This is a genomic window from Arthrobacter sp. (assembly GCF_031179985.1).
Lineage (GTDB): Bacteria > Actinomycetota > Actinomycetes > Actinomycetales > Micrococcaceae > Arthrobacter.
This window is the reverse complement of the sequence record NZ_JAPSHJ010000003.1, coordinates 58214-113189: the sequence shown is the minus strand read 5'-3', so window position 1 is coordinate 113189 and position 54976 is coordinate 58214. Positions and strand designations below refer to the sequence as shown.

Annotated in this window: 59 protein-coding genes and 1 pseudogene (1 of these 60 only partly in view); 34 read left to right on the top strand and 26 right to left on the bottom strand. The window is 61.4% G+C overall.

Features of this window, described 5'->3' with window-relative positions:
- The 3 genes from RIN13_RS02635 to RIN13_RS02625 all read left to right on the top strand — a co-directional run.
- Nucleotides 1-365, top strand: the 3' portion of a protein-coding gene (locus RIN13_RS02635) for a DUF1304 domain-containing protein (protein ID WP_309105776.1). Its footprint begins 28 nt before the window's first position; 365 of the gene's 393 nt are visible here — the last part of the coding sequence; its start codon lies beyond the left edge, outside the window; the stop codon is at nt 363-365.
- Between the two features lie 116 nt (nt 366-481).
- Nucleotides 482-1825, top strand: coding sequence for an acyltransferase (locus RIN13_RS02630; protein WP_309105775.1), 1344 nt, complete (start codon nt 482-484; stop codon nt 1823-1825).
- Entirely contained in the window at nt 1822-2166 is a 345-nt protein-coding gene (locus tag RIN13_RS02625) for a GNAT family N-acetyltransferase (RefSeq protein WP_309105774.1), read from the top strand. The genes RIN13_RS02630 and RIN13_RS02625 overlap by 4 nt, the downstream gene beginning before the upstream one ends.
- A 28-nt stretch (nt 2167-2194) precedes the next feature.
- On the opposite strand, the gene RIN13_RS02620 is transcribed toward RIN13_RS02625, so the two are convergent.
- On the bottom strand, nt 2195-2932 hold the full coding sequence (locus RIN13_RS02620) for a GAF and ANTAR domain-containing protein (protein ID WP_309105773.1): 738 nt from the start codon (nt 2930-2932) through the stop codon (nt 2195-2197).
- Between the two features lie 143 nt (nt 2933-3075).
- Here RIN13_RS02620 and RIN13_RS02615 point away from each other — a divergent pair, with 143 nt between their 5' ends.
- On the top strand, nt 3076-3786 hold the full coding sequence (locus tag RIN13_RS02615; protein ID WP_309105772.1) for a hypothetical protein: 711 nt from the start codon (nt 3076-3078) through the stop codon (nt 3784-3786).
- 141 nt (nt 3787-3927) lie between these two features.
- On the opposite strand, the gene RIN13_RS02610 is transcribed toward RIN13_RS02615, so the two are convergent.
- The gene (locus RIN13_RS02610) at nt 3928-4515 is read right to left on the bottom strand and encodes an AAA family ATPase (RefSeq protein ID WP_309105771.1); all 588 of its coding nucleotides are present in this window, start codon (nt 4513-4515) and stop codon (nt 3928-3930) included.
- A 301-nt stretch (nt 4516-4816) separates the two neighbouring features.
- On the opposite strand from RIN13_RS02610, the gene RIN13_RS02605 reads away from it, so the two are divergent.
- The 5 genes from RIN13_RS02605 (at nt 4817) to RIN13_RS02585 (ending at nt 11113) form a co-directional block, all read left to right on the top strand.
- Nucleotides 4817-6415 carry an aspartate aminotransferase family protein gene (locus RIN13_RS02605; RefSeq protein WP_309105844.1) on the top strand — a complete coding sequence of 533 codons (1599 nt, stop codon included), beginning with the start codon at nt 4817-4819 and terminating at the stop codon, nt 6413-6415.
- Nucleotides 6412-7821, top strand: coding sequence for a lysine N(6)-hydroxylase/L-ornithine N(5)-oxygenase family protein (locus RIN13_RS02600; RefSeq protein WP_309105770.1), 1410 nt, complete (start codon nt 6412-6414; stop codon nt 7819-7821). Before RIN13_RS02605 ends, RIN13_RS02600 begins: the two co-directional genes overlap by 4 nt.
- Nucleotides 7818-8378 carry a GNAT family N-acetyltransferase gene (locus RIN13_RS02595; RefSeq protein WP_309105769.1) on the top strand — a complete coding sequence of 187 codons (561 nt, stop codon included), beginning with the start codon at nt 7818-7820 and terminating at the stop codon, nt 8376-8378. Before RIN13_RS02600 ends, RIN13_RS02595 begins: the two co-directional genes overlap by 4 nt.
- Nucleotides 8375-10240, top strand: coding sequence for an IucA/IucC family siderophore biosynthesis protein (locus tag RIN13_RS02590; protein WP_309105768.1), 1866 nt, complete (start codon nt 8375-8377; stop codon nt 10238-10240). The genes RIN13_RS02595 and RIN13_RS02590 overlap by 4 nt, the downstream gene beginning before the upstream one ends.
- 102 nt (nt 10241-10342) lie before the next feature.
- A complete protein-coding gene (locus tag RIN13_RS02585; RefSeq protein WP_309105767.1) occupies nt 10343-11113 on the top strand; it encodes an SDR family oxidoreductase in 771 nt (256 codons plus the stop codon).
- Between the two features lie 95 nt (nt 11114-11208).
- On the opposite strand, the gene RIN13_RS02580 is transcribed toward RIN13_RS02585, so the two are convergent.
- Nucleotides 11209-12789 (bottom strand): MFS transporter, encoded by a 1581-nt coding sequence (locus RIN13_RS02580; RefSeq protein WP_309105843.1) that lies wholly within the window; start codon nt 12787-12789, stop codon nt 11209-11211.
- 598 nt (nt 12790-13387) lie between these two features.
- Here RIN13_RS02580 and RIN13_RS02575 point away from each other — a divergent pair.
- Nucleotides 13388-13582 carry a hypothetical protein gene (locus RIN13_RS02575; RefSeq protein WP_309105766.1) on the top strand — a complete coding sequence of 65 codons (195 nt, stop codon included), beginning with the start codon at nt 13388-13390 and terminating at the stop codon, nt 13580-13582.
- A gap of 96 nt (nt 13583-13678) precedes the next feature.
- Nucleotides 13679-13939 carry a hypothetical protein gene (locus tag RIN13_RS02570; protein WP_309105765.1) on the top strand — a complete coding sequence of 87 codons (261 nt, stop codon included), beginning with the start codon at nt 13679-13681 and terminating at the stop codon, nt 13937-13939.
- A gap of 134 nt (nt 13940-14073) precedes the next feature.
- Here the strand turns inward: RIN13_RS02570 and RIN13_RS02565 are convergent, their stop codons facing one another.
- Nucleotides 14074-16662 carry an ATP-dependent DNA ligase gene (locus RIN13_RS02565; RefSeq protein ID WP_309105764.1) on the bottom strand — a complete coding sequence of 863 codons (2589 nt, stop codon included), beginning with the start codon at nt 16660-16662 and terminating at the stop codon, nt 14074-14076.
- Between the two features lie 40 nt (nt 16663-16702).
- Here RIN13_RS02565 and RIN13_RS02560 point away from each other — a divergent pair, with 40 nt between their 5' ends.
- Nucleotides 16703-17731: a Ku protein gene (locus tag RIN13_RS02560; protein ID WP_309105763.1), complete on the top strand. Its 1029-nt coding sequence runs from the start codon at nt 16703-16705 to the stop codon at nt 17729-17731.
- A gap of 50 nt (nt 17732-17781) precedes the next feature.
- On the opposite strand, the gene RIN13_RS02555 is transcribed toward RIN13_RS02560, so the two are convergent.
- From RIN13_RS02555 to RIN13_RS02525, 7 genes are all read right to left on the bottom strand, one after another.
- The gene (locus RIN13_RS02555; RefSeq protein WP_309105762.1) at nt 17782-18048 is read right to left on the bottom strand and encodes a Rho termination factor N-terminal domain-containing protein; all 267 of its coding nucleotides are present in this window, start codon (nt 18046-18048) and stop codon (nt 17782-17784) included.
- Between the two features lie 2 nt (nt 18049-18050).
- The gene (locus RIN13_RS02550) at nt 18051-18650 is read right to left on the bottom strand and encodes an SRPBCC family protein (RefSeq protein ID WP_309105761.1); all 600 of its coding nucleotides are present in this window, start codon (nt 18648-18650) and stop codon (nt 18051-18053) included.
- A gap of 204 nt (nt 18651-18854) precedes the next feature.
- Nucleotides 18855-19133 carry an HPr family phosphocarrier protein gene (locus tag RIN13_RS02545; protein WP_309105760.1) on the bottom strand — a complete coding sequence of 93 codons (279 nt, stop codon included), beginning with the start codon at nt 19131-19133 and terminating at the stop codon, nt 18855-18857.
- A gap of 55 nt (nt 19134-19188) precedes the next feature.
- Nucleotides 19189-21249: a fructose-specific PTS transporter subunit EIIC gene (locus RIN13_RS02540; protein WP_309105759.1), complete on the bottom strand. Its 2061-nt coding sequence runs from the start codon at nt 21247-21249 to the stop codon at nt 19189-19191.
- Between the two features lies 1 nt (nt 21250).
- Nucleotides 21251-22249, bottom strand: coding sequence for a hexose kinase (locus RIN13_RS02535; protein WP_309105758.1), 999 nt, complete (start codon nt 22247-22249; stop codon nt 21251-21253).
- Nucleotides 22246-23055: a DeoR/GlpR family DNA-binding transcription regulator gene (locus tag RIN13_RS02530; RefSeq protein WP_309105757.1), complete on the bottom strand. Its 810-nt coding sequence runs from the start codon at nt 23053-23055 to the stop codon at nt 22246-22248. Before RIN13_RS02530 ends, RIN13_RS02535 begins: the two co-directional genes overlap by 4 nt.
- A gap of 250 nt (nt 23056-23305) precedes the next feature.
- Nucleotides 23306-24013: a DUF4386 domain-containing protein gene (locus RIN13_RS02525; RefSeq protein ID WP_309105756.1), complete on the bottom strand. Its 708-nt coding sequence runs from the start codon at nt 24011-24013 to the stop codon at nt 23306-23308.
- A 116-nt stretch (nt 24014-24129) separates the two neighbouring features.
- On the opposite strand from RIN13_RS02525, the gene RIN13_RS02520 reads away from it, so the two are divergent.
- Complete coding sequence (locus RIN13_RS02520; protein WP_309105755.1) at nt 24130-24846, top strand: TetR/AcrR family transcriptional regulator C-terminal domain-containing protein; 717 nt, start codon at nt 24130-24132, stop codon at nt 24844-24846.
- A 15-nt stretch (nt 24847-24861) separates the two neighbouring features.
- Here RIN13_RS02520 and RIN13_RS02515 read toward each other — a convergent pair whose 3' ends face one another.
- Nucleotides 24862-25887: a LacI family DNA-binding transcriptional regulator gene (locus RIN13_RS02515; RefSeq protein WP_309105754.1), complete on the bottom strand. Its 1026-nt coding sequence runs from the start codon at nt 25885-25887 to the stop codon at nt 24862-24864.
- Between the two features lie 186 nt (nt 25888-26073).
- On the opposite strand from RIN13_RS02515, the gene RIN13_RS02510 reads away from it, so the two are divergent.
- The 4 genes from RIN13_RS02510 to RIN13_RS02495 all read left to right on the top strand — a co-directional run bounded on the left by RIN13_RS02510 (nt 26074) and on the right by RIN13_RS02495 (nt 30457).
- A complete protein-coding gene (locus RIN13_RS02510) occupies nt 26074-27009 on the top strand; it encodes a dihydrodipicolinate synthase family protein (RefSeq protein WP_309105753.1) in 936 nt (311 codons plus the stop codon).
- A gap of 154 nt (nt 27010-27163) precedes the next feature.
- Nucleotides 27164-28459, top strand: coding sequence for an Nramp family divalent metal transporter (locus tag RIN13_RS02505; RefSeq protein WP_309105752.1), 1296 nt, complete (start codon nt 27164-27166; stop codon nt 28457-28459).
- Nucleotides 28460-28623: 164 nt separating this feature from the next.
- Nucleotides 28624-29130, top strand: a complete 507-nt coding sequence (locus tag RIN13_RS02500) for a hypothetical protein (protein WP_309105751.1) — start codon at nt 28624-28626, stop codon at nt 29128-29130.
- A 94-nt stretch (nt 29131-29224) separates the two neighbouring features.
- Entirely contained in the window at nt 29225-30457 is a 1233-nt protein-coding gene (locus tag RIN13_RS02495) for a pyridoxal phosphate-dependent aminotransferase (RefSeq protein ID WP_309105750.1), read from the top strand.
- Between the two features lie 124 nt (nt 30458-30581).
- On the opposite strand, the gene RIN13_RS02490 is transcribed toward RIN13_RS02495, so the two are convergent.
- A complete protein-coding gene (locus tag RIN13_RS02490) occupies nt 30582-30839 on the bottom strand; it encodes a DUF6458 family protein (protein ID WP_309105749.1) in 258 nt (85 codons plus the stop codon).
- A gap of 173 nt (nt 30840-31012) precedes the next feature.
- Between RIN13_RS02490 and RIN13_RS02485 the strand changes: the two genes are divergently transcribed.
- On the top strand, nt 31013-31630 hold the full coding sequence (locus RIN13_RS02485) for a phospholipase (protein WP_309105748.1): 618 nt from the start codon (nt 31013-31015) through the stop codon (nt 31628-31630).
- Between the two features lie 20 nt (nt 31631-31650).
- On the opposite strand, the gene RIN13_RS02480 is transcribed toward RIN13_RS02485, so the two are convergent.
- Nucleotides 31651-32028, bottom strand: a complete 378-nt coding sequence (locus tag RIN13_RS02480) for an STAS/SEC14 domain-containing protein (protein ID WP_309105747.1) — start codon at nt 32026-32028, stop codon at nt 31651-31653.
- Nucleotides 32029-32300: 272 nt separating this feature from the next.
- Here RIN13_RS02480 and RIN13_RS02475 point away from each other — a divergent pair, with 272 nt between their 5' ends.
- Both RIN13_RS02475 and RIN13_RS02470 read left to right on the top strand, forming a co-directional pair.
- Nucleotides 32301-33047 carry an HAD-IA family hydrolase gene (locus RIN13_RS02475; protein WP_309105746.1) on the top strand — a complete coding sequence of 249 codons (747 nt, stop codon included), beginning with the start codon at nt 32301-32303 and terminating at the stop codon, nt 33045-33047.
- A 56-nt stretch (nt 33048-33103) separates the two neighbouring features.
- Nucleotides 33104-35461 carry a glycosyl hydrolase family 65 protein gene (locus RIN13_RS02470; RefSeq protein WP_309105745.1) on the top strand — a complete coding sequence of 786 codons (2358 nt, stop codon included), beginning with the start codon at nt 33104-33106 and terminating at the stop codon, nt 35459-35461.
- Nucleotides 35462-35502: 41 nt separating this feature from the next.
- Here RIN13_RS02470 and RIN13_RS02465 read toward each other — a convergent pair whose 3' ends face one another.
- Both RIN13_RS02465 and RIN13_RS20465 read right to left on the bottom strand, forming a co-directional pair.
- Entirely contained in the window at nt 35503-36819 is a 1317-nt protein-coding gene (locus tag RIN13_RS02465) for an MFS transporter (protein ID WP_309105744.1), read from the bottom strand.
- Complete coding sequence (locus RIN13_RS20465; RefSeq protein WP_375164653.1) at nt 36765-37226, bottom strand: RNA 2'-phosphotransferase; 462 nt, start codon at nt 37224-37226, stop codon at nt 36765-36767. Before RIN13_RS20465 ends, RIN13_RS02465 begins: the two co-directional genes overlap by 55 nt.
- A gap of 163 nt (nt 37227-37389) precedes the next feature.
- Here RIN13_RS20465 and RIN13_RS02460 point away from each other — a divergent pair, with 163 nt between their 5' ends.
- The 3 genes from RIN13_RS02460 to RIN13_RS02450 all read left to right on the top strand — a co-directional run bounded on the left by RIN13_RS02460 (nt 37390) and on the right by RIN13_RS02450 (nt 39669).
- Nucleotides 37390-37944 (top strand): hypothetical protein, encoded by a 555-nt coding sequence (locus tag RIN13_RS02460; protein WP_309105743.1) that lies wholly within the window; start codon nt 37390-37392, stop codon nt 37942-37944.
- A gap of 128 nt (nt 37945-38072) precedes the next feature.
- Nucleotides 38073-38930 (top strand): hypothetical protein, encoded by an 858-nt coding sequence (locus RIN13_RS02455; RefSeq protein ID WP_309105842.1) that lies wholly within the window; start codon nt 38073-38075, stop codon nt 38928-38930.
- Nucleotides 38920-39669 carry a 5-oxoprolinase subunit PxpA gene (locus RIN13_RS02450; RefSeq protein ID WP_309105742.1) on the top strand — a complete coding sequence of 250 codons (750 nt, stop codon included), beginning with the start codon at nt 38920-38922 and terminating at the stop codon, nt 39667-39669. Before RIN13_RS02455 ends, RIN13_RS02450 begins: the two co-directional genes overlap by 11 nt.
- Here RIN13_RS02450 and RIN13_RS02445 read toward each other — a convergent pair.
- Together RIN13_RS02445 and RIN13_RS02440 are read right to left on the bottom strand one after the other, a co-directional pair.
- Complete coding sequence (locus RIN13_RS02445; protein ID WP_309105741.1) at nt 39636-40661, bottom strand: SDR family oxidoreductase; 1026 nt, start codon at nt 40659-40661, stop codon at nt 39636-39638. The genes RIN13_RS02450 and RIN13_RS02445 overlap by 34 nt on opposite strands.
- Before the next feature lie 277 nt (nt 40662-40938).
- Nucleotides 40939-42255 (bottom strand): DUF445 domain-containing protein, encoded by a 1317-nt coding sequence (locus RIN13_RS02440; RefSeq protein ID WP_309105740.1) that lies wholly within the window; start codon nt 42253-42255, stop codon nt 40939-40941.
- 50 nt (nt 42256-42305) lie between these two features.
- Here RIN13_RS02440 and RIN13_RS02435 point away from each other — a divergent pair, with 50 nt between their 5' ends.
- From RIN13_RS02435 to RIN13_RS02420, 4 genes are all read left to right on the top strand, one after another.
- Nucleotides 42306-43181: a glycerophosphodiester phosphodiesterase family protein gene (locus tag RIN13_RS02435; RefSeq protein WP_309105739.1), complete on the top strand. Its 876-nt coding sequence runs from the start codon at nt 42306-42308 to the stop codon at nt 43179-43181.
- An 18-nt stretch (nt 43182-43199) separates the two neighbouring features.
- A complete protein-coding gene (locus RIN13_RS02430; RefSeq protein WP_309105738.1) occupies nt 43200-43991 on the top strand; it encodes an AzlC family ABC transporter permease in 792 nt (263 codons plus the stop codon).
- The gene (locus tag RIN13_RS02425; RefSeq protein ID WP_309105737.1) at nt 43988-44299 is read left to right on the top strand and encodes an AzlD domain-containing protein; all 312 of its coding nucleotides are present in this window, start codon (nt 43988-43990) and stop codon (nt 44297-44299) included. Before RIN13_RS02430 ends, RIN13_RS02425 begins: the two co-directional genes overlap by 4 nt.
- 129 nt (nt 44300-44428) lie before the next feature.
- Nucleotides 44429-44635: a hypothetical protein gene (locus tag RIN13_RS02420; protein ID WP_309105736.1), complete on the top strand. Its 207-nt coding sequence runs from the start codon at nt 44429-44431 to the stop codon at nt 44633-44635.
- 71 nt (nt 44636-44706) lie between these two features.
- Here RIN13_RS02420 and RIN13_RS02415 read toward each other — a convergent pair whose 3' ends face one another.
- The gene (locus RIN13_RS02415) at nt 44707-44931 is read right to left on the bottom strand and encodes a hypothetical protein (protein ID WP_309105735.1); all 225 of its coding nucleotides are present in this window, start codon (nt 44929-44931) and stop codon (nt 44707-44709) included.
- A gap of 243 nt (nt 44932-45174) precedes the next feature.
- Between RIN13_RS02415 and RIN13_RS02410 the strand changes: the two genes are divergently transcribed.
- The 3 genes from RIN13_RS02410 to RIN13_RS02400 all read left to right on the top strand — a co-directional run bounded on the left by RIN13_RS02410 (nt 45175) and on the right by RIN13_RS02400 (nt 46620).
- A complete protein-coding gene (locus tag RIN13_RS02410; RefSeq protein ID WP_309105734.1) occupies nt 45175-45906 on the top strand; it encodes a GAF and ANTAR domain-containing protein in 732 nt (243 codons plus the stop codon).
- 97 nt (nt 45907-46003) lie between these two features.
- Nucleotides 46004-46282, top strand: coding sequence for an ANTAR domain-containing protein (locus tag RIN13_RS02405; protein WP_309105841.1), 279 nt, complete (start codon nt 46004-46006; stop codon nt 46280-46282).
- Nucleotides 46283-46296: 14 nt separating this feature from the next.
- The gene (locus tag RIN13_RS02400; protein WP_309105733.1) at nt 46297-46620 is read left to right on the top strand and encodes a hypothetical protein; all 324 of its coding nucleotides are present in this window, start codon (nt 46297-46299) and stop codon (nt 46618-46620) included.
- 19 nt (nt 46621-46639) lie between these two features.
- Here RIN13_RS02400 and RIN13_RS02395 read toward each other — a convergent pair whose 3' ends face one another.
- Nucleotides 46640-47260, bottom strand: a complete 621-nt coding sequence (locus RIN13_RS02395) for a helix-turn-helix domain-containing protein (RefSeq protein WP_309105732.1) — start codon at nt 47258-47260, stop codon at nt 46640-46642.
- A gap of 69 nt (nt 47261-47329) precedes the next feature.
- On the opposite strand from RIN13_RS02395, the gene RIN13_RS02390 reads away from it, so the two are divergent.
- Nucleotides 47330-47668, top strand: a complete 339-nt coding sequence (locus tag RIN13_RS02390; RefSeq protein ID WP_309105731.1) for a thiamine-binding protein — start codon at nt 47330-47332, stop codon at nt 47666-47668.
- Nucleotides 47669-47727: 59 nt separating this feature from the next.
- A complete protein-coding gene (locus tag RIN13_RS02385) occupies nt 47728-48405 on the top strand; it encodes an O-methyltransferase (RefSeq protein WP_309105730.1) in 678 nt (225 codons plus the stop codon).
- A gap of 40 nt (nt 48406-48445) precedes the next feature.
- Here the strand turns inward: RIN13_RS02385 and RIN13_RS02380 are convergent, their stop codons facing one another.
- The 5 genes from RIN13_RS02380 to RIN13_RS02360 form a co-directional block, all read right to left on the bottom strand.
- The gene (locus RIN13_RS02380) at nt 48446-49297 is read right to left on the bottom strand and encodes a universal stress protein (RefSeq protein ID WP_309105729.1); all 852 of its coding nucleotides are present in this window, start codon (nt 49295-49297) and stop codon (nt 48446-48448) included.
- 119 nt (nt 49298-49416) lie between these two features.
- Nucleotides 49417-50568, bottom strand: coding sequence for a YihY/virulence factor BrkB family protein (locus tag RIN13_RS02375; RefSeq protein ID WP_309105728.1), 1152 nt, complete (start codon nt 50566-50568; stop codon nt 49417-49419).
- Nucleotides 50569-50693: 125 nt separating this feature from the next.
- Nucleotides 50694-51290: a DUF3618 domain-containing protein gene (locus RIN13_RS02370; RefSeq protein ID WP_309105727.1), complete on the bottom strand. Its 597-nt coding sequence runs from the start codon at nt 51288-51290 to the stop codon at nt 50694-50696.
- A gap of 18 nt (nt 51291-51308) precedes the next feature.
- Entirely contained in the window at nt 51309-51731 is a 423-nt protein-coding gene (locus RIN13_RS02365) for a phage holin family protein (protein WP_309105726.1), read from the bottom strand.
- On the bottom strand, nt 51728-52633 hold the full coding sequence (locus tag RIN13_RS02360) for a hypothetical protein (protein ID WP_309105725.1): 906 nt from the start codon (nt 52631-52633) through the stop codon (nt 51728-51730). The genes RIN13_RS02365 and RIN13_RS02360 overlap by 4 nt, the downstream gene beginning before the upstream one ends.
- Nucleotides 52634-52830: 197 nt before the next feature.
- Here RIN13_RS02360 and RIN13_RS02355 point away from each other — a divergent pair, with 197 nt between their 5' ends.
- Nucleotides 52831-53319: a hypothetical protein gene (locus RIN13_RS02355; protein WP_309105724.1), complete on the top strand. Its 489-nt coding sequence runs from the start codon at nt 52831-52833 to the stop codon at nt 53317-53319.
- A 70-nt stretch (nt 53320-53389) separates the two neighbouring features.
- On the opposite strand, the gene RIN13_RS02350 is transcribed toward RIN13_RS02355, so the two are convergent.
- Complete coding sequence (locus tag RIN13_RS02350; RefSeq protein ID WP_309105723.1) at nt 53390-54541, bottom strand: NAD-dependent epimerase/dehydratase family protein; 1152 nt, start codon at nt 54539-54541, stop codon at nt 53390-53392.
- Nucleotides 54542-54726: 185 nt separating this feature from the next.
- Here RIN13_RS02350 and RIN13_RS02345 point away from each other — a divergent pair.
- Nucleotides 54727-54976 (top strand): annotated as a pseudogene (locus RIN13_RS02345) (hypothetical protein); the annotation flags it as partial.

Below are 54976 nucleotides of genomic sequence, written 5' to 3'. Positions count from 1 at the left end.
CCCTTGCAGCCCTCCTCCATGTCTACATCTTCACCATGGAATCCCTCACGTGGACCCAGCCGGCAACGTGGAAGCGCTTCAGCATCACCTCCCAGGCTGACGCCGACACCACCAGGTCTCTCGCCTACAACCAAGGCTTCTACAATCTCTTCCTGGCGATCGGTGCATTCGCAGGCATCGCAGCCGTTGCCCTCGGCCAGCCCGTTGTGGGCTGGACCCTGATTTTCAGCAGTTGCGGGTCCATGCTGCTGGCCGCCATCGTGCTGGCCCTGAGCGGGCGAAAGTACCTCCGCGCGGCCACAACACAGGGCGTCACCCCGTTCCTCGCCGTCGTGCTGGGAATCCTGGCCCTGCTGACGGCCTGAGACGGGCAATGCGGGGCTGGCTGCGCTGGGCGCGGCGCTGCTGGTCCTTAACCCGCCCCGGGCGGAGAATGAGAGTAAGCAGTCGGGTTCTGAACCCGTGTTCATAGGGGAGAGCAATGGGCCTTCCAGACGGGAAGCCGCAGGCCGAGGATCCGGGGGACACGCCGCCACGTGACCTGGTGATCGATCTTGCCCGCTTCTTCTGCCTGCTACTGGTGGTGGTAAGCCACACCATGATGGTTAGCCCGGTCCTTCATCCCGACGGCACCGTGACCTCGGAAAACACGTTGGGAAACCAGGACTGGTTCGAACCCGTCATCTGGATCTTTATGGTCATGCCGCTCTTTTTCGTGGCCGGTGGCATCACCGGGCTCCAGTCCTGGCGCAGGCTGCGTAATCGCGGCGGAACCGGCGTCGAATTCGCCCAGGCGCGGCTGCTGCGTCTCATCCGCCCTGCTGCGGCCCTCCTGGCCGTGATGTTCACGGGCCTTTGGGCCGCCCTGCTGCTCGGCGTGCATTCACAGGTGATCCAGCTTCTTGCCACAGGGGCAGGCATGCCACTGTGGTTCCTGGCTGCCTACCTCGCCGCGCAGTTGAGCATTCCCGTCCTGGCCAGGCTGCATGAGCGCTCACCATGGCTCACGCTCGGCGGCCTGGCCACGCTGGTGGTGACCGTCGATTGCTTCCGCGGGGTCCTGCCGCCCCTGGCCTACGCCAACATGGTGTTCCTCTGGTGCGCGGTGCAGCAATTGGGATTCGTCATTGCCGACGGCCACGTCAGCAAGCTGAGCCGTTCCAGGCTGGTGGCCGTCATTGGCCTGAGCAACCTTCTCCTTGCTGTTCTGGCCGGGTTGGGCCTCTACTCGGGGAACATGCTCGTGAACCTGAACCCGCCGAACCTGACCTTGCTGTTGCTGGGAATTTCTCAGGCGGCGACTCTTGAACTCTTCCGGTCAGGGCTCAATTCGGTGGCTTCCGCAGCTTGGGTGCAGAAGGTCCTGGCTGTTGCCGGCCGGCGTTCCATGACCGTCTACCTGTGGCACCTGCCCGTTCTTGCCGCCATGTCGGGGTTGTGGCTTTTGACGGATTTCCCCAAACCGCCAGGCGGAACGGCTGAGTGGTGGTGGTCCCGTTCAGTGGTGCTCTTGGGGTTGATCACGCTTCTGCTTCCGGTACTGGCGGTTTTTGGGCGGTTGGAGGATCGTCCGACGGCGTCCGTCCACGCCCGTCGTCGGCCCGCCGCGGCGGTGGTGACCGCCGCCGTCGTCGTCTTCATCCCTGTGACTGATGCTGCGTTCAACGGCCTTACTTTGGGACTTCTTGGTGGGGGAGCGGCCTGTTTTATCCTGGCCGCGCTCCTGCTTGGCCGTGTTCCCGCCCGGGTGCCGGAAGAGAAGGGGACCGGCCGCTCGGAACCGGCATTGCCACCGCCGCCATTTAGTGCCAATGTCGAACCATGACGGAGAACATGGTATCCACCGAGGACACGTTCAGCCCGGACGTTTCAACCCTTCGCAACGACGCCCTGCACCGGTATGAGCTGCGGGTGGGCGGCAAACTCGCGGTTCAGACCCGCTTCATCGACCGCCCCGGCCACATCGACTTCATCCAGACAGAAACAGCCGAGGAGTTTAAAGGAAAAGGACACTCCAAGGTACTGGCTCACTTCGCCCTGGATGACGTCCTGGCCTCCGGAAAACGGATCATTCCACACGACCCCTTCATCGCCGGCTACCTACGCAAACACGAGGCCTACGAACTTTTCATCGACTGGCCCGAGACGCCCGCTGGTACCGGGTAATCCGCTTCTTGCCCAGGCCATGTGTTGCCTAGGGCGTGAAATGCGTTGACGGCGCGGAGGCTGCAACGCTCTTCACCAGGTCCTCGGCAACCAGACGAAGCTTCTTGTTCCGCCCGCTCGATGCCTTTGCCAGGATTCTCAGCGCCTCCTCCTGCGTACAGCGGTTCTGCGCCATGATGATCCCTGCGGCGAGGTCGATGGCTGTCCGCGACTCCATGGCCGCGCGCAGATCATCAGCCAGCTGCTGCCGGACTCCGATCCGCACAGCGAGTCTCAGCGATTTTTCGGCGTGACGGGCAAAGGTTTCAGCAAGGCCGATGGCCGTGGCGTCGAAGGCATTGGGCACAGGAGCAAAAACATTGAGAGCCGCAGCAGCGCCCTCGTCCAGCGCCAACGGGACTCCAAGTACGCTGAACTGGCCAATTGTTGAGATGGCGGATCCGTACTCAGGCCAGCGCATGTCAGTCCGTGTGTCACTTACCAGCACCGTGGTCCCGGTATTCATCGCGTGAAGGCAGGGGCCTTCGCCGAAATTATGCTGGATCTCGTCGCAGGCGCGGGAGGCCTCGCTGCTCCAGCCCGCTGTGGAGGTCCGGTGCCGCCTCTGCAGGGTGATGGCGCAAGTGACGTCCAGACCCATTGACTCGGAGAGGGAGGCGGCCGACAATTCACACAGTTCCGCGAGGAAGCTGCTCACGTCCGGGCTGTCGATCACGAGGTCCTGAAGACGTTCCGCCACTGAGGTGTCGATTGCCATGTCGTCCATTAGCCAATCTTAGTTCCACTGGCTGAAGTGCTCCGTAAGAATCCGGCCCTGACTTGTGACCCGCAATGCAAGCCTCATAGGGTGTAAGGGAGTTATGCAGTTGGCTCTTGGATGTTCTCTGGAAGTATCAGGTGGAGTAACCCTTGAACCACAAACTGCGTGTCACCGTTCGCGTTGATATTGACCCCGGACACGTAACCCTCCTCGTTACGGGTTGCCTTACACGGTCGAACTATCCGGTCCTGTTGCACATCATGCGGCGTGCCCGACAGCTTGCCAGCGGCTCTTTCCTCCAGATGGATCTGACCCAGTCCTCCCATCTGGACCTCGAAGTACTGGAGTACCTTCGGCACCTGGAGGGCAGGGAAACCGAAGCGAACGACAGGAGGGACGCGGATGACACCCGGTCCGCTCCCCCCGCATTCCAGCTGACGCTGACCGAGCCCGCGGAGCTGCCCGTCTGCCTGGTCCATGCGGGCGTGGACGGGGAGAGGATGGCCGGACTCGACGGCGAAATTCTTTCCGGGCTTGGAAGCGACGACATGCTGTCAATCAGTGAAGCCGCCTTCGGTGCGGTTTCCGCTATCTCCCATGTGGGCGATGCAAAGCCTGCCTGGGAGGGCGGAGTAAACCTCTCCTTCTACCTCGAGGGCACTCTCGAACCCGCGTCGACGGTGGCCGCCATGTCGGACGAAAGTCTGGCCGAACTGGCCGATGCCCTGTACCGGCATCTGGACACCCGCAAGCCATTCTTCGGTGCCCATACCTGGTATGACTTTGCTGCTGACGAGTTGCAGCGCCGGCATGCAGAGGGCTCAGCCACCCCGCCGCAAGACGAGCTCGCCATGGGCTAGGAACAGGACGTATGCCTGGCCGGGCCGGTTCGCTCTCCCTGTTTTGGTGCAGAGTTCGAGTTCTCCTGCGCCAAGCAGGACGCCGGCAACAAGTGGACGCTGTTGTGCAAGAGGAGCCGCCACCCAGGACATTGCAGGAAATTAGCGCGGACTTGCTGTCAGCACAGGCCGTCCTGCAGCGTGTACCTCCACGAGCTGCGACAGTGCTGCCAGTACTTCATCCGGGGTGCCGCTGGCATCGATTTTGAGGAAGTCTTCGTATTCCGGCAGCGACCGATAGGCAGCATCAAGGCTCCTCAGCTCCTCGAGCGATTCCGTATCAGTGCCCCGTGCCAGGACTCTCCGGAGTGCCTGCTCCGGATCAACAACCAGGTGCACCACCATGTCCGGCTTCGGAAGCATGCGCAGGAGGTAGGGCAGGAAGCGGCCTCGGGGAAGCCCTTTTGCCTGACGTAGCGCGAGCTGGCAGAACAGATGCCGGTCCATGACCACCAAGCCGCCGTAGTTCTTTGCCCGGGCATGGGAAACCAGCACATTGACCGTGCGGACAGTGGTTTCAACCGCGTCCGCCAGGCGTGCAGGGAAACGCAGTCCAGATCTATCCGCGAACAGCGACATCCGGCGCCGCCCAGCGTAGTTGCTCAGCAGCAGCGCTCCTCGATCCCGGGCCAGGGCTTGGGCGGCGGTGGTCTTTCCTGAGCCGTCAATTCCTGTAAGCACTATCAGCAAGCGGTTTTCCCTCCGTCATGAGTCATTAACCCTAACCTCCCGGCCTGCCCGAGTGGGTGTGATGTCGCAGGGCTAACACTCAACCGGCCGGCATGTGCCGAAGACGAAGCGGAATTTTGCCCTGATTTTGCCCGGCATAAAAGTCAATGACGGCTAAAGTAACCGCATTCCCCAGTGTGAAATGAATTACATCACATGAGTTTGACGTAAAGGTGATCCTAAGTAAGGCTTACCTTGCCCTGCCAGCCAACAATGCGATCAAAGGAAGACCACTGTGACGTTGCCGTCCCCTCTGGATGAAATGCCTGCCGACGTTCCGGCCAAGCCCGCTCAGGACTTTGGTTCCCGGGTCGAGCTGGCGCTTTCAGCCACAAATCAGCTCTTCAACGCCCGCAATTCGCCCCGGTATGTGGCTCAGGTCCTGCAGGGAGTCAATGCCGTCGCCACCAAACTGGACCGAACCACGCGGCCATTCACCGGCGTCCAGCCCGGAGAGTTGAAGCTGAGGGTGGACGGGGTGAACCTGGAGCAGCCTCTCCCGGATACTGCTGCCGCCCTTGAAGAACTGGAAGCGCTTTACCTGAGGGATGCGATCTACTTCCACGACGCCAAGTACGCTGCACACCTGAATTGCCCCGTTGTGATTCCGGCGCTGGTTGGTGAAGCGGTTCTGTCTGCGGTGAATTCCTCCATGGATACCTGGGACCAAAGCGCAGGGGCCACCATGATTGAACGGCGCCTCATCGACTGGGCTGCCGAACGATTGCAGCTGGGACCTGCAGCGGATGGAATCTTCACCTCCGGAGGCAGCCAGTCCAACTTCCAGGCGCTTCTGATCGCCCGCAACCATGCAGCAGCTGAGCTTCGTCAGAACGCAGAGGCCGGCGGAACCACAGCCCTGCGCCTTCCCGCTTTGCTCGACAGGATGCGGATTTTCACGTCGGCGGACAGCCACTTCAGTATTCGGAAGTCAGCTTCGATGCTGGGCCTCGGGTACGACGCCGTCGTATCCGTTCCCTGCGATTCCGGCCACCGCATGGATTCCACGGCTTTGGCCTCCGCTTTGGCGGAAGCGCACGACGCCGGACTGGTCCCCATGGCTGTTGTGGCCACTGCAGGGACAACTGATTTTGGCGCTGTTGACCCCTTGGCCGAATGCGCCGCGCTTGCCAGGGCCTACGGAGCCTGGTTCCACATTGACGCAGCCTACGGTGGCGGACTTATGGTGTCGGGGGCCTACCGACATCTTCTGGATGGAACAGGCCTCGCCGACTCGGTCACCGTCGACTTCCACAAAACGTTCTTCCAGCCGGTGAGTTCAAGTGCTCTGCTGCTTCGTGAGGCGTCCATGCTGGGCCACGTAACGTACTACGCCGACTACCTCAACCCGGAAAGCGCCGCACGCGCCGAAATTCCCAACCAGGTTGATAAGAGCATCCAGACCACGCGACGGTTCGATGCCCTCAAGCTGTGGCTCACCCTGCGGATCATGGGGGCGGATGCAGTTGGTGCGCTCTTCGATGAGGCGATCGACCTTGCTGCCCGGGTGGGGGAGGTGCTGGCAGAGGATCCCGATTTTGAACTGGCCGCCAAACCCCAGCTCAGCACTCTGGTGTTCCGCTACCGGCCACTCCTTGCCGATGCTTCGCGCCTCCAGGAAGATACGGCCGACATCCTCAACCAGGCCATCCGTTCAGCGGTGTTCGCATCGGGCAAGGCCGTGGTGGCCGGTACAACGGTGGCCGGCAGGCACTACCTGAAGTTCACGCTCCTCAACGCCGAGGCCACCCTTGAGGACATCGTGGAGATCATCAACCTCCTGCGGACCACCGGTGAAAAGCTGCTGCCCGATGTGCTCGCTGCCAACTCAGATGCATCGACGGCAGGGGTGCGCGCATGAACACGTCAACGCCTGGAGCCTTGAACCACACGAATCCAACTGGACGCATCTACGACTTCGTGGGGATCGGCGTCGGACCCTTCAACCTGGGGCTCGCCGCCCTGAGCGAGCCTGTTGAGGAACTTGACGGAGTGTTCCTCGAGCGCCGGGAATCCTTCGACTGGCATCCGGGCATGATGCTCGAACCCGCCCACCTGCAGGTGCCGTTCATGGCGGACCTCGTGACGCTGGCCGATCCGACGTCGCAATTTTCCTTCCTGAACTTCCTGAAGCAGACCGGGCGGCTCTACCGCTTCTATATCCGGGAAAACTTCTATCCGCTGCGCGCGGAGTACAACCAGTACTGCCAATGGGTTGCCGGGCAGCTCGAGTCTGTACGCTTCGGCACTGACGTCCGGGAGATCACGTACGACGACGGCGTGTACACCCTGTCGGTGAACGGTCCCCAAGGGCCCGAGGTGCTCCGGGCACGGCGGCTGGTGCTGGGGACGGGTACGTCACCTTACGTGCCGGAGTCCTGTGCAGCGGTGGTTAATGCCGGCGGACTTGTCCTCCACAACGCTGACTACCTGTTGAGGAAGAGTGAGCTGCAGTCAAAGGCCAGCATCACCATCGTGGGCAGCGGGCAGAGTGCAGCAGAAATCTACTACGAGCTGCTGCAGGAAATCGACGTCTACGGGTACCAGCTCAACTGGGTCACTCGCTCCGGCCGGTTCTTCCCGCTCGAATACACCAAGCTCACACTGGAAATGACGTCGCCGGAGTATGTGGATTACTTCCACGAGCTTCCGCAGGAGCAGCGGGACGGGCTGATCAAGAGCCAGAAGAACCTGTACAAGGGCATCAACTCCGAGCTCATCGACGCGATCTACGATCTCCTCTACACCAAGAGCCTGTCCGGGCTGGTGGACACACAGCTGCTGACTCATTCCGCGCTCACCGCGGCGGCATGGGACGCCTCGGCCACATCCCACACTCTGCAGTTGCGGCACGAGGAGCAGGGCCGGGACTACGCGCTGGAGACCGAGGCCGTGGTTCTCGCGACCGGCTACAGCTACCGCGAGCCCGGGTTCCTTGCCGGCATCCAGGAGCGGATCGAACGCGACGCCCGCGGCCGGTTCGCGGTGGACCGCAACTACAGCACCGGCGTCGAACCCGGCGAAATCTTTGTCCAGAACGCGGAGCTTCACACACACGGCTTTGTGACCCCTGACCTCGGCATGGCCGCATACCGCAACTCCTGCATTTTGCGGGAGATGACCGGCACTGAGGTGTACCCGGTGGAGCGGAGTATCGCTTTCCAGCAGTTCGGTGCGCCGGGGCAGGACGTGTCAGGGCAGGGGGCAGCAGCTGCGGCAGGTTCGGGTGCCGCGGGTCTGCCGGGAGCATTGGCGGCCCGGGGATGAGTTTCACTTTCCGTTGCCTCGATGCTGTCCACGACGCTCTATTGCTTCACAGCTGGGTCACCAAGCCCTATGCCTCATTCTGGGGAATGCTGACTGCCACCCTCGACGACGTTGTGGAGGAATACTCCAGAATCCAATCGAGCGGCCATCACCACGCGCTTCTGGGGCTCGACGGCGGGGAGCCTGCCTTCCTTATGGAGGAATACCAGCCGGAAGCATCACCCCTTGCTGCCGTATACGCAGTGCAACATGGTGACATCGGTATGCACCTCCTGGTGGCTCCGCCCCCAGGCCACCCGCGATCCGGTTACACCACTGCCGTCATGACGGCGGTATTGGAGCACCTCTTTCAGAAGCCTGGCATTGAGCGCGTGGTTGTTGAGCCGGATGCCAGAAACACCAAGATCCATGCACTTAATGAGCGGCTGGGCTTCCAACCGTCAGGTGTCGTGCACCTTCCGGATAAGCAGGCGCTGCTGAGCTTCTGCACCCGCGCGGACTTCCACGCCGCCCGAGACCTCATCGAACGCAACGACCTCCAGGGAGCCACCATATGAGCACCATTGAACTCGAATCCGTGTTGGCGGCAGGACATTCGGCCGCGCACCTTAAACCGGAACTGTGGGCAAAGGCCAACCGCCACCTGGTCCGCAAAGCGCTCGCCGAATTTTCGCATGAAAGAATCCTGTCCCCGGTTAAGGTCACCCCTGCCGACGATGAGGACGCCACAGGGGTAGGGACGGCGGACACCTACCGCCTCGTCAGCGACGACGGCCTTGCCGAGTACACGTTCAGGGCCCGGCTACTGAAGCTGGAGCACTGGTCCATTGACGGCGCCACCATCGCCTGCATCCGGAACGGCACTGAAGCAACCGTTGATGCCCTGACTTTCATCACCGAATTCCGGGACACCCTGGGTATCCGGGAAGAGATGCTGCCGGTGTATCTGGAGGAAATCAGCAGCACGCTCGCAAGCCATGCCTTCAAGCAATGGATCGGGCAGCCGTCCTCGGCCGAGCTTGCTGTTGGGGTTACGGGCGGAGCAAATCCGAGCATCGACTTCCAGGCGATTGAGCGGAGCATGACCGAGGGGCACCCCTGCTTCGTGGCCAACAATGGCCGCCTGGGGTTCGGCATTGCGGATTTCCGTGCGTTTGCGCCGGAAGCCGGGGCGCCCGTCCGGCTCGAGTGGATCGCGGTGCACCGAACCAAAGCGGTCTTCACTTCCAGCGAAGGGCTGGACTACCGCGAACACCTCGAGGCGGAACTGGGCAGCGATGCCGCCTTTTTTGACGCCGAACTCCGAAGCCAAGGCCTCGATCCGTCCAGCTACTTCCTGATGCCGGTGCACCCCTGGCAGTGGGAAAACAAATTGACCGTGACCTTCGCTGCCGAAATCGCGCAACAGCACATTGTGCATCTCGGGATCGGGGCCGACGACTATCAGGCCCAGCAGTCCATCAGAACCTTTTTTAACACAACTGAGCCGGAAAAATGTTATGTCAAGACGGCCATCTCTGTCCTGAATATGGGCTTCATGAGGGGTCTCTCGCCCTACTACATGAAGGCGACCCCTGCCATCAATGACTGGTTGCAGGAACTGATCACCGGCGACGAGGCGCTTCAATCGCGGGGGCTGGCCTTGATCAAGGAAGTGGCGGCCATGGGCTACCACAATGGCTATTACGAGGCCGCCTCGGCCAATGGCTCCCCCTACCGGAAGATGCTCTCGGCGCTGTGGAGGGAAAGTCCGCTTCCTTTGCTCAAGGACGGCCAGCAACTGACCACCATGGCTTCGCTCCTCCACGTGGACAATTCAGGAAAACCCTTCGTTTCTGCCCTTATCGGAAGATCCGGGCTTGCCCCGTCGGACTGGCTGCGCCGCTACTTCGAGGCCTATCTCGTCCCTCTGGTGCACTGCCTCTTCCGCTACGAGCTGGCATTCATGCCTCACGGCGAAAACGTCATCCTGGTGCTTGAGCGCGGGGTTCCGGTCCGCGCCATCATGAAGGACATCGCCGAGGAGATCGTGGTGATGGGCGAGAGGATGGAACTGCCGGAGGAGGTAAGCCGGGTCAAGGCTGACATCCCGGACGGCGAGAAGGTCCTGGCAATTTTTACCGACGTGTTCGACTGCATCTTCAGATTCCTCAGCGCTCTCCTGGAGGAAGATTCCGTGATGAGCCAGGAGACGTTCTGGCGCACAGCCGCCGAAGCCATCCGCGGCTATCAGGCGGAGCATCCGGAACTCGCGGACCAGTTCTCCAGGCATGACCTCTTTGCGGATGACTTTGAGTTCTCCTGCCTGAACCGCCTCCAGTTGCGGAACAACCAGCAGATGCTGGACATCTCTGATCCTTCAGGCGGACTCCAGATGGCGGGGCGCCTGAAGAATCCGCTGGCCGCCTTCGCAGGCTGATCAGCCGCATCATCCAGGAACGAGCGTCCGGGCCAAGGACTAGTGGTCCTTGGCCCGGCTCTGTCCCTGCCACAACTTAAGCCGCCCGGCTAGTCTGAGACCATGGGCATGCCAATAGGAACAACAGCATTGATCACCGGCGCCACTGCTGGCCTGGGTGCGGAGTTTGCCCGCCAGTTGGCCGAACAAGGACATCACCTCGTACTGGTGGCTCGGGACCGGGAACGGCTGAATGCTTCCGCTGCGGAGCTTGAGAATCTGTACAGCATCTCCACTGAGGTGATTGTTGCGGATCTTACGGAGGACGGCGGGGTGGCAGCCGTCGTCGAACGTTTGTCCAACGACGCGCGTCCCGTGGAGATCCTCGTCAACAACGCAGGGTTCGGGCTGCTCAAGTCATTTGAAGAGAATGACATTGAGGAGGAAAAGAAACACCTGAAACTGCTGGTGGAGACTCCTATGGTGCTGAGCCATGCTGCCTTGAAAGCGATGCTGAAGCGCGGCTCCGGAAAGATCATCAACGTGGCCAGCGTGGCCGCATTCCTTCCCCGGGGAACCTACTCTGCGGCCAAGGGCTGGCTTCTTGCTTTCAGCCGCTGGGCCAACCTCGCCTATTCGCCGCAGGGCATCACCGTCACTGCCGTCTGCCCCGGCCTGACCCACACTGAGTTCCACGACCGGATGGACATGGACAAGTCCGTGGCCCCTCGGTGGATGTGGCTGCACCCCGACCGGGTAGTCCGTGAGGGCCTGGCCGCGAGTGAGCACGGCAAGGCGGTTTGGATCCCCTCCAAGAGGTACCGGTTCATGATGGCAGCGGCACAAGTATTGCCGGCGCGGCTGACGACGGGACCCCCTCGAAGGGCTAGATAGGGCACTGGTTAACGAAGTAGGCCCGCTTTGGGTGCTTCCCCCAAGCGGGAGCACGCAGAGCGGGCCTATCAGTTTTGATCAGACGCCTGTTGCTATCAGACGCCTGCCGGGACCTTCTCCGGCTCCTGCTCTGACGTCGGAGCGTCGAACGGCAGATCATCGAGGTCGATGAGTGGGTTTTCGTCCTGAGTTGCAACCAGCTCCTTGGCTTCAGCCACGGTGTCCACGCTGGGCATGGATCCCGGCAGGGGGCGCTGGGCGGACTCCTTCAGGAAGTAGATCGCCACCGCACCTACGGCCGACGTAACCATCAGGTAGTACGCCGGCATCATGTCGTTGCCAGTGCCCTTGATGAGCGCTGCGACGATAAAGGGCGTGGTCCCACCGAAAATGGCCACAGCGAAGTTGTACGCGATTCCCATGGCTCCATATCGGCTGGCAGTGGGGAACTGCGCCGGGAGAGCCGAGGCAAGGTTGGCCACGTAGAACGCCACCGGGAAAGCGATCAGGGACAGGCCAGCGAGTGTCGACCAAGTTTCCCCGATTCCGATCAGCAGAAACGCCGGGGTAGCCAGGACTACTGTGCTGAGGGCGCCGATCCACAGCACCGGACGGCGTCCAATGCGGTCGGACAGCTTCCCCGTCAGCGGAATGCACAGGCTCATGATCACCAGGACCGGAATGGTCAGCAGCGTCCCATGGACGGGGTCATAGCCCTTGGACTCCGTGAGGTAGGTGGGCATGTAGGAGGTCAATGCGTAACCGGCCGTGTTTGCGGCGGCAACCAGGATCATGGCAACTATGAGCGAGCGCCAGTAGGCCTTCACAATTCCGAACGGACCCTTGCCTGCATCCGGGGTAGCGGCGTCCGGATCCTGCGCCAATGATTCCTGGGCATCCAGCGTGGCCTGGAACTGAGGAGATTCCTCAATCTTGTTCCGGAAGTAGATAGCGATAAGACCCAGCGGTCCGGCGACCAGGAACGGTATCCTCCAGCCCCATTCCTCCATGGTGGACTGACCAAGAGTCAGTTGAAGGACGGATACCAATGCGGCGCCCAAGGCGAAACCCAGGTAACTGCCCATGTCCAGGAAGCTCGCGAAGAACCCGCGGCGCTTGTCCGGGGCGTATTCGCTCACGAACGTGGTTGCGCCGGCGTATTCGCCGCCGGTGGAGAAGCCCTGCACGAGCTTCAGGATCACAAGAAGGGCAGCGGCCCAGATGCCGATCTGCGCATACCCCGGCAGCAGTCCCACGGCGAACGTGCTTGCCGCCATGAGCATCAGGGTTGCTGCGAGTACCTTCTGCCGGCCGATCTTGTCCCCAAGCCAACCAAAGACAACTCCGCCCAGCGGGCGTGCAATGAAGGTGGCGGCGAAGGTTCCGAGCAGGAACAGTGTCTGGACTTCGGCGTCGGCCTCTGGCAGGAAGACCGGACCCATGGTGGTGATCAGATAGCCGAACACGCCGACGTCGAACCATTCCATGGTGTTTCCAACGATGGTGCCGCCGAGTGCTTTTTTGAGCATCGGCTGGTTCACTACGTTGACGTCGGACTCCTTGAGCCGTCGACGCAGTATCAGCTTTTTCCTTACACCTGTTGGTGCGATGTTGTTGGTTCCGCTGGCGGTTGTAGCGCCTGCTGAAGAGTCGGTCATGCTTCGGTCATTGGGCATTTGGGCAACTCCCGTGGAGGTCATTTGCTTGCGACTTGTAGCTGCCCCGCTCTGGGCAGGCCTTCAATTTTACGCGATGTCTATGGCTTTTCCGATTTCGGTGCCGTAAACTCGTGCTTTTAAGCATCGATTACAGGCAAATATCAGGCATATTTGTGGCCGCTTCTGACGTATGCTGGTGCGGATTTTTCCCGGTTCGCCCTCAACGGTTCAAACTTTTTTGAGAATCGCCGTCAAACACAGCATCAGTCCACCATTTGCGGTCAAAGCCGGCGAAAGCAAGGGCTAGGAGGGCGTCCCGAATTGGTTCCGGTTCCGGGGTTCACAAGTTGTCAGATTATTGTTTATGGTTGAGCCATGGGAACACTGATTTTTGAGTAGCCAGGCCGGTCGTCTTCCATCGAAGGTATCGATGGTACGACCGCCGCGTAACCACCAAAAACTCTGCGCTTGAAGAGACCACTCCTTCGCGTCGTTCCCGTTCTTGATGCTCTGTCATCGACCATTCTCCCCAGGGGCTTTTCCTGCGTGGGGTATCCGGGTCCACGCGGTACCAAGGGGCTACGGTCTGCCGAGGGCGCCTGGAAGGAGACAAACCATGAGCAAGCAAAAGGATTCCGGCAAGGAGCAGGACCGCTCCAAGGGCATCAAGTCCAAGCTGACAGAGGCCCAGAAGGAGATGCTGGCCAGTAAATCGCGGGGCGGAACAACGTCCCAGAGTATCGGTCACAACCACAAGCCCACCCACACGAGCGGAAAACAGGGGCCCGTCGAGAAGAAAGTCCGCTGGTAGGTACAGCATTCCTGGCAGCAAGAGCTACAGCATCTAAGCAGTTCTGGCACGTCTGACGCTGGATGTGCGTTTCATTTCATCGTGGAAGGAAGAGCAATGGCTGAACAGCAGGCTGAACAAGAAATCAAAGCCGACATCGCGGAGCACCTGGTGGCCTCTATGAATAAGGTACCGCTTTCCGAACCGGCGCCACTCGGACTGGCCAAGGTCCCAGGCACAGGACCGCAGTGGCCGGCCGGGAACGGCAAGCGCCGCCACGCCAAGGAGAGAGGCAACGGCCACGGGCGTATGGGCCAAGGGGCGGCCGTGACTGCCATCCACAGGACCAGCAGGCCGCAAATGCCGCACTCCTCCTAGCGTCCGCGGGACACGGAAATAACCTGAGGACGCGCAAACGGTCTGGCGACACGCAAATATCGGTGTCGCCAGGCCGTTTGCGCATCCCGCGACCGTTTGCGCATCCCAGGACCATTTGAGCGTCTTCAGCAGCGCTAGAAAGCCACCGCCTCCATCACCACGTCCTCGGGTTCCTTGTCCAGCCGCCAGCCACGCCAGACGGGGTGCCTCAACTTTCCGCTGCTGGTCCATTCTCCATAGGTCACTTCCCCCACCAGCCCGGGCGTGACCCAGTGGGCGCCGGTGGCGTCGGCGGCCGGAATCTCGGTGAACGGCGAGCTTTTCCGTGAGATTGTCTCCAGTCGTTGCCGCAACTCCTCAAGCTCGCGGGTGCTGAAGCCGCTTCCGACGCGACCCACGTACCGCAGCGAGGAGCCCTCAGGGATGCCAAGGAGCAGCGAACCGATCGAGTTCCTCCGTGACCCGTTTCCCGGCCGCCAGCCACCCACCACTACTTCCTGGGTGCGCTCCACCTTGATCTTGAGCCAGGATTTGCTCCGCTGGCCGGTGACATACCGGCTGCCCGATCTCTTGGCCATGACACCTTCCAGGCCCAGTTCCCGTGCGCTCTCCAGGATGTGTCTGACGTCGTCGTCAATAACATCAGAGAGGTACACCGGGCAGTCGGACGGGTGGTAGAAGCGATCCAGCCGCTCCCGCCGTTCATGCCATGGGCGCCGACGGAGGTCTTCGCCGCCGTGGACCAGCAGGTCGAACAGCATCAGCCGCACCGGCGTCGCCTTTTGCGCCCTGCGGACGTCGGCAGGCTTGGTGAGTTTCATGCGGGACTGCAGCAGCCCGAAGTCAGGTCTTCCTGAAGGTCCGACGGCGATGATCTCGCCGTCCGCCACAAAGTCACCCGGCGGCCACCATTCCCGGACAACGAGCTCCGGGTAGCTTGCCGTCATGTCGTTGCCATTGCGGCTGATGAGTTTGATCCTGCTTTCCCCACCGATCACCAGTGCCCGTACGCCGTCCCATTTGAGCTCAAACCGCCAGTGGCTGTCACTCAGATCAGCGACAGTACCCGCTGTGGCCAGCATCGGGGTGAGACTGTCGACGTCGGGCGGGGGATCGGCCTTTGGCGCGGGAGCAGGACGACCTGTAGACGGGGGATCAGTAGCCGGCTCAACCTCCTCGTCAGGGAAGGACCTGCGGGGGTGGTGCGATTTGCGGCCGGGGTCCATCAGGTGGATCAGCCACTGCCCCTGGCTGTCCTTGTCTTTTCCGGTGTTGATGAGGGCGAACTTCCGCGTGCCGACCAAATTGCCGCCCTCTGACCCGGTAAGGGTGACAATGACCTCCTTGCCGGCAATCCATTTCTCGCATTCGTACGTGCCATGATCCCAAATGGTGACGGATCCGGCACCGTACTGCCCCTTCGGAATGGTCCCCTCGAAGGTCGCATAGTCCATCGGATGGTCCTCCGTCTGGACCGCCAGATGATTCTTATCGCTCGATGTGGGCACGCCCTTCGGCAAGGCCCAGGAAACCAGCACGCCGTCGCGCTCCAACCGGAAATCGAAATGCAGCCGGCTGGCGTGGTGCTCCTGGATCACGAAGATCTCCCGTGGCGTTCCACCCTGGTCGGCCGAAGCCCGATGCTGGTCGGCGGCAAAGGGCTCGGGGGTTTCGCCTGGGTCCCTCATGGAGCGGTACTTTTGGAGCCGGGGATCGGCGGTTCCGCCGTCGTGTTCACCCCGTTCGCCTTCGCCCCTTTCACCTTCGGCGCTATCTGCGGAACTTTCGACGGCGGTGAAGGTTCCATGAGAGCTGCTTACTTGGTGGTGGCCGGCTATGGCGGAAATCGGAGCAAAGGGATCCTTGCCGTCCTTGACCCGCCGCATGACCTCCTCGTACTCGAGCTGGCGTAATGAAGGCGAGGTGAGCTCGCGCCATGTCCTGGGCGCAGCGACAGTGGGGTGGTGGCGGCCGCGGAGGGAGTAGGGCACGATCGTGGTCTTGGCAGCGTTGTTTTGGCTCCAGTCCACCAGGACCTTGCCGGTGCGGAGCGTTTTTTTCATGTCGCTGACGGCAAGTTCCGGATGGTCCGCTTCCAAAGCACGCGCCAGTTCCTTTGCAAACGCTGAGATCTGTTCGGAACTCTGACTGCCGTCCAGTCCTGCATACAGGTGGATGCCCTTGCTGCCGCTCGTCACGGGCACCGGATCCAGTCCAACATCCCTGAGGATAACGCGGGCGAGCTTGGCAACTTCGACGCACTCAGCAAGGCCCGCACCCTCCCCGGGGTCCAGGTCCAGCACCATCCGGTCCGGCGGCAGGGGATCCCCGTGGGAGTCAATCCGCCACTGCGGCACGTGGATCTCCAAGGACGCTATTTGGGCCAGCCAGGTCAGGGTGGCGGGATCGTTGACCAACGGATACTGGATTGTGCGGTCCTTGTGCGTGATGGAGGCCCGGGGTATCCAGCCGGGAGCGGACTCCTCCAGGTTCTTCTGGAAAAATACCTCGCCGGGCTCCTCCGCCGTTCCTACTCCGTGGACCCACCGTTTCCGCGTGACAGGCCTGTTTTTCCCGGCAGGGATAAGGACGTGGGCCACCGCTGCGTAGTACGCCAGGACGTCCGCCTTGGTGGTGCCAGTCTCCGGGTACAGCACTTTGTCCAGGTTAGTGACCACCAATTCGCGTCCGCCCACCCGGACACGTTCCCTGCTACCGGCCATAGGGCTTCACCTCCGCCCCAGTCTGATGTTCACTTGATCCATGAGAGCCATCTGGAAAGGCGCCATCGCGTTTGGACTGGTGAACGTCCCGGTCAAGGTATACAGCGCCACTGAGGACCATGACATCAGTCTGCACCAAGTTCACAATGCCGACGGCGGACGGATCCGCTACCAGCGTCGCTGTGAGGTGTGCAGCGAGGTCATTGACTACGCGGACATCGAAAAGGCCTACGAAGAGGGCGGCCGCACAGTCATTCTCACCCGCGACGAGATGAAAGCCATTCCGGCAGAAAACAGCCACGAGATCGAAGTGGTTGAGTTTGTGCCGTCCGAACAGATGGACCCGATCATGTTCGAAAAGAGCTACTACTTGGAGCCAGACTCGAAATCTCCAAAGGCGTACATGCTTCTGCGGCGGGCACTCGAGGACACAGACAGGGTTGCCATCGTCCAGTTCGCACTCCGCGACAAGACCCGCCTTGGAGTATTGCGCATCCGGGACGATGTGCTGATGCTCCAGTCCCTGCTCTGGCCGGACGAGGTCCGTGAAGCAAAGTTTCCGTCGCTGGACGCCAGCATCAAGATTTCCTCGCAGGAACGGGAAATGTCGGCCGCCCTTGTCGAATCCATGGCAGGCGACTTTGAGCCGGAGCGCTTCACCGACGACTACCAGGAGCAATTGCGCCAGCTCATTGAAGCCAAGCTTGAACAGGGCGAATCGCTGGATACCGAGGAAACCTTTGGAGTAACGGCCGACGAAGCGGGCAAGGGCGAGGTCATCGACCTGATGGAGGCCCTCAAGCGGAGCCTGGACAAGAAGCGCGGAAGCGGGGATGAGAAAACTGCCAAGTCCACGGCGAGTAAGTCGAGTGACACAAAAGCGACAGCGACCAAGTCCACCGCCACCAGGTCCAGCAGTACAAAGTCGGCTGCCAGCAAGTCGACCGCTGCAAAGTCGACGGCGACCAAGTCCACCGGTGCGGCCAAGTCCACCGCCAGGAAGGCGCCTGCCAAGAAGCAGGAAGCCGAAACCGCTACGGAGACCAAGAGCAGGCGAAAGGGCGCCTGAGACGCAGGTCCGATGGAGGCACTCCCGATCGCGGGAATCCATCGCCGCGATCAGGAATTTCTGAGCGCTGAAATGAGCTCGCTTTTCTTCTTGCTTGAGTAGCCCGTCAAGCCGATTTCCTTGGCCTTCGCTTTCAGCTGCGCAACCGTCCAATCGTCGTAGTCACCGGCTTTGCCGCCTTTTTTCCCCACGGACGAACGGCCGTTATTGGCCGCCGCATTGGAGATCCTGGCTGCCTTTTGCTTCGAGGCGCCTTCCTGCCGAAGCTCTTCGTAGAGCCTGGGATCTTTAACACTCGGATTCTTCTTCTCAGGCATCGCTACCTCGGATCTACGGGCTCGTCGTCGTCAATGATGGGATCGGTGCCGGCCGGACGCCCGGGCGAGGGAACCGCCGAGGGGATAACAGCCGGAGTGCTTGACGGAATGCCGGAGGCCGCCGTTTCAAAGGGCGGATCATCAACCTCCCCTTGCTCCACAGTGGACCGCCAGGCCCCTGTTTCTATACCCCTGGACTCAATAAATTCCTTGAAGCGCTTGAGATCGGCGTTCACCTGGCGGCTGTCTACCCCAAGGGCAGAACCAGTCTTCTCGGCCAGGCCTTCGGGTTCCCAGTACACTTCCACGTTCACTCGGGTCCTTTGATCTTCCAAGGGTTCAAAAGTGACGGTGCCGGAATTGCGCGGCTTGTCCGTGCTGACCCAGGTGATACGCCGGTCCGGGAGCTGCTCCGAGATCTTGGCATTGTATTCACGCTTCACACCGGCTATGTCGGTTCGGAAGCGAAGTGAGGTCTCATCAAGCTGCTCTACGGATTCGACACCGCTCATAAACTTCGGGAACGTTTCGAACTGGGTCCACTGGTTATAGGCGGTGGTTACGGGTACTTCCACCTCGATGCTTTCATGCAAAGTTGCCATGGTGTTTTCCTCCCTAGGTTTCCACGCTAGTTGGGCTCCTAAGCAAAAACAAGCAATTTTAGTAAGGAAGCTTATCGGTTTAGGCTCCCATGATCGCAGCAAAAAACCGTGGCCGACCCCCTGCTGCAGCCTTTCCGTTGAGGGGAAAAGTCTGCTTTTGCGGGGGACCGGCCACGGTTTTAGAAGCGGCTGCTTCCGGTGCTGCTACTCGGCGTCGTGATCCGTTTCCAGGATCTGGACCAGCTGGTCCAGGGCAGCATCTGCGCCGTCACCGTCAGCGCGCAGGACCACAACGTCACCGTGGGATGCTCCCAGGCTCATGAGCGACAGGATGCTGGCTGCGTCCATGGCTTCGTCTGCGGGCTCGCCTTCACGTGCGATAGTGATGTCGAGGTCGAACTCCCCGGCGGCCTCGGCGAAGATGGCGGCGGGGCGGGCGTGCAGGCCGACACGGCTGGCGACGGTTGCGGTACGTTCTGGCATTTCTGCTCCTTGCATTGCTGTACGGGGATTCTGTTGGTGAAAGTTTTCAGACGGATCAGACAGTTACGGGAACCTTCTCCACCGTATCAACGGGTTCCCGGACGGCCCAGCGCTTGAGCGCCAGGACTGCGAGGGCGCTGACGACGGTGCCCACGACGATGGCGATGATGAACATCGCCAGGTTGCCTATGGCGAAGAAAACGAAGATGCCGCCGTGAGGTGCCTGTGACGTGACCCCTGTTGCCATTGTGAGCGCGCCTGTGATGGCACCACCGATCATGCTTGCGGGGATAACGCGCAGAGGATCGGCTGCGGCGAAGGGGATGGCGCCTTCGGAGATGAAGGATGCTCCAAGCAGCCAAGCAGCCTTGCCGTTCTCCCGCTCGGCCAGGCTGAAGCGCTTCTTGTCCAGCACGGTGGCCAGAGCCATCGCCAGCGGCGGAACCATTCCAGCTGCCATAACTGTTGCCATGATCTGCCAGGGGGCCTGGTTGTCGATACTTCCGGCGCTCAGTCCCGCGACAGCAAAGGCGTAGGCAACCTTGTTAACCGGGCCGCCGAGGTCGAAGCACATCATGAGGCCGAGGATGACACCCAGGATCACCGCGGATGCGCCGCCCATACCGGACAGCCAGGTGTTCAAGCCATCGGTCAGGAGCTTAATCGGGCCGCCGAGGAAGAGGAACATCGCGCCGGAGGCAACAATCGAAGCGAGCAACGGAATGATGACTACCGGCATCAGGCCGCGCAGCCAGCGCGGCACAGCCCATGATCCGATGACGTGAGCGACGTAGCCCGCGAGGAGGCCACCGACGATTCCTCCGAGGAAGCCTGCACCCATGAACCCGGCAACGGCACCGGCAACGAAGCCGGGCGCGATACCTGGCCGGTCAGCAATGGCGTAGGCAATATAGCCGGCCAGTGCGGGCACCAGGAAGCCCATTGACAGGGCGCCGATCTTGAAAGCAACGGTCCCAAGATATAAAGCAAGATCCCCGTTGGGGAGGTTAAAGAGTGAGTTGGCCGCCAGGATGTCGTTGGCCTTCGTGCCCAGCGCGATGTCGAAACCGGCAAGCAGGAAGCCCAGAGCGATCAGCAGACCGCCACCAGCCACGAACGGGATCATGTAGCTGACGCCCGTAAGGAGAGCCTTCTTCAGCTTCTGGCCGATGTGCTCGCCCTTTTCCATCTCGGCGTTCTGGGCCTGCTCTTCGGCACCGAAGTGCGGAACACGGCGCGCGTTGGGGTTGTCCGCCGCAGCCAGTGCCTCCTGGACCATCTTCCCTGGCTCGTCGATGCCCCGCTTGACGGGAGCGTTGATGACAGGCTTTCCTGCAAACCGTTCCTTGCCGCGGACGTCAACATCGACGGCGAAGATCACGGCGTCGGCAGCGGCGATGACCGCGGGGTCAAGCGGCTTGGCGCCTGAGGAACCCTGGGTTTCCACCTGCAGGTCCACGCCCACTTCCTTAGCCGCGGCCACGAGGGAATCCGCGGCCATGTAGGTGTGGGCTATGCCGGTGGGGCAGGCGGTCACAGCCACAAGCCGCTTGACGCCGTTCCCGGCAGCGGGGGCGTCCGCGGTGACGGGAGCAAACCCTGCAGATTCGCCTGAGGTCCCGGCAGTAGCGCCGGCAGCTGCAGTGGCCGCATGTGCTGCAGGCTTGTCGGCTACAGCCCCCTCAACCAGCTCGACGATTTCCGCTTCGCTGGAAGCTGCGCGGAGTGCGCCGGTGAAGTCCTTTTTGATCAGGGACCGGGCGAGCTTGGAAAGGAGCTTGAGGTGCTCCTGGTCCGCTCCGTCAGGAGCCGCAATGAAGAAGATGAGGTCGGCGGGGCCGTCCTTCGCGCCGAAGTCCACGGGTTGGGAGAGCCGGGCCATCGCGAGCGTAGGGACCACAACGGCACCTGAGCGGCAGTGCGGAATGGCGATACCGCCCGGCACTCCGGTTGCTGTCTTCTGTTCACGGGCAAAGGCGTCAGCAAAGAGTCCCTCAACCTCAGTGGCGCGTCCGGTTGCAGCAACTTTGCTGGCGAGGTGCCGGATCACATCCTCGGGCGTATTGCCCAGATCGTGGTCAAGAATGACCAATTCGGTGGTGATGAGCTGAGTCATGTCAGTCCTTCCGGAGGGCCGTGATGGTTACGGCATCGGGGGTGGTTTGGTGGACTGCCGGAACTGTGGAGCCCGGCAGGGAAGCGGCGGCGGCACCGTGTGCCACAGCCTGACGCAGGCAGTCGGCGGGAGCCGCGCCTCGGCTGGAAGCGAGCAGATAACCTGCGAGCGAGGAATCCCCGGCGCCGACAGTACTGACGGCCTTGACCGGCGCATGGGTAGCCAGCCACGCGCCGTCGGGCGTTACAAGAACCGCGCCCTTGGAGCCCAAGGTGGCAAGAACAGCACCCACCCCGGAACGGACGACGGCGGCAGCCGCGTTTGCTGCTGCCAGCGGATCCGCTTCAAGTTCCTCGGCAGAAACTACTGTTGAGAAGCCGGCTGCTGCGGCCAGTTCCGCAAGTTCCTCAGCGTTGGGTTTGAGAAGGTCCGGCTTTCCGGAGATGCCGCCGTTTTCATCCCCGGATATGGCAGCGCTCAGTGGTTCACCAGAGGAGTCGACGGCGATGCGGGGGGCATCATGGCCGTTACTCATGGAACGGAGCCGCCGGGTGACGGTGGCATAGAAGTCGGCAGGGACTCCGGGTGGGAGGGAGCCAGCCAGAACGACCCAGGTGGCACCCTGGGAACGTTCCAGCAGCAGCCCGATCAGGGCCTCCTGCTGTTCGGCGTTCAGTTCAGGGCCGGGTTCGTTGATTTTGGTCGTCACACCGCCTGGTTCGGTCAGTGCCACGTTGGTCCGCAACGGCTCGCCGATGGCAAGCGCGGCAAAAGGAACACCGCCATCCCGTAGTCCTGCCAACACGGGATCCCCGTCGCCGCCCGGAAGTATGGCGATGGTTTCGAGTCCGGAAGAAACCAATGCACGGGAGACGTTTACGCCCTTCCCGCCGGACTCCTGGCTTACGGAAACTGCTCGCTGGACTTCCCCGCGTTCCAAGGGTGATGGCAGCGCCACGGTGCGGTCCAGGCTGGGATTGGCTGTAAGGGTGACAATCATGCGATCACCACCTCTACACCGGCTTCGGCCAAGGCCGCTGCCAGTTCCGGGCTGGGTTCACTGTTTGTAATCAAGGTATCCAGATCTTTCAACGAAGCGAACTGGACCAGGGTCTCTGCATCCAGCTTGGACGAATCAGCCAACACAACGATCCGGCGGGCCGATTGGACGAAGGCAGCCTTGGCGGCGGCTTCTTCAGGATCGGGAGTGCTCAACCCGAAGGCTGCGTGTATTCCATTGGTGCCGATGAAGGCGATGTCGGGACGAATCCGTTGCGCCCCCTCCACTGTTGACTGGCCCACTGCAGCCTGGGTTAGTCCGCGCACGCGGCCTCCCAGGATCTGGAGGGCAATTCCGGGTTCTCCGGCAAGCTTTCCCGCGATGGGAATTGCGTTGGTGATAACCACGAGTTCGTTGCCATTCGCCACGGCCGGGGCCGAAGACGGATCAGACATCCGAAGAGCGAGAAGATCCGCCAGGGCTTCCGTTGTGGAGCCGGCGTCCATCAGGATGCTTCCCGAAGGGCCTTCCGGAACGAAGCCCAAAGCAGCCTCCGCGATCCTGAGTTTTTCCGGTTGCTTCTGCACCGTACGAACCAGGATGCTCTCCTCGGTGGTGCTGAATCGATCGGCGGCAACTGCTCCGCCGTGGACGCGACGCAGGCTTCCAACCGATTCAAGGGCCGCAAGGTCCCTGCGGACGGTTTCGGTGGTGATGCTGAACCGCTCCGCCAAATCAGTGACGCTGGCCCTGCCGCTCTCAGCAACAAGCCCTGCGATCAGCTGCTGGCGCTCTTCAGCAAACACTTACCCTCCATTGCGTACAGGTCGATTACTGCGAAAAGCTGAGAGTGCCAGTCCCAGACGATGTTTCCTTGGTGCTCGTGACAGGCATCACACCCATGTTGAATACTTTGACTTTATCTTTGATCGTGTTGGTTTGTCAATGAAAAACCACATAAACAAAGATCGACAAAGAAGGGCCGTCCTCCTTCGCTTGACTTGCTCAGCGAAGGAGGGCGGCCCCCTTTCTGTCGGACAGAGGTGCGATGCTCGGTTAGACCTTCAGTGCGGGAGCCGGGTGGGCACTTACGCCAGCCTGGACCACTGGCTTGAAGCCCTTTGCTATGAAGTAGACGGCAAGGCAGATTTCCCAGGCGAAGATGGGCACGGCGCCAATTCCTGCCCACACTGAAACCTGCTCATAGGCGCCGAACATCTGGGCGGTCCCGGACGCGAAGACCAGCGGGCCGCCAATCAGCCCGAGTATGGAGATGAACCTGGGTACGAGGGCGGAACGGTGCAGCAGGTAGGCGAGTAGCACGGTGTTGGTTCCGCAGATCAGGCTTGGCCCGATCAGGAAGGCCCAGCTGTTGAAGGCAGCAAGGGCGCTGGCGAGAGGGATGGAGTCGGCGCCGGGCATGCCCGTTAGATCCTGCCGCAGCGTCACAATAGTAAGGAGGGGGATTGCTCCCACGGCTATGACTCCGGCCTCAAGGGTGCGAAGTGTCACATACGCGAGCGCGAGGCCCTCGTTCTTGCGCTTGATTACGGGGTAAAGGGCCACACCGGTTCCGACAATCGTGAGGGCCAGGACCACTTCAAGGAGGGCGCCCAGAAACACCTGGCTGTCCTGGCCCCCTCCATTGATATAGGCGGGATTGCTGAGAACGGGCAGGTAGAGGGCGCGTGCCGTGATTGAGCTGATGTGGGTGGCGAGGAAAAGGATGCCGGCAGCCAGGGCGATTCTTCGGGTTGAAATCATTTTCGTCTCTCCTGCAGTGAAAGGTGTACGGCGTACACCAGCAATGCCTACGACGATAGGTGTACGTTGTACACTTGTCAACAGGTAGACCTGGAGCTCCAACGGAAGGTGGTCACTTGGCCCAGACGGGAAATTCGGGGCGCCGCGCGCCGCTGAGCAGGGAGCGCGTCCTGCATGCCGCCGTCGCCCTCGCTGATGAAGCGGGAGTTGAGTCGCTCAGCATGCGTAAGCTCTCCCAAAAGCTGGATGTTGTGCCGATGGCGCTCTACAAACATGTGGCGAACAAGGAAGAGCTCCTGGATGGCATGGTGGAGGTTATCGTCAGCGAGATCGACACCCGCGTCCGGGACGAAAACTGGAAGGAAGCAGTACGGCTGCGGATCCTCTCCGCCCGTGAAGCCATGCTGCGCCACCGTTGGGCATCCCAGGTGGTCGAGTCCCGCACCCATGCGCCGCCGGTGGTGCTCGAATACATGGATTCGCTGATCCGGCTCTTTCGGGCGGGGGGACTTTCGGCCGACCTTACCCACCACGTGATGCACGCTCTCGGGAGCAGGATGTGGGGATTCACCCAGGAGGTGTTTCCCACGCCGCCCCCACCTGCGGATCCTGAAGAGCGGGCAGCTCTGTTCCACCAGGTAGCAATGCAGTATCCCTACATTATCGACATTGCCACGGCCGGGTCTCACGAACAGGAAACGGCAGTCGGCACTGGATGCGACGACCAGTTCGAGTTCGAGTTTGCCCTGAACCTCCTCCTTGACGGCTTTGAGCGGCTCCATCAGCAGAACTGGACGAGTGGCGCCACGCCAGATGCCCGCGCTATGGGCTAGCTACGGGTGACCGCTTCATTGAAAATGCTTAGGTGGTCCGCTTGATTCGCGCGGTATCAGGGTCGGCATCGACTTCCGTATGAGCGGTTCTTTGCCGGGGCTGACGATGAGGTCGATAGCAGTGGAGGCGATCTGATCGAGAGGCACGCGCACTGAGGACAACGGGGTTGAGAGCCTGGCCGAGAGGGGGGTGTCGTTGTAGCCAACCAGTGCCAGGTCCTGCCCCACCGTGATCTGGAAACGATGGGCAGCTGCAATGACTCCCATGGCTATGTTGTCGTTGGCCGCGAAAATTGCAGTAGGTCGTTTGTCGATTTTCTTACCCAGCAGAGATTCCGCGGCTGAGAACCCGTTCTCAATCCCATAGCCGGCTGCCAGCATCCACTGCTCACGGGGATCAATCCCTGCCTCCGCCAGGGCCCTCCGGGCGCCTGCCAGGCGTGCGATTGCACTGGATGTAAATGAGGGGCCGGTGACTACAGCTATGTCGCGATGCCCGAGGTCGATCAGGTGCCGAACGGCCAGATATCCGCCGACTTCGTCGTCGCCGACTGCTGACGGGCTGACTCCGTCGGTTCGCAGGACGAGGGCGTGCGCTACGCCACGCTCCCGCAGGAGGCGTGGAAGCTGGTCATCGAGCCGGGCGGTGGCGAGGATCAGTCCATCCACGTTCCGGTCCAAAAGGGTTTCCGCCGCGCGTCGTTCGTCTTCGGAGTCATCGCCGCTGGTCGCCACCATGGCGAAGTAGCCGCGGTCCGATGCTGCCCGCTCTATTTCCTCGAACATTAGCGCCATGACGGTATCGCTAAGGCGCGGGACCAGTACTCCCAGAGTCCGTGTCTCGCCGCGGCGCAAACTCGATGCGAATGAGTTCCGCCGATAGCCGAGTTCCTCTGCGACTTTTCGAACATGCGCTGCGGCGGCGGAGCGCGAGGCGGTGCCGCGTTCGTCAAGAGCCCGGCTTGCAGTGGAAAGACTCACGCCGCTGGCTGCTGCAACGTCCCTGAGGGTGACGTTTGTGCTTGGGGCGGATGGTTCCATGCGCATTCTCCTGTTAAAGACGGTCCTAGGAGACACTCTATTTCCTCTTTTCAAAAATCAGCCCTTGACAGTGACGCGGACCACGTCGCACAATGAAAACGTTCCTGAAAACGTTCCCGCAAACGTTCTCATCCACGTTGCACCCCTAGTGCGGGACTACGAATGACAAGACAGAGGTAGTTCAAAATGACCATCGATCTTCGCGGGTTGGTTCCCGCTCCAGTAACCCCTTTCACCCGGGACGGAAGCGTCGACGTCGAGGCAATCCACCGGCTCGGCGCTTGGCTCGCCAGCGTTGATGGCGTCAAGGGCCTCGTCGTCCTTGGGCACGCTGGTGAGGGAACCTTCCTGACTCAAGACGAGCAGGCGCTCGTGATCTCCGCGTTCCGTGATGCCGTGAACGGCAGCGTGCCGATCATCGCCGGCATCACAGGCGAGGGCAACAAAGTCGCTGCCCTCGAGGCGAAGCGGGCAGTCGATGCCGGCGCAGCTGCAGGCTTGGTATACCCCTCGCACGGGTGGCTGCGCTTCGGATACCAGCAGGGTGCACCGCAGACCCGCTACACGGAAATTTACGAGACTTCCGGCCTTCCATTGATCCTGTTCCAATACCCCGATGCCACGAAGGCCACTTACGACCTCGAGACCCAGCTGGAGATTGCGGGCCAGGAAGGCGTTTTTGCTACCAAGAACGGTGTCAGGAACATGAAGCGCTGGGACACCGAGATCCCGGTCCTGCGGGCAACCTACCCGGACCTGCAAATTCTCACCTGCCACGACGAGTATCTGCTGCACACCATGTTTGACGTTGACGGCGCGCTGGTCGGATATGGCGGACTCGCCCCCGAACCGCTGGTGGAGCTGATCGCCGCCGGCAAGGCAAAGGACTACGCTGCGGCGCGGGCAATCCATGACCGCCTGCTTCCGGTGACAAAAAATGTCTACCACCGCGGATCCCACATGGAAGGCACAGTGGCCCTCAAGGAAGGACTCGTGGCCCGCGGGATTCTTGAGCACGCAACCGTCCGACCGCCGCTGCTTCCCCTGGCTCCAGGTGCCAGTGACGAAATCGGCCTGGCCCTTCGGTCGGCCAATCTGGGCAACGTCACCGTTCCCGCCTGATCTCAGTCCCAACACCCCTAACGCGAGAAGGCACTTCACGGCAGTGCTGACGCCCAGCATTGCCGCGAAGTGCCATCTCGGCGAAGAACCTTTCGGTCTCCACCATCGGTCAACGACGACCCCCAGCAACGCCGCTGGAGAAGGAGGACTCGCAATGAGCGAGCAGAATAAGACCATCCACCCCCTGGATAAAAGAGGTCAGATGGTCACCCACGAGGACAACGCCGCTCCGGCCGTACCAGCCAAACGCCGGACGTTCCTTGGTTACCTTGCGCTTATGGGTCCGGCCTTTGTGGTGGGAGCCTGGCAGTTCGGACCCGGCAACCTCACTACCGCCGTCCAGGCCGGCAGCCGGTTCGACTACACCCTTGTCTGGGTCATTGCAGTATCCACCGTCCTCATGATCTTCTTCACCGACATGAGCGTCCGGCTGGGCATTGTTACACCCACCTCGCTGATCACCTCCATCAAGGAACACCTCGGTAAGTGGGTGGGCGTCATGGCAGGATTTGGCGTCTTCGGAATCACGCTGATGTTTTCAGTCGGGAACGCCGTTGGATCGGGCTTGGGGCTGTCCCTGATCTTCGGCGGTTCACCTGTGCTCTGGACGGTGGTCTGCACTGCCGCCGTCGGGTTCGTCCTTGCCTTCAGGAATGTCTACGGAATCATTGAAAAGGCCTTGTTGGTTATCGTTGCCCTCATGGCGGTGGCGTTCGTTGCCAGCGCTGTTGTCGCGCAGCCCGACTGGTACAGGTCAATGGAAGGAATGGTTCCGCAGTTGCCAGCCGGAAGTGAAATCCTTATCGTGGCGCTGGTAGGCACCAACTTCTCGATCAACGCTGCGTTCTATACCTCCTACGGTGTCAAGGAACATCGCCGCAGCCGGGCCGACTACCGCGACATCACCCTCGTCGATACGATCCCCGGCATCGTAGCCCCCGGCATCATGACAGCACTCGTCATCATCGTTGCCGCCTCGGTTTTGGGCAAGACGGGGGCGGAAGCGGGAACCATCAACGCCCTCGCCTCAGTTTTTGCGCCCCTGGCCGGCCCTGTGGGTTCCATACTCTTCGCACTTGGCCTCTCAGGTGCAGCATTTTCCTCGATGATCGCCAATGCAACCGCCGGCGGCACCATGCTCTCTGACGCCCTCGGCCGGGGTGCCAAGGCAGGATCGACGACGGCGCGCGTCGTCACCGGAATCATCCTGGCGTTCGGCCTGGTCATCACGCTCTTGTTCCAGTCCTCGCCAGTAGGCCTGATTGTTATTGCCCAGTCACTGACCGTCCTCATTGCACCCATGCTGGGCATTCTGCTCTTCATCATGAGCAACAAGCCCGAGCTGATGGGCAGCCTTCGGAACCGCTGGTGGCACAACCTCCTCGGCGCTATCGGCCTTATCGCTATCGTGGCCTCATCCGTGAGGCTCATCACCACTCTGCTCAGCTAATAAGCACAAAAAGCAAAGGCAATGCCCCTGCAAAGCGGGGCATTGCCTTTGCTCCGACCTTGTTGCCGAAAGGCAAGCGAGCGCAGTCCCTTATCCGGCAACGATACGGCCACGAATTTTCTGCCTGGGGGCTCAATCAAAGCCAATGCGCGAATACTGAAAAAATGACGCTCATTTCAGGGGTACCCGCCGGCCTTCTAAACCCTCGAACCCTTCAATCGTGGGCCACCCTGGCCACCGTGATCCTGGTGGTGATTGCTGCCTCCGGTTGCGTTATGTCGTCGGGGGACGGGCCGCCGCCCTGTATGCCTCCCGCTTACTCAGTGGATCCGTCAAGTGCCAGCCGGGGTGAGACCGTGAGGGTGACTGCATCTAACGCTGACTGCGATCCCCGTTACGGTGAAAATGCCCTTATCTGGGTGGTGGTCACCGACGCTGCCGGGGTGGAGATCATCGACGAAACTGCTGACATGAACGACGCCGGCGGGTTCACCTACAGCTTTGAAATCCCGCCTCAGGCGGCACCCGGAGAAGGCTTCGTCACAGCCACCCCGTATGCCGTCGATTGGTGCGATGACACCGGCAGGAACAACCGCGCGGGTGGAACGGTGCCAACTTTGCAGCTGGTCGCGTGCGCCACGCCCATGAAGCCACTGACCGTCACTCCTTAGAAGCCCTGTACAGAAGCACGAAATTTTGCCGGAACGTTCGGGAAAAAGGTGTTGACTTTTCGAGGCATGTTCCCGAGCTGTGAAAAGATTAGCCATGCCTCCGATGCACCATTCCAGCAAACTCCAGAACGTTAACTACGAACTTCGTGGGCCCATCCTCCAAGCGGCAAGGGAGATGGAGGCAGAGGGGCACCGGATCCTCAAAATGAATCTAGGCGACACCGCACCGTTCGGGCTCGAAGCCCCGGAGTCCGTTGTGCTGGACATGATTCACCATCTCCGCGGAGCGCAGGGATACAGCGATTCCAAAGGCATATTTTCCGCCCGCACAGCCATTTCCCAGTACTACCAGACGCGGGGATTGATGCAGATCGGCGTCGAGGACATCTTCATCGGCAACGGTGTCAGCGAGCTGATCTCCATGACCCTGCAGGCGTTTCTGGAGAACGGCGACGAAATCCTGATCCCCGCCCCTGATTACCCGCTGTGGACGGCGGCGGTGACACTGGCAGGCGGCAAGCCGGTGCACTACGTGTGCGATGAGAATGAAAACTGGTGGCCGGATATGGCCGAGGTTGAATCGAAGATCACCAGCCGCACCAAAGGCATGGTGATCATCAATCCGAACAACCCCACGGGAGCCGTTTACCCGAGGCACATCCTGGAACAGTTTGCTGCGTTGGCCCGCAAGCATGATCTGGTGCTGTTCTCCGACGAGATCTACGAGAAGGTCCGGTACGAGGACGCCCAGCACATCCACACCGCTTCAGTGGCAGAAGACGTCTGTTGCCTGACGTTCAGCGGGCTCTCGAAGGCATACCGGATGCCGGGGTACCGGGCCGGGTGGGTCGCAATCACGGGTCCCCGGGCAGCTACCCTCGCTTACCGTGAAGGGCTGGAACTGTTGGCGTCGCTGCGCCTGTGCCCCAACGTTCCTGCCCAGCATGCAATACAGACCTGCTTGGGCGGGTACCAGAGCATTGAGGCGTTGATCCGGCCCGGAGGCAGACTGCGTGAACAAAGGGATCTCGCCTTTGAACTCCTCACCGCGATTCCCGGCGTTACCTGTATCCCCGCTGCCGGCGCCATGTATCTCTTTCCCCGGCTGGACCCGGAGCTGTATCCCTTCGAGAGCGATGAGCAGTTTGTCCTTGACCTCCTGCGGGAGCAAAAGATCCTCGTCTCACATGGGACAGCATTCAACTGGCCCCGGCCGGATCATTTCCGCTTCGTGATTCTTCCGTCCGTACAAGACATCAGGGAAGCGGTGCGGAGGATTGCAGCATTCCTGGCGGCGCACAGGAGTGTCGCCGCAGGCGTGTCTTAGCGGGAGTAGTGTCCTGGCGCAGTAGGGGTCTCGTGTTGTATCGACCTCTGCCGGTGAGGCCGCCCTGCGACTGCCGCCCGGACCGGTTGCTGTCAGACGGACTGTCTGTCAGACGTACCGTCTGTCAGATGTTGCCGTCCCGGCTTTCGTTCCGGGTGATCTGTTCTCCCGTGTTGGGGTCGACGACGGACCGGGTCTCGCTGACCCTGCGGCTGCGCCCCGGGGACGCGAGGATGAGGGACGCGATCAGACCAATAACTCCGACAGCCATGAGAATGTAGCCGATCAGGGTCATGTCAACGTTGGGGATGAGACCGGGGGTTATTGCCCAGGCCAAGATCGCACCGAGGGCGATCAGGAAGATGGAGGAACCGATTCTCATGACGTTCTCCTTTTGTCCGGGTGGACAAGTCCATGGAGGACTTGGCGACAACAATGCTAAGCATGCTGTGTTGTTGTCAGGCTACATCCGGCCACCGGTTGATTCAACGTCCGCCTCTCCGGCGCGTCGCAACGGCTGCGATGGCACTCCACGGACAAAGCTAGGCTGATCTGATGGAGACAGTCGTATGGTCCAAGCCTGAAGATGAACGCGCTGGGACGCCGCTGCTGGTTATGATGCACGGCTACGGCACCGACGAATCCCGCATGGTGAACCTGTTTCCCCACTTGCCCCAGGATTTCACGTGCGCCGCGCTCCGGGCTCCCACGGACATCGGGGACCACTATGGCTGGTTCCTGCTGGACTACTTCCTCACCAATGATTTTGCCGATGTCATTGCCGTCACCAACAAGGTGGCTGACTGGATAAACACCGTCAAGGGGCAGCACACCAGCGTGAGCCTGCTGGGATATTCGCAAGGGATGGCTATGGCCAGTACTCTGCTGCGGCTTCGACCGCAGGAGTACCGGGCCGTCGTCGGACTCTCCGGGTTTGTTTTGGACAACGAACTCTTGTCGATCAGTGAATCTTTTGAGTCCCCGCCGCCCTTCTTTTGGGGCAGGGATAAAGCAGACCTGGTCATCAATGAGGAAGCCATTGCGTTTACTGAGGAGTGGCTGCACCGGAACACTCAGCTGACGGCGCGCACTTATCCGGGTATGGGGCACGCGATGTGTAAGGCAGAGATGGTGGACGTCAGCGCTTTCCTCCGCCACTACGTGCTGCGCTGATCACCCGCGGGAGGGGTTGTTCAGGGGCCCGTCTTCTTGAGCCAGATCATGGCATCGCTCCTGGACGTGAAGAACCGCGTGGGGCACGGAGGGGTGTAGATTCCAAGGAAAAAGTTCGCCAGCACGCGATCCACCGGGCTCGAGCCCAGTAAGGCGATACGGTTAGCTGCACAGGGGATGGAAAACACTGCCCGGGCATCGCGGCTCACCGATTCGGTTGTGGCCATATCCACAAGCATGGGATATTCAGAGCCGGCACTGATCTCGTTGACCATGGCCATCGCTGCCTCAGAAGCTCTGCGGTCAATAATGACCTTGGGTTTCCACACGAGGTGAATCACCCCGTCGGAACCCAGCGCCACCGTGCCCTTGCCGCCCTCGATAACGATAGGTTCCACGTCGTTCCCTCCAAATGAGCAGTTCTGGCCCCATGGTGGTGCCTGCCGGCCGTACGGCACGGAGCCGCCTCACCTGGACCGAACCGGCCGTAATAAGCCGCCTTGATGTGCCGTCTTCCCTCCTATTCATTGTCTTAGCGCCAGGAACTAAAAAACTACTTGCAAGCGGAATTGCAAGCGCTTACACTCGACTTCGGCCATGCGGCGAAGACGCCTCTGCCAAAGGCGCACCCCAATGCACCATGCCTCACGTCTGAAAGGACAGTATCCGCATGCCTAAACTTCACAGCAGCGCCCAAAATGACCGGTTCAGCAGTTGGACCACTGCCTCAGCCATCCTCTTTGATCTTGACGGCGTCCTGACGCCCACCGCCGTGGTTCACGAGCGTGCGTGGCAGGAACTGTTCGACGGTTACCTCGAGTCGGTGCCCAGCGCAGCGGGATACCGCGAAAGCGACTACTTCGACCACATCGACGGAAAACCACGGTTCGACGGCGTCCGGGACTTCCTCGCTTCCCGGAGCATCGTGCTTCCCGAAGGGCCCGCCGACGACGATCCCTCCAACGCAACAGTGCAGGGCCTCGGCAACCGCAAGAACCTGGTCTTCAACGAGATCGTGGCCGGGGGAGTGGAGCCCTATGAAGGTTCGGTGCGCTTCATTGAAGCAGCACTTGCGCGCGGACTTAAACTCGCCGTCGTCTCATCCTCCCGAAATGCTCCAGCCGTGCTGGAGGCAGCGGGGCTTTCACACCACTTTCCTGTGGTGGTAGACGGCGTTGTGGCTGCCTCCGAAGGGTTGCCCGGCAAACCGGATCCTGCCACATATGACTACGCTGCACGGCTGCTGGGGCTGCCGAGCGAGGAGTGCGTTGTGGTGGAGGATGCAGTCTCCGGGGTGAAGGCCGGCAGCTCCGGAAAGTTCCATTCGGTCATCGGCGTAGACAGGGGTGCCGGGCGGCAGATTTTGCTGGCCGCCGGGGCTACCTTTGTGGTTAACGACCTTATCGAACTGGTGTAGGCCGCCGCAGTTTCCCCGCATTAATCACGGTATTCACGCCAAAGGACCCCAACACCATGGCACTCATCAGCTCTGACCGCTCCCGGTTCCCCAAGGATCCGTGGCGGCTCGTCGAAACTGCCCACGAACCCGGTAACGCCGGAACCCTGGAAACGCTCTTCTGCCTCGGCAACGGACACCTCGGCATCCGTGGCGGACATTGGGCCGCCGCCGACACCGAGCTCCCCGGCAGCTTCATCAACGGGTTCCACGAGATCTGGGACATCAAGCATGCCGAGAACGCCTTCGGCTTTGCTCGTACGGGCCAGCGCATTCTCTACATTCCGGACGTCAACAACTTTACAGTGATCATTGACGGCGAAACCCTGAGCCTGGCCGAATCGGCCGTGCAGGACTACCAGCGGAGCGTAGACTTCGGGACCGGTGTCTACGAGTGCCGGGTCACTTGGCTGTGCCGCTCCGGTGCTGTAGTCACAACCGTTGAGCGTAGGGCAGTGGGTTTTGAGTCCCGGGGCTGCATGGCTATCACTTTGGAGCTTTACGCAGATCAATACATTTCCGCCGACGTCACGTCCTCTGTGATCAACCGCCAGGATCAGCCCGTTGAGGACCAGTCCGAGCATGATCCCCGGCGTGCCGGCCGGCACGCCGGGCGCGTGCTGCTTCCGCTCCGGCTTGAGGGTGGCGACGGGTCTTTGCGGTTGTCATGGCAGGCTGCGGAATCGCGCCAGCGGATTGGGCTCGCAGTGGATCACGTGACGTCGCCCGTGCTTCAGCCCTTCGATACTCCTGTGGGCCCGGACGAAAGCCACGCCCGTTACGTCCTGGCTGTGGGACCCGACCGGCCCTTCCGGTTGGAAAAGTCGGTCAGCTATGCCGTGGCACGCGCCGTTGATCCCTCACTGGGTGACGCTTCAGCACAGGACCCGGTAGAGCTCGCGGAGGCGGCGCTCTTGCCGGTGGAGGATATTTTCGCCCAGAGCCAGACGCATTATTCCGATTACTGGGCCACAACGGACATTGTGGTGGGTGCGCAACCTGAACTTCAGCAGGCCATCCGCTGGAGCCTCTTCCAGCTGGCCCAGGCAACTGCTTGTGCCGACGTCGCCGGCATTCCCGCCAAAGGCGTGAGCGGTTCGGGCTACGAAGGGCACTATTTCTGGGACCAGGAGATCTACCTCCTGCCTTACCTGACATACACCAACCCCGACGGCGCCCGCCAAGTCCTGGAATTCCGTCACGAAATGCTTCCCGATGCCAAAGTCAGGGCCAAGGAACTCAGCGTGGACGGCGCCCTGTTCCCCTGGCGGACCATCAATGGATTGGAGGCCAGCGCCTACTACGCTGCAGGAACCGCTCAGTTCCACATTGCCGCCGCCATTGCCTTTGCCACCAACAGATACCTTTGGGCCAGCGCAGATGAGGACTTCAAAGCGGGCATGGGGGCCGAGCTGCTCATCGAAACGGCACGCATGTGGGTATCCCTTGGCTTCTTTGGGAAGGACGGGCAGTTCCACATCCACGGTGTCACCGGTCCGGACGAGTACACGGCAGTTGTCAATGACAACCTCTATACGAACGTTATGGCGCGCTTCAATTTGCGCGCTGCTGCAGCCCTGGACCACGCAGGGATTGACGACGCCGAGCGGCAGCTTTGGGCGGCTGCTGCTGACCGTATGCAGTTGCCGTTCGATGAGCGGCTCCAGGTTTACTCTCAGGACAACGACTTCATGACCCTGGAGGGCTGGGACTGGAGCACTCCTCGTTCCAAGTACCCGCTACTGCTGCACTTCCATCCCTTGGTGATCTACCGGCACCAGGTGCTAAAGCAGGCGGACACGGTCCTGGCAATGTTCCTGCAGTGGGCAGACTTCAGCGCCGAAGAAAAGCGGCGCGCGTTCGATTTCTACGATCCCATCACCACGGGAGACTCCACGCTCTCCGCCTGCGTTCAGGGCATCATGGCCGCCGAAGTGGGGTACGGAAAAGCCGCGCTGGAGCACTTCACAAATGCCCTGTTCATCGATCTGGATGATACCCACAGCAACACGATCGACGGTGTGCACATCGCCTCCACCGGCGGGGTCTGGAGTTCACTTGTGTGCGGCTTTGCCGGGATGCGTGACCAGGGAGCCTTGCCGTTCTTCGATCCCCGCTTGCCCAGTGAATGGGAGCGGCTTTCCTTCCATCTGAAGCTCCAGGGGAGGCTTCTGTATGTGGACCTCAGCCACGAAGGCATCAACCTTTCGGTTCGTGAGGGTTCACCCTTGGACGTCAGCGTCCGGGGCGAAGTCCACACCGTGGGAACCGAAGCGGTGCAGGTGGCACTTGAGCCGGTTGAAGTGCCCGAGCCTACAGTCTTTCCCAGCGGACTTCCGACGGCGAGCATCCCGATCGTGCGGGCGCGCGCCTAGCGTTCAGCTTCGGACGGAACCGTCTTCCCTTCGGAAGGTTTCTATTCGTGGAGGCTGGCGTCGCGAGCGTCCTGATGCGTGACAACTGCCCGCCCCCTGTCGAGGGGGTGGGCAAGTTCGTCTTCCGGCATCTTGGCCGCGATCAGTGCAACGACGGACATGACAGGGCAGACGACTCCGGCCACCAGGAAGATCACCCAGATGGGCACTACTTCTGCTGCGGGGCCGGCGAGGGCCATGGACACTGGCATCAGGGCCAGCGATACGAAGAAGTCCAGGCTCGAGATCCTGCCGAGCAGGTGTGGTGGCACACGCCGCTGCAGCAGGGTTCCCCAGATGACCATCCCCACGCCACCGGTTGCGCCGAAAACGAAGAGGACAATTGCCACCGCCCAGAAGCTGTCCATGAACCCGACGGCGGCCAGCGGCAGTGCCCCGGCTCCCCAAGCGACCATCATCAGAGTGAGATAGCGCCTCGGCAGGGGAAATGATGCTGTGGCCAGGGAAGCCACTGCGCCTCCTACCCCCATGATGGCCAGGAGGAAACCGAACATTTTTGAGTCCCCGCCGAGTTGGTCCTCCACAACGAACGGCAGCAGCACTTCGATGGGCCCGATCAGGAAAAGTACCGAAATACATGCCCACAGGAGGGTCCACAACAGCCAAGGTGTGCGGACTGTGTATCTCACGCCCTCGCCGAGGTCATGGAAGACCGACGTCTTGGCTCGCTCGGGGGTGGGTTGTCCGTCATGGCCCGGCGCTTCCAGTGCATGCTGCCCCAGGAAATTCAGCACGATAAATGCAGTCACGTGGCAGAGGGCAACTCCGGCGACCGCATGTGAAGGAGAGAGCTCGGCAACGATAATTCCTGCCAGCGCCGGGCCGGCCGCCTGTTGCAGGATGGGCCGCATGGTGCCCTCCATGCCGTTGGCGGCCAAAAGGTCTTCCGGCGGCAGGATCCTTGGCAGGATGGCCGAGTAGGCAGGGAAGAAGAAGGCAGCGCCCACGCCCAACACAAACGCCCCGGCAGCGAGATGCCATAGTTGCAGCCAGCCCATAAAGGATAAGCCGGTAACCGCCGCAATGACGGCAAGGTTGGTGCCCTCCACCGCAATGATGAGCAGCCGCTGTGGAAGACGATCCGCTGCAATGCCTCCGGCCAGGACGAATGCCACCAAACCAACGCCGGCGGCCGCAGCCACCAGGGAAAGCTCCAACGGCCCGCCACCCAGATGGATCACCTGGTACACCATGGCCACGGCCCACATTCCCGAGCCGAAGATCGAAACAGCCAGGGCTGCGATCAGTACGCGGTACTCCCGATGAGCAAACGGACGCAGGGCTCGAGGGGCAGGCATAGGGCAATTCTAGGGCGGGGCACCCCCTCGGGTTCCAGACATTCCGCTCCTAATTGATCAGTTTTTGTTCGCGGAGGAGTCAGCCTTCGTGGTGCACTAATGCCTGGGAACGCGTCGAATGAATTCAGGGGAATATGGTGCGCCACCTGAATGAGCTCGCTTCCGCGGTAAAAGACGACCCCTGCCCGGTTCGCAGCCGCGGCATCAATGACCAGAATCTCCGGACGAGGGGATTTACGGCCTCCCACCAGAACTGCGATTTCAGGATCCTTGGACAAATGGACGTACTGCCTCCCCATCGGCAGCAGGCCCGCTGAGAAGATGGAGGGGCCGCTCTCGGGAGATGTTCCGTGAAAGAGTTCGGCAGGAGGGGCGTGGCTTGGCTTCGAACGGTACCAACGATTCAGACGCTGAAAACCACGAATATCGTGTTGCCGTCCTTCCCGCTCCGGACATTCGGGTTAGGCTCCCGGTATGGGGACACTTGGCGCGGGGAAAAGCAACACTGGACCGTCCATAACGGGCCCGTTTCCCCAAAGGGCTCCACGGCCGGGATCGTCACGGGGGGCCATGGCATTTGTTGGGTCAAACCCTGGGCTCGCGTTACATCCGGCGGACCGCAATGGCGTCCATATCCCCGGAGAGCCGGCAAGCTGTTTTGCCTCATTCTGGATGGCGGGCTGGTCGCGCTGGGGTACTGGCCACGCGCTGCTGATCGCCACCAGGCAAGGTTGGCGGAGCTATGGACCCAACGAATCCTTTGCAGCAAGCATGGCCTCCGAATTCACCCGTTTCTTCCCTGAAGCGGCCAGATTTCCGCTGACTGAGCTGACCCACACGCAGGACGAGTTCGACGTCGAACTTGACCTTGAACGCGGCTTCCGGGCGACCGGAGGCATGGCCGAGCTGGAAATCAGCGGCGTCCTTGACCGCCGGCAATTTGCAGTCCCCGACTTCCAGCTTGGCGGCGGAAGCGGAACGCTCAATAACGTATACCTGCCCTGCAGTTCGGGCCGGCTGAGCGAGTTGGGAATCCGCTGGCCCGGCACCCCCGTCACGTATTCGGGACCGCGGGGACCGTCGTCGTCGGCCTACATCGCGGTGGCGGAATCATGGATGATCTAGTCCCCTGCGGGCGAGCATACTGCCCCGAGGATCATCCATGGTGGCCTAGGGTGGTGATGGATGAAAGTTTTCCGCTCTGCGGGGTATATGACAACTGATAAGTGTTCCCGATCCCACATGAGGTGATGATGGCCATGCGACAAAACCCGGCAATGAAAATTGCGCAGAAGACAGCCCAGAACGCGGTTTTTGATGCCAACGGGAAGCCCAAGCCTGGAGTCCACAACATGCTGTTGCGTGCAGTTGAAATCCAGAGGCCCCTTGTCCTGGCCAACATCCGGCGTCTCCAGCGAAAGTATCCGACCGCCACCGCGGCGCAGCTGGCGGACAAACTTGAGCGTGACTACATTACTGCCGTTACAGGGGGCGGCGCCTTGGTGGGCGGCATTGCAGTGGTTCCAGGCGTTGGAACGGTTGCTGCCTTGGGGTTATCGGCCGTGGCTACCGTTGGGTTCCTGGAGGCGACGGCCCTGTATGCAACGTCCCTCGCCGAACTCCATGGTGTGCGACTGGTGGATCCCCAAAAAGCCAGCACGCTGGTTATGGCAATCATGCTGGGGGAGGAGGGCACGTCGTTGCTCGGCTCACTCGGTGGCCAGGCGACAGGAAAAGGCAGGGGGCCGACACAGGCCTGGGGTTCCGCTTTTGCCCGGGCCACCCCGTTTTCCGGCGGCACCGTGCGTGAGCGCATTCAGAAGGCCTTCCTCAGCAACCTGCTGAAACGCCAGGGTACGGCCTTACTGGGACGCGCGCTGCCGTTCGGTGTGGGCGCAGTAGTCGGAGGGGTGGGCAACCGCATGATGGGACGAGCCGTTGTAGCCAATGCGAAAAAGGCCTTTGGTCCTATGCCGGATACAATTCCCGGGGAGCTGAGGGCTGGCCAAACAGGTGGAGCAGCAACTGCAGACTTCGCATCGGGAAACCCCGGACGGGGAAACATGATTCAGGGGAACCCTGTTCAGGAAGGCGAAACTCTTGGATCTTAACGCCGATTTAGGGCAATCATTTGGCCCATGGGCAGCCGGGAATGACGCCGCGCTTATCCCGCTTCTGACTAGCGCCAACGTGGCCTGCGGCCTGCACGCCGGAGACCCCGTGACCATGCTGGACACGTGCCGCGCCGCCGTCGAACTGGATGTCACCGTCGGTGCTCACCTGGGCTACCGCGACCTGCAGGGCTACGGACGCCGCTTCCTCGACGTGTCCTTTGATGAGCTTTTTGGTGATGTGCTTTACCAGCTTGGCGCCTTGGACGGAGTGGCCCATGCTGTCGGTGCGTCCGTGGACTACGTCAAGCTCCACGGCGCCCTCTTTACCCACACCCTGCACGACGCCGAGCAGGCTTCCGCGGTGATCGCTGCGATCCAGGCCTATGATCCCGGGCTTCCTGTGCTCGGCATTCCGGACTCTGCCTTGCTGACATTGGCCGCAGAAGCGGGTCAGCCCGTGTTCCACGAGGCGTATATCGACCGGGTGTACCTTCCCGATGGCCGCCCGATGAGGCGTGACGAGGAGGGGGCAGTGCTCGTCCATGAGGAACAGATCATAGAGCGGGCGGTCCGCCTTGCTCTGAAAGGCGAGGTGGAGGCAGCTGACGGAAGCATGGTGCGCCTTCGTCCCGATTCTCTCTACCTCTCCGGGGACGCTCCGAACTCAGCCAGGACGGCCTCCGCTGTGCGGGAGGCCCTGCTTCACGCCGGCGTGGAGCTCGACGCCTTCGCCTGAACTCCCAGGTCCCGGGCTGCGGCTTGACGTTTCCGCAGGACCTTCCCGGCTCCCGCCAGGAGCGTGAGAGCCAAAAGCCGACGTCGGGCTGTCCGGCTGCGACCATGCCACCCGCCTTCCACCCTGGCTGTTCGCTTCGCGGCTGACGGGCGGTAAAGGTTTCCCGCGGAGGCCGCGGCAACATGTCTGCGGGACAGTTGTGTTTTGTCCACCTGCCTGGCCATCACGGCTTCCAACGTCCCCGGTGTCAGCTTGTACTGGAGCAGCATGAAGCGCCCGACTGTACCCACCACAGCCTCCCGCCGGGGTTTCCGTGCCAACTTTACAACGGTGCGGGCTACCCGTTGCGGAGTGTGGACGGGTGGCAATGCCTTCACCTTGTGGCCCGTGTAATTTGCGGCCTGCTCGAAAATAGGGGTGTCGATCGCTGCGGGCAGGACAGTACAAACATGGACGTCGGTAAGTCTGTCCAGGATGAGTTCGGCGCGCAGGCTAACGCCCAGGGCCCGGACGGCTGCCTTGGAGATGGAGTACGCCGCTGCGTAGGGCTGTGCGATCGCAGCGACGACGGATGAGACGTTGATGAGGATTCCCGATCCCTGCATCCGGAAATGAGGGAGTGCCGCCCGAGCTCCATGCACGTAGCCCAGGACGTTCACGTCCAGCACCCGTTCGAAATCCCGGAGGGGGACGTCCTGGAAGCGTCCGAACGCAGCCACGGCGGCATTGTTGACCCAGACGTCGATCCGGCCGAACGCCTCTATGGCGCGGGCAGCCAACCTGTCCATGGCCGCAGCGTCCGAGACATCGGTCGGCACAGCTACTGCCTTGGCGCCAAGCTTCCGACACTCTCCGGCCAAAGATTCAAGCGCCTCGGGACGCCGTGCAGCGAGAACCAGGCACGCCTTCTTCCGGGCAAAGGCCCGGGCAGTGGCGCGGCCAATTCCGCTGGATGCGCCTGTGATGACAACAACAGAATCTTTTGTCCGCATCTTGGTCTCCCAAGTTCATAGAGCTCAAGCATTGATAAAACTAAGCAAGCTTAGTTTTTAGATGCTACCCAGAAATGCCGCCGGGAACAATGACGTCGTACACGAGGTCCTGTCCCCGGACCCGGACGCCCTCGGTGGGTTGGTGCGGAACGGATTTCCCGGCAGGCATGAGGTGGTTAACCCCGACGCCGTCGAGCAGGAAGCAATGGTCGGAGATCAGTCGCCGGTGGCATTTTGCGGCCTGGATGCGTTCGTGAACAGGAGCGCAGGCAAAGCTTCAGCCGAAGATCAAGTGGGCCACAGTGAAGATTCCGCAGCCGGCCAACGCGCCCACCACTGTGCCGTTGATCCGGATGAACTGCAGGTCCTTGCCCACCTGCAGTTCGATCTTGCGTGAAGTCTCTTCGGCATCCCATCGGGCTACGGTGTCTGTGATGACCGCGGCAATATCGGAGCGGTAAGTCTTCACAAGGTAGCCGGCAGCGTCACCGATCCACGCGTTCACCTTGCCCGCCAGCTCCCCGTCGTCCACCAGGCGGGAACCGAAGTCCCGAACGGCGGCTTTGAACTTGATGGTAAGTTCGCTGCGGGGATCGTCGACGGCGTCGAGCAGCGCCCGCTTCACCGTGCCCCAGGTGCGGGAAGCGAGCTCCCGCACCTCGGGATCGCCGAGCACCTGAGCCTTGATACCTTCTGCCCTGGCGATCATCACGGGATCATGCTGGAGGTCCTGCGCAATGTCGTTGAGATAGGTGTCGATCGACTTCCTGACCTGGTGCTGCGGATCCGTTTGCACCGCACGGACGAACTTCAGCACCTCCACATACACCTTGTCGCCCACCAGTCCGTCCACGAACTGCGGCACCCATTGCGGGGAGCGCTGTGACACCAGCCTGGTCACCGTCTCATGGTTCTGCGCTACCCAATCCACGGTCCTGTCCACGAGAAGGTCCACCAGGGTGTGGTGGTGGCCGTCGGCGAAAATCCGCTCAGCGAGCCGTCCTACGGGCGGACCCCACGGCGGCGCCAGCAGGTGCTTCCGCACCATGCCTTCAATGACGGCCTGGACGTCGTCGTCATTCAGAACCTTGAACGCCCCGCGGATGACGGCGGCACCCTCCTTCGCGACTCGTTCGGCACCGCCCGGGCCAGCCAACCAGGTGCCCGCCTTCCTGGCGACATCCACGCTGGCAAGCTTCTCCTGCACCACCTGCTCGGACAGGAAGTTGGTCTCGACGAACTCACCGAGCGAGGCGCCGATCTGGTCCTTCCGCCGGGGAATGATGGCCGTGTGCGGGATCCTGATACCCATCGGGTACTTGAACAGGGCAGTCACCGCGAACCAGTCAGCAAGCGCACCCACCATTCCGCCCTCAGCAGCCGCGCGAACATACTGCAGCCACGGATATTCCTCCTGCAGGGCGAACGCAAAGACGAAGATAACGGCCATGGCAATCAGCATCGCCAATGCGAGCAGTTTCATCCTCCGGAGGGCAGCAGCCTTGACGGCGTCGCCTGTTGCCGCCTCGGTTTCGGAGTTGGATACGCGCCCGGGAGCGGCCGGAACGGTGGTTGGCTCAGTATTCACCTGCATGTGCCCAGCCTAGCGCCGCATCTTTAACCGGTGTCCGATAACGTGGCAGCATGACAATCGACGAGTCCAGACCTGTTCGTCCCTTGGTCTATGCCCATCGCGGCTCGAGTGCCGCTTTCGCCGAGCACACCCGCGCGGCGTACCTGCGGGCTATTGCGGAAGGCGCCGACGGTGTGGAGTGCGACGTCCACCTCACAAAGGACCAGCACGTTGTCCTGTTGCACGACGCAAACCTGGACCGTACCTCGGACGGCACCGGGCCCGTGGCGGAACGGACCCTCGACGAGCTCAGGCTCTTGGATTTTTCCTCCTGGAAGGGCGCCAGGATTCCCACCGAGTACGGTGCCAGGTCCGAACAGTTCCTGACCCTGCCCGAGTTGCTGGATATCCTCCGCGCAGCGGCCAGGCCCATCGGCCTGGCAATTGAGCTCAAGCACCCGAGCCCCTATCAGCTGAAGCTCGAGGACCGGGTGCTTGACGTGCTCCGGGCCGAAGGGTGGGATTCGCGCTCTTCAGCAGTGGACAACGTTTCGGTATCCTTCATGAGCTTCAGCCCCGACTCCGTGAGGCATCTGCGGAAATCGGTACCCGGTGACTACATTTGCCAATTGGTGGACGACATCAACGTTGAAGAGATCCGCGAAGAACTGGGACTTGGCCCGTTCACCGGCGGGGCAGTCGCGAACGTCATGAAGGCAGCCCAGCTCGAAGGGGAGAGAATTCTCGACGAGGGAGAAGTAGGCATGGCGGGTCCGGGGATCGATTACGTCCGTCAGCACGCCAGGGCGGTGCAGCGCTGGCTTGAATCAGGCCGCCGTTTCCGGGTGTGGACGGTGGACTCAGAAAATGATGTGGCGCTGTGCCAAGGGCTGGGGATTCACGAAATCACCACCAACCGGCCTGCGCAGGTTCTGGCACAGCTTTAGGAAACGGATATTTAGAGCATGACCCTCCTTAAGTCCCCCGCTGTGCGGGTGGGCATTTCCATCAGCATCGCCACAGGCCTTTACGGCATCTCCTTTGGCGCACTGTCGGTGTCTTCCGGCCTGGACTTTTTCCAGACCATGGCGCTGAGCCTGCTGCTGTTCAGCGGCGGCTCACAGTTCGCGTTCATCGGCGTTGTCGCAGGCGGCGGGAGCGGGATTGCCGCCATGAGTGCCGCCACCCTGTTGGGTATGCGAAACGGCATCTACGGGATGCAGCTCAACGCCTTGCTTCGGCCTAGCGGATGGCGGAAGTACGTGGCAGCGCACATCACCATTGACGAATCCACAGCGACCAGTACCGGCCAGACCGATCCTGATGAGCAGCAGCGTGGATTCTGGACAGCCGGAATTGGCATCTATATCCTCTGGAACATCTTTACTGCGGTAGGCGCCCTCGCCGGAAGCGCCCTTGGTGACCCGAAGCAATGGGGCCTCGACGGCGCAGCCGTGGCCGCCTTCCTGGGTTTGCTGTGGCCCCGCCTCAAGGGCCGGGAGCCGGTTGCCATCGCTGCTGTTTGCGCTCTTGCCACCGTGCTCACGGTCCCGCTGGTGCCGTCAGGGGTGCCGATCCTGATCGCGGCGGTGGTCGCAGCAGTGATTGGCTGGTTCAGCCATGGTCGCAGCGACGAGGGTATGGAACCAGACGTCGATCCCTATGCGGAACGCCATCATCACCATGTCCACAGTCACCCTCGCCATGAGGCCACTGCACCAGGGCAGAAGACTGCTCCTGAGGAAGGTGCGCGATGAGCCTCTGGATCTGGCTTCTGGTCTCCTGCCTCCTGGGGTTTTTATGGAAGCTAACTGGCTACTTTGTTCCGGCCAGCCTGCTTAGGAACCCGCGTATGTCGAGGATCGCCGGAACAATGACCATCGGACTTCTGGCATCGCTGACCATCGTCAACACCGTGGCAACAGGTCAATCCGTGACCCTTGACGCTCGAGTCGGAGCGCTCGGAGCGGCAGCAGTAGCGCTCTGGCTCAGGGCGCCGTTCCTCGTAGTGGTCCTGGCCGGTGCCGGTGCTGCAGCAGGGCTAAGGCTTATGGGTTGGAATTAACTCAAGCTGTCACAAGGGCCGGTGGAGCTCCGATGAAGGCTTGATGAAGGCGCGCGGGGGAGGGAGCCGCTCTTTTCTACGGCCCTAAGGCCCTATTCGGCGCAACTCGAAATATGCCAGTATTCGAGAATGACTGAAGAAAACGTCCCTGCTGACGCGCGGGACGATGACGACACGCGCTCGCAGCCACGGGTTTCTCCGCCCACGGCATCCGAGTCCAACCGTGAATTACAGGACGTGGCGCGCCGTCGTCGGGAATCTGAAGAGAAGCTGCAGCACCACTTGAAGGAAGCGCAGGATAAACCCGCCGGGGCACAGGACGGAGCTTCCGAATGACAGGACGGCCCGACGCGCCCCTGAGTTCAGGTGACCATAGTTTTGGCGATAACAGCTCAGAAAGTCCTGTTTCAGGCGGCACCATAGGCGTCAGGAAACTTCCGATCCATCCGGCGTTGCAGCTCTTCGGAAGCGAGCTCGTACCAGACTTGGGCCCCGAACTCAGGCTCAGGTGTGTCCAGGTTCCGGTAGAGGGCGTCCACCAGTTGCTCGAGTTCCCTTACTGTCGCCTCGGAGAGGACAACTCCGGGATCCCGGGAGTCATTGATGTAGTGGACCAGCTGTGGGCGGTTCATGATGTCGCCGCCGGGCGTGGCGACGAGGTTGGGGCAATGGGTCGCCGGGCTGCCAAACGTGAAATTTCCAGGCGGAAGCAGTCGGGCTGGAGATGGCGTTGCAGTTGTACGGACATTACTAGCTCCAATACCAAGGTTCTGGGGCTGACTGCGTAACCCACAAAAAGTCTATTGAAATGTGGCGCGACCCACAACAGCATGTTTCTTTTTCTGAGTTTGGATCCATTCCATAAGGGGGTTGAAGTGGATCAGATTTTTTTCCAACGCCTGCAGGATCTCGTCCTGGACAGCAACGACGTCGGCGCTTTCCTGCAGGAGATGTCCGTGCTCTCTGCGGCATCGATTACGGAAGCAGCAGGATTTCCCGTCACCTGTGCAGTGGCCCTTACCCGTAAGCGTAAGTCGGTGACAGTGGCCGGCAGCTGCCCGGAGGCACGTCAACTGGACGAGATCCAGCAGGCCTTCGGAGACGGCCCATGCCTCCAGGCTGTGCGGGAGTCCACTGTCGTGGTGGTGCGTGATACCAGGACGGACACACGGTGGGACCGCTACAACCAGCTGGTGGCTGATCGCGGCCAGCTGAGTATCCTCGGGGTTCCGTTGGCGCTCGAGCACGGGGCCACAGCCTCGTTGAGTTTCTTCTCGCCGGAAGCGGATGCCTTTACTGAAGAGATCATCCGCCAGTGCCAGACCTATGCTTGCCAAGGGGGGAAAGCGCTCAAGCTGGCCGTCAGGATAGGTGCCTCCCAGGAACTCAGGGATGATGTCCTGGCCGCCATGAAGTCCCGGACCAGCATCAATCTGGCCTCAGGAATCGTCATGGGCCAGAGCCGCTGCACACAAGCCGAGGCCATATCAATCCTGACCAGGGTCTCCAACAACAGGAACGTCAAGCTTCGGGTCGTTGCTGAGGAGATCCTGCGGAACTACGACTCCTCCCACTCGGCTGATAACAGCACGCACTTTGATCTCTGAGGTTCCGCCGCAGGGCTTACAGCCCTGCAAACCAGGTGCAGTAGTCCGGCGCTCCACCTACGGTACGGGGATATGCTGGAAGTGGGCTTTGGAAGAGATGGAAGGCGGCAGAGTTAAACTCTTTGCGGCACAAGCCTCCATCTTCATCATCAACGTCCAGGCCAGGGAAAGCGCTCAGACCCTCAGCGAGATGCTGCAGGATGCCTTGGCGGGGCGTGAAGTGATTGCGGCGGCGAGAGGCGTTCTGATGGCCAGGCATGGGATTGACGAGGCTTCCGCCATGCAGCAGCTCCTGACAGAATCGCGGCGTGACCGGAAACCTTTGCGTGATATTTCGGCGGAACTGGTTTCTTCGACCCGCATAGCCGGCAGGTGATCGGGGGGTGCGCTTTGGCCCTGGGCAAAGACGAGGATGAGCAAAGGCTTCGGTTCGAAGAGACGCTGAGGGACGCCGACCTTCGGATCGAAGAACTTTGGCTGAGGTATTTCAGCATTGGAGGGGTTGCAGGCCAGTTTGAAATTGAGGCCTACATCCATGGAGCCATAGCCTTGCCGCCGCTTCAGCGTGACATTTTGAGCCATGCACTCAACGAACGCCTGGACGAGCTTGATTCGCAGGGCGGGCGGGCGCCCTACAGCAGGGAATCCGAGGACGCAGGACGCGCGCACGACGACGGCGAACGTCAGGAGAATGATCCGGGGAACCCGCAGTAAACCGAGGCGCCTCTTAGGATCAGGCCAGCTGCAGGCCCGGCAGCGGGGACTGGGCAGGCAGGGCGCGCCGGGGACGCTCCGTCCGGATGGCGTCCTCGATCAGCGCGACGGGACGGCGCCAGGCGTCAGAGCCAGGCTCCATGGTGTCCACTACCCCGATCAGCATGGCCAGCAGCCTGAAGAGGTCCGTGAGCGAAATATCCTCGCGCAGTGTTCCTTGACCCTGGCCCCGGCCCAGCAGGACTCCAACAGACTCGATGAGCCCGCCGGTGATGCCCGTGAGAAGCTGCCTGCGTCCGGCCACAGCGCCGAGGAGATTGGCGTCCTCGCTTGCTGCGGTCATAAGGGCATCGATGACGCTGAACAAGCCAGCAGCCGCGTCCTGTCCGGAAAGGGCCTCGTCGATGACGGGATCGACATGAAGGCGGAGCTGACGGTTGAGCGCGGCCAGCACCAGCTGTTCCTTGTCCGCGAAGTTCCGGAAAAGTGTGGCGGGTCCAACCCCGGCCGTTTCAGCGATGGTCTGAAGAGGAACGTCAGGACCATGCTCACGGAAACACTGCCTCGCGGCACTGATGATCTTGTCTACATTGCGTGCAGCATCAGCACGGAGGGGCTTACGCTCTACTGCCACGTTCATTTTTCAAGGTTATGGGTTACTGATTGGTAGGCACCCTATATGACGCAGGGGGCATGAAACACTGGACGCATGTTGCTCGCATTCTCCGTCGCCCCTTCGGGCACGCCCGCCGGGGGGAACCCGGCTTCCTCTACCAACGCTGCTGACGGTTCCGTTCACGACGCCGTCGCCGCCGCAGTGAAAATCGTCCGGGAATCGGGACTTCCCCATCAGACGGACTCCATGTTCACCACCATTGAGGGTGAATGGGACGAGGTTTTCGCTGTTGTGAAGGAAGCTACCGAAGCCGTGGGGCGTTTCGGCAGTCGGGTGTCCCTGGTCATCAAAGCGGATATCAGGCCTGGCTACTCCGGTGAATTGTCCGGCAAAGTTGACCGCCTGGAAAAAGCCATCAGCGAAAGCCGATAAATCGCGCCTTCCGGGCGTGCACGCTTCCGCGCGTGCCTGAGAACTGCCAGACTGGGCGGATGATCGAGCACAAGGCCGAGTCAAACTGGACCGCAGTGGAAGATTTCCTGACTGACGTCGTCGTCCATCCTGATCCTGGGCTTCAGCGGGCGGTGGTGTCCGCGGCCGCAGCAGGCATGCCCAGCATTGAGGTGGCGCCCAACGCAGGAAAACTGTTGAAGTTGCTCGTGCAGCTGTCCGGTTCGCGAAATGTGCTGGAGATCGGCACGCTGGCCGGTTTCAGCACCATCTGGATGGCTCAGGGACTGCCCGACGACGGCCGGCTGGTGACGTGCGAATACCTCCAGCGGCATGCCGACGTTGCCCGGGCAAACGTGGACGCTGCAGGCGTGGGACACAAAGTGGAGATCCGGGTCGGTGCCGCGCTGGAGACCCTGCCCCTGCTGGAGTCTGAATCGCGGGGGCCCTTTGATTTTGTCTTCATCGATGCCGACAAGGAAAACGATCCGCACTACCTTGACTGGGCCATCCGCCTTGGCCGCCCAGGAACCACCATCGTCATGGACAACGTTGTGTGGGAAGGCGCTGTGCTGGAGCCTGAACTGGACAACGTCAACGCCCCCGGCATCCTTGATGCGCTGCACATCATGGGGGAGAACCCCCGGGTGGATGCCACTGTGATCCAGACTGTGGGCTCCAAGGGCTGGGATGGCTTCGCCCTTGCCGTGGTGAGGTAATCGGCTGGCCCGGTAATCAGCTGGGGGACCCGGTAATCCTTTAGCGCGAGATCATCACGTTGCACAGTGCCCGCGGGAGGAGGGCCGAAACGGTTCGCCCGGGCCCGCCCTCCCGACGATGGGCTCCCAGGACGAGCAGGTCAGCGTTCGCTGAGGCAGCGGCAAGCTCCCGGGAGATAGGGTGGCCTTGGCGAAGGACGCCGGCAACAGCCACATCTCCCGCCAGTTCACGGGCGGTTTCGACGGCGTGGTCCACCAGCGCTTGCCCATGGAGCGGCGAGTGCCTGCCATGGGGTTCGTGATGATGTCCGTTTTCCACGTCGACGTGGACGAGCTGAAGTGAGGTTTTCAGTGCTCGCGCCATCCTGATGGCATCGACGATCACGGCTTCGCTGTTGGGCGCAGTGCTGAGCGCTGCCACCACCGGCTCGCCCCCGCGGTGGGGGTACCGAACAACCAGAAGGGGGCACGGCGAGTGTCCGGCGAGGTCCAGGCAGACGGAACCGGCCAGCTGGCCAACAATGCCGCCTAAGCCACGATGCCCCACTACGAGCAGACGGGCGTCCTTGGTGGCGTCCCTGAGCACCTGACCCGGGAGGCCAGCCTCGAAAACGCCTTCAACCTCAAGCTCGCCCGATACCTCATGCGCCAGGTCCACACCCTCTTGCAGGGTAGCTTCAGCGGCATGGCGCAACCCGCTGCCGGATACACCCTTGACGGGTCCCAGGGATTTAGTGAATACAGGCCATACCCAAGCGTGGATAATCCTCAGCTTCAGGTTCTGGTCAGCGGCATGTTCGGCTGCCCACCTGAGGGCGAGCTGGGACTGTTCGGACCCGTCGAACCCCACCGCAAGGATGCGGTTCTCAGTCCATTCTGCGGCTCCCGGCATTGCGGCCTCCCTGGATGGCATCGGCACGAAGGTGGAACCAAGTAAACGCCAAGAGCCGGAGGATTACTAGGGCAGGGGGCCCCATGCTTGATGATCGTTAGCGAGAAGGACACTGGCGGCTAGCCGCCGCGGGCTCGGTGGTTGCCTTCCGCGCCGTTGTTATTGGCTTCCTGCTGGCCGGCGTGCTGTTCGCGCAGTTCCCGGCCCTGGCGGATGTCTTCTTCTTCCTTTTCCTGCATTTTGTCGCTCTTTTTGGTGTCACGCGGCGGCAACTGGATGGTCTCCTCTGCCTCAATGCCCGCCTGAAGCTGCCGGCCTCGCTCCATCTCGGCGTCGAACTCTGCCCCAAAGAGGAGCGACATGTTCAGGATCCAGAGCCACAGCAGCAGTACGATGACGCCGCCGAGGGCGCCATAGGTCTTGTTGTAGTTGGCGAAGTTGGCGACATAAAAGGCGAAACCGAGAGTAGCCAGGAACGACACCACCAAGGCAATGAACGAGCCCATGCTCATCCAGCGGAACTTGGGCTGCTTCACATTGGGGGTGGCGTAGTACAGGATGGCAATGGCCACAACCACCAGGAGCACGATGACCGGCCACTTCAGGATGTTCCAGGTGGTGAGGAAGGCCCCACCCAATCCAATGGCGTTTCCTACGGCCTCAGCAACAGGACCGCTGAGGACCAGCATGGCCGCGATCAATGCCACGAGAAGCACGGTTACGACGGTGACACCCAGCATTGTGCCGCGAAGTTTGACGAAACCACGGCCTTCATCGGTCTCATAGATCCGGTTCATGGCCCGGCCGAAGGCTCCTACGTAGCCGGAGGCAGACCAGAGGGCAGTCAGAATACCGATGACCAGCGTGAACCCTGCAGCCGGAGAGTTCACCAGCTCCTCAACCGGTTGCCGGATGAAGTCCACCGTGCCGCCAGGCGCAATACCCTGAACGATATCCAGCAGCCCCGCGGTGGTCCTTTCCGCCTGGCCAAATACACCGAGCAACGACACCAGTGCAAGCAGGGCCGGGAACATCGACAATACTCCGAAATATGTCAGGGCTGCGGCCAGATCCTGGCACTGATCGCTTATGAACTCCCTGAACGACTTCCGGGCAATGTATTTCCAGGACGGTTTGCTGATGTCCCGGGGGCTGTCGGGTTTGCTCGCATCGTCCGGGGCGGGAGCTGTTCGGGCCTTTGCTGTGCTGTTGTCAGCTGTCTCGGCGCCTGCGTTTGAGCTGTTCTTCGCAGAGAAGTTGTTTCTGGCCATGGGAACTATCCTCAAATCTGCCGGATTTCCTTGTGGGGCGTTTGGCTACGCGTGAGGGGAAGCATAAACGGGTAGGCCGGCCGGCCCGCTGGTGCGGGCGGCCGGCCTGGCCGAACGTGGCATGGTCAGGTGTTCTGGACGTTGTCCTTGGCGTCTGTTGCCCTGTACTTGACATCCTCCACTGCCGTCTGGCCCTCGCCTTTGACGTGTTCGGTGGCCTCTGCAGCACTAGTCTTGACATTTTCCATGGCTTCCTGGGCAGGTTCCTTCAGTCCTTGGGCCATGTCCTTGGCTGTTTCCGTCAGCTGCGTGGTGAGGGGTTCTGCGGCTGTCTTGATTTGCTGGGCCGCCTCACGTTCCTTCTCACTTGCCGGGATCAGTGAAGAGAGGAGCATTCCCGCGCCGAACGCGATCAGCCCGGCAGCGAGCGGATTACCCTGGGCTTTTGCCTTGACCTGCTGGGGTGCCTCACTGATGGCGGCACCGGCGTCACTAAGGGCGGAACCGCTGCCTTGCTGGGCTGAATGCATACGGTCAGCGGTGTTCTCGGCTGCTCCCATGACTTTCTCCTTCACTCCAAAAACGGCTTCCCTTACCTTGTCGGTCTGGCGGTGGACGATGTTGGACGGTGTGACTTTGTCTGCCACAGCATCCACATTGGTGCCTAGCCGTGCGCGGGTTGCTTCTATGTCGGCGCGGATTGCGTCCGGGTTTTCGGTCATCGTGTGTCCTTGCTCGATCTAGGTATTTGGTTTCAGGGTGGGTGGAATCTCCTGGAGAGTTTCCGCTGTCTGCGGCATGCCCTTGATCGCCTTGAGTTCCTTGCGGCCCATGGACGCGAGGATGGCTGCGATGATGGCCCAGATTACGGCGACGACGACGGCGGACCAGCCGTGCCCGATCAGGTTGCCCAGTCCCCACCAGAGAGCCACGGAGAGGAACAGCAGCACGAAGTGCCCGGCCACGCCAGCGCCGGCCAAAAGGCCTGCACCTTTCCCGGCCCGGGTTCCTGACTGCTTGATCTCAGCCTTGGCCAACTCAACTTCCTGGCGCATCAGCGTGGAAATGTCCCTGGTGACATCGCCCAGCAGATCGCCCAGCGAGGAGTTGTCCGCTTTCATATGCGCCTCAGAGGGAGGAGGCTCCGGCATCTGGCTGTTCATCGACGCCCACCATCAAACGGATCGTCGCGATACGGGTCCTCAGTCGGGCTGCTCCCCGATAAGGGGCTCTCACCAACGCGGTCGCCTGCCAGCGGGTCATCGTCCCACTGACCGCCGCTCGTGGTTCCTGTGCCCTCCATAGGGTTAGGCGGATACGTTTGGCCTCCAGTCCCTGTTGCAACTCCGGCAGTGCTCGTTGTGGGTGCCGGGTACTGGACCGGTGGTGGCGGAACTGCCATCCCTCCGGGCATTGGCTCAGCCATTCCGGTACTGCGACCGGTGCTGGTGCCCATTCCGGAATCAGGTGAACCGGAGGTCAAGCCCTTGGTCAAGCGGCCAGCCAGGACGCCTGCTCCGGCTGCAAGCAGGAGGAAGGTTCCCGGCCGCTGGCGGGCAAAGGACTTTACTTCGTCCAGCAGCGAACCTGGATCCCGTGCTTCAAGCCACGAAGCAACTGAGGAGGAGCGCTCTGCTGCCTGTCGGACAAGATCCGATGCGACACCCTGTTCATCAGGGGCCGAGGCCATGGAGTGCAGTTGGCTGGAAATGGCTCGCAGGCCTTCAGCGACTTTCTGCTGCTGGGTTCCTGCCTGGTCTGTCAGGTCGGACTTTGCTTGGTACAGCAGGTCTTTGGCGTTCGTCTTGACCTCTGTTGCAACATTTGCTGCCTCAGTCTTTGCAGTTTCCGCCACGTTCCGGGCGGAGTCGCCGGCCTGCCTGCCGACTTCCCCGGCCTCAGTCTTCATGGCGTCCTTTTTGGATGACTCGGTCTCCGCGCCGGACTGCATCCCTGCGGAAGTGGTTGTTCCTGCAGGGTAGGCGGGGTCATACGGGTCGGTCGATCGCGCATCGGCCGGAGCGGTGCCGTAGCTTCCGTCCTGCGGCCATTGGTTCTCTGTCATCTTCGCTCTCTTTCTCAAAAGGTCGGCTGCTGATCAAGAACCAGCATTACTGGCACTAAATAGTAAGCATGATTACTATCGAATAGTAAGTACCCTTTCTAAGATCTTTCAAGTGGACGGGTTGGGGTACTGCGGAACAGTAAGGACGGCAATGAAAATGGCCGGATCTTGCGTGAATTGAAAGGGTTGAATATCCCATGGATGCAATGGTCTGGGTGTGGATCGTGATAGGAATCGTCGTTGTGGCGGCGCTCGTTCTGGGACTGATGGCCGCGCGGAAGCGCAAGGAGGAGCTGCATCACAGGCATGTCGCCGAACAGCGTGAACAGGCGGGCGAGATGCGCCGCACGGCGGAAAACATCGAACTCGACGCCCGTGAGCGTGACGCCAATGCCATCAAGGCCCGCGCAGATGCCGAACAGGCTCAGGTTGATGCCGAGAGGATGCGTCAGGAAGCTGAGAAGCGGCAGAACGAGGCTGAGTCGCTCCGTAATGAGTCAGTTGAACGGCGGCAGCACGCTGATTCACTTGATCCGGACGTTGACACAAAGAACCGTCAGGATCAGGCCCGCGGCCGTGATCAGAGCCATGTTGAACATGGTGTTCCTGACCGGGGCCCTTCCGACCGCGATTCCGCTGGCCGTGATGCCGAAGACCGCGGCCGGCAGGACGACGGGCGCCCATAGAGTCCCAACAGGGCCCGCAGTAATGCCTGGTGGCTTGGCCGCCAGGCATTACTTGCGCTTAGGTCTGCTGCTACTGTCCGCCGGGCGTGCGGAGCACCTGGCGACGCAAAGCCTCGCTTCGCAACGCGCCACTGCGTACGGCCACCCTGCGCATCGCCTGCCTCCGAAGCCCGGCCGGTCCAAGCAGCGGCCGCGGGTGCATGGCGGGCGATGCTGCTACCCCCTGCCCCGAGCCCAGCCCTGCCAGTACTTCCCTGATGGCATCCAGCGAGGATACCTGGGGTGTCCAGCCGAGAACTTCCCTGGCCCGGGTGGTGTCCATGATGGGAGCCCCTTCGGCCATGTCCACCCAGCCGGCATCAGTTCGTTGTAAATGAAGCCTCCAGCTGAGATCCGCTGCGGCATGGACCATGCGTACCGGGATGGGCAGCCAGCGCTTTGCGTGGAACAGTGCAGCCAACCCCTCGGGGGTCACCACGGGTTCGGCGGCAATATTGAAGGCGCCCTCCGCTCTGCGGTCAAGAACCCGCCAGTAGGCGTCAGCAACGTCGTCGGCGTGGGCGGCCTGGAAAACAAACTGCGGGGGAACGGGAAGGATGGGCGTCCTGGGTTTGCCCAGCAGGAGTTTCGGGATCAGCGGGCCGAGGAAGTACCTTCCGATCTCGGATCCGGCATCACGCTGGAAAGTCAGGCCCGGCCTTAGTCGGGCCACGACAACAGCCGGGTTCTCGGCCATGAAGCTGTCCAGCAGGGCCTCCTGCTCGGCCTTGTGCCGGCTGTAGTGCGAACCGGGGATGCCGCCAGCCGGCCAGCTCTCGTCGACCCGGGATTCCTTGCTGGCTGCACGGCTGTATGCGCCGATGGAGGAAGCGCATACGATGTGCTTTACGCCGGCATCCCTGGCTGCGCTGAGCATGTTGGCGGTGCCTGTCACGTTGGTGCGGTAGAGCCGATCCAGATCGTGGTTTGGTTGAATCTGCCAGGCGAGATGCACCACTGCATCGGCACCTTTGAGGGCCGCACTGAGCCGGTGTCTATCCTCTTCTGCCCCAACATCCAGCGCGTGCCACAAGATGCCATTGAACGGTGACTTGGAGGAGTCGGGAACCCGCCTGCTCACTCCAACCAGTTCCAGGTCAGGCTTGTCCGAACGCTCCCTTTGGAGCCTGCGAAGCACGGCCGTTCCAACATTGCCGCTGGCTCCTACGATAACGACGCGCATCTCGAATGCTCCTTCCGTTCAACTGGTGGCCATGGCTCCAGAAGTGCCAATGGCACCGTTCCCAGGTTCAGGCAAGTTCTTCGAATAACGCTACCGGGCATTGTTTAATAAGCAACCTTATGGTTCGCTACTGATAAGTCTTGCCACGGGCTTTTCGAACGCTCCAGCACGAAGGAACGAACGACATGCGGGAAACCCAGCCTTCCCTGCCGTTGCTCCCGGCAACCGGACGAAGCACACGGCCGGCACAAAACCGGCCTGTACATACCCGGCCTGCGCACATCCAGCAAGGGCACAACCAGCCGGCACACAACCAGCCGCGACAGAACCAGCAAGGCCAGATTCAACTCACGTTCCAGAATCATCTGGTTCTCACCTACCTGGATCTGGCGGAGTCCCTCGCCGCAAGGTTCGTCTCCAGGGGTCGCGAACGGG

Bases quoted from the DNA above. Each gene is read 5' to 3' on its own strand.
- RIN13_RS02630 (WP_309105775.1), top strand. From the start codon at position 482: ATGGGCCTTCCAGACGGGAAGCCGCAGGCCGAGGATCCGGGGGACACG.
- RIN13_RS02625 (WP_309105774.1), top strand. From the start codon at position 1,822: ATGACGGAGAACATGGTATCCACCGAGGACACGTTCAGCCCGGACGTT.
- RIN13_RS02620 (WP_309105773.1), bottom strand. From the start codon at position 2,932: ATGGACGACATGGCAATCGACACCTCAGTGGCGGAACGTCTTCAGGAC.
- RIN13_RS02605 (WP_309105844.1), top strand. From the start codon at position 4,817: ATGCCTGCCGACGTTCCGGCCAAGCCCGCTCAGGACTTTGGTTCCCGG.
- RIN13_RS02600 (WP_309105770.1), top strand. From the start codon at position 6,412: ATGAACACGTCAACGCCTGGAGCCTTGAACCACACGAATCCAACTGGA.
- RIN13_RS02595 (WP_309105769.1), top strand. From the start codon at position 7,818: ATGAGTTTCACTTTCCGTTGCCTCGATGCTGTCCACGACGCTCTATTG.
- RIN13_RS02590 (WP_309105768.1), top strand. From the start codon at position 8,375: ATGAGCACCATTGAACTCGAATCCGTGTTGGCGGCAGGACATTCGGCC.
- RIN13_RS02585 (WP_309105767.1), top strand. From the start codon at position 10,343: ATGGGCATGCCAATAGGAACAACAGCATTGATCACCGGCGCCACTGCT.
- RIN13_RS02580 (WP_309105843.1), bottom strand. From the start codon at position 12,789: ATGCCCAATGACCGAAGCATGACCGACTCTTCAGCAGGCGCTACAACC.
- RIN13_RS02575 (WP_309105766.1), top strand. From the start codon at position 13,388: ATGAGCAAGCAAAAGGATTCCGGCAAGGAGCAGGACCGCTCCAAGGGC.
- RIN13_RS02570 (WP_309105765.1), top strand. From the start codon at position 13,679: ATGGCTGAACAGCAGGCTGAACAAGAAATCAAAGCCGACATCGCGGAG.
- RIN13_RS02565 (WP_309105764.1), bottom strand. From the start codon at position 16,662: ATGGCCGGTAGCAGGGAACGTGTCCGGGTGGGCGGACGCGAATTGGTG.
- RIN13_RS02560 (WP_309105763.1), top strand. From the start codon at position 16,703: ATGAGAGCCATCTGGAAAGGCGCCATCGCGTTTGGACTGGTGAACGTC.
- RIN13_RS02555 (WP_309105762.1), bottom strand. From the start codon at position 18,048: ATGCCTGAGAAGAAGAATCCGAGTGTTAAAGATCCCAGGCTCTACGAA.
- RIN13_RS02550 (WP_309105761.1), bottom strand. From the start codon at position 18,650: ATGGCAACTTTGCATGAAAGCATCGAGGTGGAAGTACCCGTAACCACC.
- RIN13_RS02545 (WP_309105760.1), bottom strand. From the start codon at position 19,133: ATGCCAGAACGTACCGCAACCGTCGCCAGCCGTGTCGGCCTGCACGCC.
- RIN13_RS02540 (WP_309105759.1), bottom strand. From the start codon at position 21,249: ATGACTCAGCTCATCACCACCGAATTGGTCATTCTTGACCACGATCTG.
- RIN13_RS02535 (WP_309105758.1), bottom strand. From the start codon at position 22,249: ATGATTGTCACCCTTACAGCCAATCCCAGCCTGGACCGCACCGTGGCG.
- RIN13_RS02525 (WP_309105756.1), bottom strand. From the start codon at position 24,013: ATGATTTCAACCCGAAGAATCGCCCTGGCTGCCGGCATCCTTTTCCTC.
- RIN13_RS02515 (WP_309105754.1), bottom strand. From the start codon at position 25,887: ATGGAACCATCCGCCCCAAGCACAAACGTCACCCTCAGGGACGTTGCA.
- RIN13_RS02510 (WP_309105753.1), top strand. From the start codon at position 26,074: ATGACCATCGATCTTCGCGGGTTGGTTCCCGCTCCAGTAACCCCTTTC.
- RIN13_RS02505 (WP_309105752.1), top strand. From the start codon at position 27,164: ATGAGCGAGCAGAATAAGACCATCCACCCCCTGGATAAAAGAGGTCAG.
- RIN13_RS02500 (WP_309105751.1), top strand. From the start codon at position 28,624: ATGACGCTCATTTCAGGGGTACCCGCCGGCCTTCTAAACCCTCGAACC.
- RIN13_RS02495 (WP_309105750.1), top strand. From the start codon at position 29,225: ATGCCTCCGATGCACCATTCCAGCAAACTCCAGAACGTTAACTACGAA.
- RIN13_RS02490 (WP_309105749.1), bottom strand. From the start codon at position 30,839: ATGAGAATCGGTTCCTCCATCTTCCTGATCGCCCTCGGTGCGATCTTG.
- RIN13_RS02485 (WP_309105748.1), top strand. From the start codon at position 31,013: ATGGAGACAGTCGTATGGTCCAAGCCTGAAGATGAACGCGCTGGGACG.
- RIN13_RS02475 (WP_309105746.1), top strand. From the start codon at position 32,301: ATGCCTAAACTTCACAGCAGCGCCCAAAATGACCGGTTCAGCAGTTGG.
- RIN13_RS02470 (WP_309105745.1), top strand. From the start codon at position 33,104: ATGGCACTCATCAGCTCTGACCGCTCCCGGTTCCCCAAGGATCCGTGG.
- RIN13_RS02465 (WP_309105744.1), bottom strand. From the start codon at position 36,819: ATGCCTGCCCCTCGAGCCCTGCGTCCGTTTGCTCATCGGGAGTACCGC.
- RIN13_RS02460 (WP_309105743.1), top strand. From the start codon at position 37,390: ATGGCATTTGTTGGGTCAAACCCTGGGCTCGCGTTACATCCGGCGGAC.
- RIN13_RS02455 (WP_309105842.1), top strand. From the start codon at position 38,073: ATGGCCATGCGACAAAACCCGGCAATGAAAATTGCGCAGAAGACAGCC.
- RIN13_RS02445 (WP_309105741.1), bottom strand. From the start codon at position 40,661: ATGCGGACAAAAGATTCTGTTGTTGTCATCACAGGCGCATCCAGCGGA.
- RIN13_RS02440 (WP_309105740.1), bottom strand. From the start codon at position 42,255: ATGCAGGTGAATACTGAGCCAACCACCGTTCCGGCCGCTCCCGGGCGC.
- RIN13_RS02435 (WP_309105739.1), top strand. From the start codon at position 42,306: ATGACAATCGACGAGTCCAGACCTGTTCGTCCCTTGGTCTATGCCCAT.
- RIN13_RS02430 (WP_309105738.1), top strand. From the start codon at position 43,200: ATGACCCTCCTTAAGTCCCCCGCTGTGCGGGTGGGCATTTCCATCAGC.
- RIN13_RS02425 (WP_309105737.1), top strand. From the start codon at position 43,988: ATGAGCCTCTGGATCTGGCTTCTGGTCTCCTGCCTCCTGGGGTTTTTA.
- RIN13_RS02420 (WP_309105736.1), top strand. From the start codon at position 44,429: ATGACTGAAGAAAACGTCCCTGCTGACGCGCGGGACGATGACGACACG.
- RIN13_RS02415 (WP_309105735.1), bottom strand. From the start codon at position 44,931: ATGAACCGCCCACAGCTGGTCCACTACATCAATGACTCCCGGGATCCC.
- RIN13_RS02405 (WP_309105841.1), top strand. From the start codon at position 46,004: ATGGAAGGCGGCAGAGTTAAACTCTTTGCGGCACAAGCCTCCATCTTC.
- RIN13_RS02395 (WP_309105732.1), bottom strand. From the start codon at position 47,260: ATGAACGTGGCAGTAGAGCGTAAGCCCCTCCGTGCTGATGCTGCACGC.
- RIN13_RS02390 (WP_309105731.1), top strand. From the start codon at position 47,330: ATGTTGCTCGCATTCTCCGTCGCCCCTTCGGGCACGCCCGCCGGGGGG.
- RIN13_RS02385 (WP_309105730.1), top strand. From the start codon at position 47,728: ATGATCGAGCACAAGGCCGAGTCAAACTGGACCGCAGTGGAAGATTTC.
- RIN13_RS02380 (WP_309105729.1), bottom strand. From the start codon at position 49,297: ATGCCGGGAGCCGCAGAATGGACTGAGAACCGCATCCTTGCGGTGGGG.
- RIN13_RS02375 (WP_309105728.1), bottom strand. From the start codon at position 50,568: ATGGCCAGAAACAACTTCTCTGCGAAGAACAGCTCAAACGCAGGCGCC.
- RIN13_RS02370 (WP_309105727.1), bottom strand. From the start codon at position 51,290: ATGACCGAAAACCCGGACGCAATCCGCGCCGACATAGAAGCAACCCGC.
- RIN13_RS02365 (WP_309105726.1), bottom strand. From the start codon at position 51,731: ATGAACAGCCAGATGCCGGAGCCTCCTCCCTCTGAGGCGCATATGAAA.
- RIN13_RS02360 (WP_309105725.1), bottom strand. From the start codon at position 52,633: ATGACAGAGAACCAATGGCCGCAGGACGGAAGCTACGGCACCGCTCCG.
- RIN13_RS02355 (WP_309105724.1), top strand. From the start codon at position 52,831: ATGGATGCAATGGTCTGGGTGTGGATCGTGATAGGAATCGTCGTTGTG.
- RIN13_RS02350 (WP_309105723.1), bottom strand. From the start codon at position 54,541: ATGCGCGTCGTTATCGTAGGAGCCAGCGGCAATGTTGGAACGGCCGTG.